The sequence below is a fragment of the Bradyrhizobium sp. UNPA324 genome (genome assembly GCF_006658635.1).
GTDB lineage: Bacteria > Pseudomonadota > Alphaproteobacteria > Rhizobiales > Xanthobacteraceae > Bradyrhizobium > Bradyrhizobium nanningense.
This window is the reverse complement of sequence record NZ_LFJD01000004.1, coordinates 868300-925970: the sequence shown is the minus strand read 5'-3', so window position 1 is coordinate 925970 and position 57671 is coordinate 868300. Positions and strand designations below refer to the sequence as shown.

Annotated in this window: 47 protein-coding genes and 1 tRNA gene (1 of these 48 running past the window's edge); 38 read left to right on the top strand and 10 right to left on the bottom strand. The window is 64.5% G+C overall.

Annotation, left to right across the window (positions count from 1 at the left end):
- Window positions 1-145 precede the first annotated feature (145 nt).
- The gene (gene glk / locus UNPA324_RS04395) at window positions 146-1132 is read right to left on the bottom strand and encodes a glucokinase (RefSeq protein ID WP_141938690.1); all 987 of its coding nucleotides are present in this window, start codon (window positions 1130-1132) and stop codon (window positions 146-148) included.
- Window positions 1133-1385: 253 nt separating this feature from the next.
- Here glk and pncA point away from each other — a divergent pair, with 253 nt between their 5' ends.
- The 15 genes from pncA (at window position 1386) to UNPA324_RS04320 (ending at window position 17609) form a co-directional block, all read left to right on the top strand.
- Entirely contained in the window at window positions 1386-2024 is a 639-nt protein-coding gene (gene pncA, locus UNPA324_RS04390; protein ID WP_128921751.1) for a bifunctional nicotinamidase/pyrazinamidase, read from the top strand.
- A 16-nt stretch (window positions 2025-2040) separates the two neighbouring features.
- Window positions 2041-3156, top strand: coding sequence for an alpha/beta fold hydrolase (locus tag UNPA324_RS04385; RefSeq protein WP_141933698.1), 1116 nt, complete (start codon window positions 2041-2043; stop codon window positions 3154-3156).
- Between the two features lie 140 nt (window positions 3157-3296).
- Window positions 3297-5330: an NAD(+) synthase gene (locus tag UNPA324_RS04380; protein WP_141933696.1), complete on the top strand. Its 2034-nt coding sequence runs from the start codon at window positions 3297-3299 to the stop codon at window positions 5328-5330.
- A 33-nt stretch (window positions 5331-5363) separates the two neighbouring features.
- Window positions 5364-5747: a GrlR family regulatory protein gene (locus tag UNPA324_RS04375; RefSeq protein WP_128921754.1), complete on the top strand. Its 384-nt coding sequence runs from the start codon at window positions 5364-5366 to the stop codon at window positions 5745-5747.
- 93 nt (window positions 5748-5840) lie between these two features.
- Window positions 5841-7118, top strand: a complete 1278-nt coding sequence (locus UNPA324_RS04370) for a DUF1236 domain-containing protein (RefSeq protein ID WP_141933694.1) — start codon at window positions 5841-5843, stop codon at window positions 7116-7118.
- Window positions 7119-7568: 450 nt separating this feature from the next.
- A complete protein-coding gene (locus UNPA324_RS04365) occupies window positions 7569-8384 on the top strand; it encodes a sugar phosphate isomerase/epimerase family protein (RefSeq protein WP_141933692.1) in 816 nt (271 codons plus the stop codon).
- A 29-nt stretch (window positions 8385-8413) separates the two neighbouring features.
- The gene (locus UNPA324_RS04360; RefSeq protein ID WP_141933690.1) at window positions 8414-10051 is read left to right on the top strand and encodes an ABC transporter substrate-binding protein; all 1638 of its coding nucleotides are present in this window, start codon (window positions 8414-8416) and stop codon (window positions 10049-10051) included.
- 2 nt (window positions 10052-10053) lie between these two features.
- The gene (locus UNPA324_RS04355; RefSeq protein ID WP_128921758.1) at window positions 10054-11037 is read left to right on the top strand and encodes an ABC transporter ATP-binding protein; all 984 of its coding nucleotides are present in this window, start codon (window positions 10054-10056) and stop codon (window positions 11035-11037) included.
- A complete protein-coding gene (locus UNPA324_RS04350; protein ID WP_141933688.1) occupies window positions 11034-12020 on the top strand; it encodes an ABC transporter ATP-binding protein in 987 nt (328 codons plus the stop codon). The genes UNPA324_RS04355 and UNPA324_RS04350 overlap by 4 nt, the downstream gene beginning before the upstream one ends.
- A complete protein-coding gene (locus UNPA324_RS04345) occupies window positions 12020-12949 on the top strand; it encodes an ABC transporter permease (protein WP_181769643.1) in 930 nt (309 codons plus the stop codon). The genes UNPA324_RS04350 and UNPA324_RS04345 overlap by 1 nt, the downstream gene beginning before the upstream one ends.
- The gene (locus UNPA324_RS04340; protein ID WP_141933684.1) at window positions 12946-13806 is read left to right on the top strand and encodes an ABC transporter permease; all 861 of its coding nucleotides are present in this window, start codon (window positions 12946-12948) and stop codon (window positions 13804-13806) included. The genes UNPA324_RS04345 and UNPA324_RS04340 overlap by 4 nt, the downstream gene beginning before the upstream one ends.
- Window positions 13807-14078: 272 nt before the next feature.
- Window positions 14079-15929 (top strand): dihydroxy-acid dehydratase, encoded by a 1851-nt coding sequence (gene ilvD, locus UNPA324_RS04335; RefSeq protein ID WP_128921762.1) that lies wholly within the window; start codon window positions 14079-14081, stop codon window positions 15927-15929.
- Between the two features lie 396 nt (window positions 15930-16325).
- The gene (locus UNPA324_RS04330; protein ID WP_128921763.1) at window positions 16326-16643 is read left to right on the top strand and encodes a hypothetical protein; all 318 of its coding nucleotides are present in this window, start codon (window positions 16326-16328) and stop codon (window positions 16641-16643) included.
- Between the two features lie 241 nt (window positions 16644-16884).
- Window positions 16885-17208, top strand: a complete 324-nt coding sequence (locus tag UNPA324_RS04325) for a hypothetical protein (protein WP_141933682.1) — start codon at window positions 16885-16887, stop codon at window positions 17206-17208.
- Window positions 17209-17519: 311 nt separating this feature from the next.
- Window positions 17520-17609, top strand: a tRNA-Ser gene (locus tag UNPA324_RS04320).
- Between the two features lie 3035 nt (window positions 17610-20644).
- On the opposite strand, the gene UNPA324_RS04310 is transcribed toward UNPA324_RS04320, so the two are convergent.
- Window positions 20645-21253, bottom strand: a complete 609-nt coding sequence (locus tag UNPA324_RS04310) for a sll1863 family stress response protein (protein WP_141933678.1) — start codon at window positions 21251-21253, stop codon at window positions 20645-20647.
- Between the two features lie 383 nt (window positions 21254-21636).
- Here UNPA324_RS04310 and UNPA324_RS04305 point away from each other — a divergent pair, with 383 nt between their 5' ends.
- From UNPA324_RS04305 to UNPA324_RS04275, 6 genes are all read left to right on the top strand, one after another.
- Window positions 21637-23622, top strand: coding sequence for a VTT domain-containing protein (locus UNPA324_RS04305; RefSeq protein ID WP_246667113.1), 1986 nt, complete (start codon window positions 21637-21639; stop codon window positions 23620-23622).
- Entirely contained in the window at window positions 23622-24287 is a 666-nt protein-coding gene (locus UNPA324_RS04300) for an endonuclease/exonuclease/phosphatase family protein (protein ID WP_141933674.1), read from the top strand. Before UNPA324_RS04305 ends, UNPA324_RS04300 begins: the two co-directional genes overlap by 1 nt.
- A 139-nt stretch (window positions 24288-24426) precedes the next feature.
- Complete coding sequence (locus tag UNPA324_RS04295; RefSeq protein WP_128921768.1) at window positions 24427-24618, top strand: hypothetical protein; 192 nt, start codon at window positions 24427-24429, stop codon at window positions 24616-24618.
- A 226-nt stretch (window positions 24619-24844) separates the two neighbouring features.
- Window positions 24845-25165, top strand: coding sequence for a DUF1476 domain-containing protein (locus tag UNPA324_RS04290; RefSeq protein ID WP_164936550.1), 321 nt, complete (start codon window positions 24845-24847; stop codon window positions 25163-25165).
- Between the two features lie 24 nt (window positions 25166-25189).
- Window positions 25190-25480: a hypothetical protein gene (locus UNPA324_RS04285; RefSeq protein WP_128921770.1), complete on the top strand. Its 291-nt coding sequence runs from the start codon at window positions 25190-25192 to the stop codon at window positions 25478-25480.
- Window positions 25481-26262: 782 nt separating this feature from the next.
- The gene (locus UNPA324_RS04275; RefSeq protein ID WP_128921771.1) at window positions 26263-27189 is read left to right on the top strand and encodes a septal ring lytic transglycosylase RlpA family protein; all 927 of its coding nucleotides are present in this window, start codon (window positions 26263-26265) and stop codon (window positions 27187-27189) included.
- Here the strand turns inward: UNPA324_RS04275 and UNPA324_RS04270 are convergent.
- The gene (locus UNPA324_RS04270) at window positions 27186-28139 is read right to left on the bottom strand and encodes an alpha/beta fold hydrolase (protein WP_141933672.1); all 954 of its coding nucleotides are present in this window, start codon (window positions 28137-28139) and stop codon (window positions 27186-27188) included. The genes UNPA324_RS04275 and UNPA324_RS04270 overlap by 4 nt on opposite strands.
- Window positions 28140-28292: 153 nt before the next feature.
- Between UNPA324_RS04270 and UNPA324_RS04265 the strand changes: the two genes are divergently transcribed.
- The 9 genes from UNPA324_RS04265 to UNPA324_RS04225 all read left to right on the top strand — a co-directional run bounded on the left by UNPA324_RS04265 (window position 28293) and on the right by UNPA324_RS04225 (window position 38109).
- On the top strand, window positions 28293-29555 hold the full coding sequence (locus UNPA324_RS04265) for a D-alanyl-D-alanine carboxypeptidase family protein (protein ID WP_181769288.1): 1263 nt from the start codon (window positions 28293-28295) through the stop codon (window positions 29553-29555).
- A gap of 2 nt (window positions 29556-29557) precedes the next feature.
- On the top strand, window positions 29558-30244 hold the full coding sequence (gene tmk, locus UNPA324_RS04260; protein WP_128921773.1) for a dTMP kinase: 687 nt from the start codon (window positions 29558-29560) through the stop codon (window positions 30242-30244).
- The gene (locus UNPA324_RS04255; RefSeq protein ID WP_128921774.1) at window positions 30241-31287 is read left to right on the top strand and encodes a DNA polymerase III subunit delta'; all 1047 of its coding nucleotides are present in this window, start codon (window positions 30241-30243) and stop codon (window positions 31285-31287) included. The genes tmk and UNPA324_RS04255 overlap by 4 nt, the downstream gene beginning before the upstream one ends.
- A gap of 109 nt (window positions 31288-31396) precedes the next feature.
- The gene (metG, locus tag UNPA324_RS04250) at window positions 31397-33415 is read left to right on the top strand and encodes a methionine--tRNA ligase (RefSeq protein ID WP_141933669.1); all 2019 of its coding nucleotides are present in this window, start codon (window positions 31397-31399) and stop codon (window positions 33413-33415) included.
- 12 nt (window positions 33416-33427) lie between these two features.
- Window positions 33428-34204 (top strand): TatD family hydrolase, encoded by a 777-nt coding sequence (locus UNPA324_RS04245; protein WP_141933667.1) that lies wholly within the window; start codon window positions 33428-33430, stop codon window positions 34202-34204.
- 13 nt (window positions 34205-34217) lie between these two features.
- On the top strand, window positions 34218-35015 hold the full coding sequence (locus UNPA324_RS04240) for an MBL fold metallo-hydrolase (protein ID WP_141933665.1): 798 nt from the start codon (window positions 34218-34220) through the stop codon (window positions 35013-35015).
- 180 nt (window positions 35016-35195) lie between these two features.
- Window positions 35196-35777 (top strand): TRAP transporter small permease, encoded by a 582-nt coding sequence (locus tag UNPA324_RS04235; RefSeq protein ID WP_141933663.1) that lies wholly within the window; start codon window positions 35196-35198, stop codon window positions 35775-35777.
- A 2-nt stretch (window positions 35778-35779) separates the two neighbouring features.
- Window positions 35780-37093, top strand: a complete 1314-nt coding sequence (locus tag UNPA324_RS04230; protein ID WP_141933662.1) for a TRAP transporter large permease — start codon at window positions 35780-35782, stop codon at window positions 37091-37093.
- A gap of 38 nt (window positions 37094-37131) precedes the next feature.
- The gene (locus tag UNPA324_RS04225; protein WP_128921780.1) at window positions 37132-38109 is read left to right on the top strand and encodes a TRAP transporter substrate-binding protein; all 978 of its coding nucleotides are present in this window, start codon (window positions 37132-37134) and stop codon (window positions 38107-38109) included.
- Window positions 38110-38178: 69 nt separating this feature from the next.
- On the opposite strand, the gene UNPA324_RS04220 is transcribed toward UNPA324_RS04225, so the two are convergent.
- The 4 genes from UNPA324_RS04220 to UNPA324_RS04205 form a co-directional block, all read right to left on the bottom strand.
- Window positions 38179-39534: an autotransporter outer membrane beta-barrel domain-containing protein gene (locus UNPA324_RS04220; RefSeq protein WP_141933659.1), complete on the bottom strand. Its 1356-nt coding sequence runs from the start codon at window positions 39532-39534 to the stop codon at window positions 38179-38181.
- A 248-nt stretch (window positions 39535-39782) separates the two neighbouring features.
- On the bottom strand, window positions 39783-41432 hold the full coding sequence (locus UNPA324_RS04215) for an acyl-CoA synthetase (RefSeq protein WP_181769287.1): 1650 nt from the start codon (window positions 41430-41432) through the stop codon (window positions 39783-39785).
- A 21-nt stretch (window positions 41433-41453) separates the two neighbouring features.
- A complete protein-coding gene (locus UNPA324_RS04210; RefSeq protein WP_141933656.1) occupies window positions 41454-43343 on the bottom strand; it encodes a TRAP transporter large permease in 1890 nt (629 codons plus the stop codon).
- Window positions 43344-43358: 15 nt separating this feature from the next.
- Window positions 43359-44378 (bottom strand): TRAP transporter substrate-binding protein, encoded by a 1020-nt coding sequence (locus UNPA324_RS04205; RefSeq protein WP_128921784.1) that lies wholly within the window; start codon window positions 44376-44378, stop codon window positions 43359-43361.
- 479 nt (window positions 44379-44857) lie between these two features.
- Here UNPA324_RS04205 and UNPA324_RS04200 point away from each other — a divergent pair, with 479 nt between their 5' ends.
- Entirely contained in the window at window positions 44858-46054 is a 1197-nt protein-coding gene (locus UNPA324_RS04200) for a M24 family metallopeptidase (protein WP_141933654.1), read from the top strand.
- A 38-nt stretch (window positions 46055-46092) separates the two neighbouring features.
- Here UNPA324_RS04200 and UNPA324_RS04195 read toward each other — a convergent pair whose 3' ends face one another.
- The gene (locus UNPA324_RS04195; RefSeq protein WP_141933652.1) at window positions 46093-46971 is read right to left on the bottom strand and encodes a ferritin-like domain-containing protein; all 879 of its coding nucleotides are present in this window, start codon (window positions 46969-46971) and stop codon (window positions 46093-46095) included.
- A 180-nt stretch (window positions 46972-47151) separates the two neighbouring features.
- Between UNPA324_RS04195 and UNPA324_RS04190 the strand changes: the two genes are divergently transcribed.
- From UNPA324_RS04190 to UNPA324_RS04160, 7 genes are read left to right on the top strand one after another with little or no spacing between them, the layout of a single operon-like run.
- Complete coding sequence (locus tag UNPA324_RS04190) at window positions 47152-49443, top strand: NosR/NirI family protein (protein ID WP_128921787.1); 2292 nt, start codon at window positions 47152-47154, stop codon at window positions 49441-49443.
- A gap of 21 nt (window positions 49444-49464) precedes the next feature.
- Entirely contained in the window at window positions 49465-51411 is a 1947-nt protein-coding gene (nosZ, locus tag UNPA324_RS04185; RefSeq protein ID WP_128921788.1) for a TAT-dependent nitrous-oxide reductase, read from the top strand.
- A gap of 53 nt (window positions 51412-51464) precedes the next feature.
- Window positions 51465-52805: a nitrous oxide reductase family maturation protein NosD gene (locus UNPA324_RS04180; RefSeq protein ID WP_141938686.1), complete on the top strand. Its 1341-nt coding sequence runs from the start codon at window positions 51465-51467 to the stop codon at window positions 52803-52805.
- The gene (locus UNPA324_RS04175) at window positions 52802-53722 is read left to right on the top strand and encodes an ABC transporter ATP-binding protein (protein ID WP_141933649.1); all 921 of its coding nucleotides are present in this window, start codon (window positions 52802-52804) and stop codon (window positions 53720-53722) included. The genes UNPA324_RS04180 and UNPA324_RS04175 overlap by 4 nt, the downstream gene beginning before the upstream one ends.
- The gene (locus tag UNPA324_RS04170) at window positions 53719-54546 is read left to right on the top strand and encodes an ABC transporter permease subunit (RefSeq protein ID WP_128921790.1); all 828 of its coding nucleotides are present in this window, start codon (window positions 53719-53721) and stop codon (window positions 54544-54546) included. Before UNPA324_RS04175 ends, UNPA324_RS04170 begins: the two co-directional genes overlap by 4 nt.
- Complete coding sequence (locus UNPA324_RS04165; RefSeq protein WP_141933647.1) at window positions 54543-55115, top strand: nitrous oxide reductase accessory protein NosL; 573 nt, start codon at window positions 54543-54545, stop codon at window positions 55113-55115. Before UNPA324_RS04170 ends, UNPA324_RS04165 begins: the two co-directional genes overlap by 4 nt.
- The gene (locus UNPA324_RS04160; RefSeq protein ID WP_141933644.1) at window positions 55112-56107 is read left to right on the top strand and encodes an FAD:protein FMN transferase; all 996 of its coding nucleotides are present in this window, start codon (window positions 55112-55114) and stop codon (window positions 56105-56107) included. Before UNPA324_RS04165 ends, UNPA324_RS04160 begins: the two co-directional genes overlap by 4 nt.
- A gap of 24 nt (window positions 56108-56131) precedes the next feature.
- Here UNPA324_RS04160 and UNPA324_RS04155 read toward each other — a convergent pair whose 3' ends face one another.
- Window positions 56132-56947, bottom strand: a complete 816-nt coding sequence (locus tag UNPA324_RS04155; protein WP_141933642.1) for a hypothetical protein — start codon at window positions 56945-56947, stop codon at window positions 56132-56134.
- Between the two features lie 88 nt (window positions 56948-57035).
- Window positions 57036-57671, bottom strand: the 3' end of a protein-coding gene (gene fsrB / locus UNPA324_RS04150) for a siderophore utilization protein FsrB (protein WP_141933640.1). The gene runs 654 nt beyond the window's last position; 636 of the gene's 1290 nt are visible here — the last part of the coding sequence; its start codon lies off the right edge, out of view; its stop codon occupies window positions 57036-57038.

Below are 57671 nucleotides of genomic sequence, written 5' to 3'. Positions count from 1 at the left end.
CCCCGCAACTACGCCACACACACACACAGGCAGGATTGTTTCTCATCGGGAACACGTACGCAAGCAAGATCCCGTCGGGAGCCGCGCATGCGCGGCAATCAGCTGTGCATGACTGGAACCTTGGGCCGCAAGGACAACCGGATCCTCAACCCGCTTGGGAATCGGCAAACGTCTTCAGGCCGACGAAGCTCGCATCGGGCTTGATGACGAGCCTGGTCGGGATGTTGCGCAAATAATCCTGGAAGCGTCCCTTGGCTTCGAAGCGCGCCCTGAAGGCGGAGTCCATCAGGAACTGGGGAAAGCGCGGCACGATTCCGCCGGCGACATAGACGCCGCCGCGGGCGCCGAACGTCACCGCCAGATTGCCGGCGACCGAGCCCAGGATGGCGCAAAACATATCGAGCGTTGCCCGGCTGATGGGACAACTGCCTTCCAGGGCAGCTTTGGTGATGGCGGCGGCATCGCGGTGCGGCACCTGGGCGCCGTCAATTTCCGCCAAGGCTTCGTAGAGGTTTTGCAGTCCGGAACCCGAGAGCGCCCCACGCTCGATGGAGACGTGACCGAGGCGTTTGCGCAAGCACGCGATCACGCGTTCCTCGCGCTCGTTCTCGGCCGGCAGGGTCGCGTGTCCGGCTTCGGTGACGACGGCGAGGCGGGCACCATGGCGGTTGACCAGACAGGAAACGCCAAAGCCGGTTCCGGGTCCGACCACCAGCAACGGCTCTCCGGGCAGGCCGTCTTGTCCGCCGAGCGAGATCAAATCGGCAGGCTGCAAGGCGGGCAGCGACCAGGCGACCACCTCGAAGTCGTTCAGCACGTGGACGCTGTCGAAGCCCAGTGCCGGTTGCAGCTCGTTGCCGTCGATGACCCAGGGGCTGTTGGTCATGACGCAGCGGTTGTTGGTGACGGGACCCGCCACGGCCAGCACGGCCCTGCGGGGCTGCTCGCCACCGGCCCGGCGCGCCAAGACGTCCGCAATGGCCTCGCGGACGGTCGGGAAGTCGGCGACCTTCACATAGTCGATCGATCCGGACTGATCGCCTTCGCCCAATTCGCTCCGGCTCAGCGCGAAGCGCGCATTGGTGCCGCCGATATCGGCGAGAAGAATCTGTCCTGTCTTGCCGATATTCATGATCTCGTGGCCGCCGCCGCCTTCCGGCCGCGGCAACCCTGTCCTCCACGCCTTCGACCCCATCCACCCGTCAGTGCGAGAATCCGCCCTCGGGTGCGCCTAGTCAACACGGACGAGGCCAAACCGTTGCATTCTGGCGGGAGTCTGATGACCAATTCGCGCAGGTGTCGCGCCGTTCCGGCGGTTGCGAAGCTGCGCGGGAAGTCCGACACTCAGGCAGCTTTGTCAGGCGCCGGCGCGCCGGGCACATCGAATGAGACTGGCGATGAAGATTTCTGACCACGACGTGCTGCTGGCGATCGACGTGCAGAACGACTTCTGCACCGGCGGAGCACTCGCCGTTCCCGGCGGTGAGAAGGTCGTCCCCGCCATCAACCGAATCGCCCAAAAATTCGCCAATGTGGTGCTGACCCAGGACTGGCATCCGCGCGACCACATTTCGTTCGCGCCGAACCATGCGGGCAAGCAGCCGTTCCAGACCATCGCGCTCGACTACGGCACCCAGGTGCTCTGGCCGACCCATTGCGTGCAAGGCACCTCCGGCGCCGACTTCCATCGCGATCTCGACATCACCCGCGCGAGCCTCGTGGTGCGCAAGGGCTTTCGCCGGGGCATCGATTCCTATTCGGCCTTGTTTGAGAACGACAAGAGGACGCCGACGGGCCTGCTCGGCTATTTGCGCGAGCGCGAGCTGAAGACCGTCTTCGTCGCCGGGCTTGCGCTGGACTTCTGCGTCCGCTTCTCGGCGGAGGATGCGCGCAAGGCCGGATTGGAGGTGGCCGTCATCGAGGACGCCTGCCGCGGCATCGATCTCGATGGCTCCGTGGCCGCGGCCCATCACAGTTTTCGCGAGCTCGGCATCTCCGTCGTCAGCCTCGAGGCGTTTCTGTAAGGACCTTGAGAACGTCATGGTGGACAAGATCGGCAAACAGCCTGGCGGACCGGATCATGCTCCTGATGAGCCGCTGCTATGGCCGTTTACGGCAGCCCGGCTCGCCATGGACGCTTGCTTCTGGTGGATCGAGCGCGGCCGGGCCGAGCAGGATGCGAGCGACCTGCCGTGGACGACGCCCAACCGCGTTGCGCTGGAGCTCGCGACGATGCGCCTGCGCGATTGCTCCCGAGAGCGATCCGGCCAGCCAGTGCTGATTTGTGCACCCTATGCGCTGCACCGGGCCTTGATCGCCGATTTCGCTCCCGGCCACAGTGTGGTCGGGTCCCTGCAAGATGGCGGCATCGACCGAATCTACCTGACCGATTGGCGGTCAGCCACACCTCACATGCGCTATCTCTCGATCGACAGCTATCTCGGCGATCTCAACGTCGCTATCGACGAGATCGGCGCGCCGGTCGATCTGGTCGGCCTGTGCCAGGGCGGCTGGCTGTCGCTGCTCTATGCGGCGCGCTTTCCGGCCAAGGTGCGGCGGTTGGTGCTGGTCGGTGCTCCCGTGGATCTGTCGATCGAGTCCCCGCTGTGCCGGCTCACCCGCAACGCGCCCGAGATGGTCTATGACCAGCTCGTCGCGCGCGGCGGTGGCAATGTCAGCGGCGGCGAGATGCTCCGCTTGTGGTCCAAGGCGCCAAACCGCGACGATATCGTGGCGGCGTTGCAGAGAGATCTGTCGGACGAGGAGGGCGCGGCACTGCTCGCGCGCTTCGAGCGCTGGAACGCGGAGACGCTCGATCTGCCGGGCGCATATTATCTGGAGGTCGTCAACCGGATCTTCCGGGAGAACCAGATCGCCGGCGGCAGCTTCAAAGCTCTTGGCCGCACGGTCGATCTGAAGGACGTCAAGGCACCGGTCTTCCTGCTCGCCGGGCTCGACGACGACGTCGTGCCGGCTGCGCAGGCGCTCGCCACAGCTGGCCTCGTCGGCACGCCGCCGGCCTTCATTGCGGCGGCCTCCGAGCCGAGCAATCACCTCGGCCTGTTCATGGGCGCGCGCACCCACGCCCATGCTTGGCCGCGGATCGCCGAATGGCTGCTCGACGATCTGTCGGGCGTGCTGGCCCGCAGCGCCTGAGCTCGTCAGGCGCGAACCGGCGGCCCTGCAAATCCGTTATGCATGACGGCTTATGGCCTGCACGGGACCCGGTCGATGGGCTACATAGGATCCGGAGCTGACGACTGCGGCAGCGAAGAGATTTAAGGGTACTGCGCTCGATGACTTTCCACTCGATCTACGCTCACGGATTTGCGCGCGTGGCGGCCTGTGTCACCAGCTCCCATGTCGCCGATCCCTCGGCCAACGCGAAGGCCGTGCTGGCGGCGGCCAATGCCTGCCACGAGCAATCGGTGGCGGTCGCCGTGTTTCCAGAGTTGTGCCTGTCCGGTTATGCGATCGAAGATCTGGTCAAGCAGGACCCGCTGCTCGATGCCGTCGAGCGCGGCCTCGCGGGCCTCGTCGAAGCCTCCGCGGGACTGATGACGGTCCTGATCGTCGGCGCGCCGCTGCGCTTTGGCCATCGCATCTACAATTGCGCCGTCGTCATTCATCGCGGCAACGTTCTCGGCGTGGTGCCGAAGACCTATCTGCCGACCTATCGCGAATTCTACGAGGGTCGGCATTTCGCCTCGGGCGCCGGCATGGTCGGGGAGACGATCGCGTTCGGCAGGCTGCATGCGCCGTTTGGCGTCGACCTCCTGTTTTCGGCCGAAGACGTTCCGGGCCTCACCATCGGCGTCGAGATCTGCGAGGACATGTGGATCCCGGTAACGCCGGCCTCGGAGCTCGCACTCGCCGGCGCGAGCGTGTTGATCAATCTCTCGGGCAGCCCGATCACGATCGGGCGGGCGCGCTCGCGCGCGCTGCTGTGCCAGTCGACGTCGGCACGCTGCCTTGCGGCTTACGTCTACGCGGCCGCCGGGGCAGGGGAATCGACCACGGATCTTTCCTGGGACGGCCAGACCTCGATCTACGAGAACGGCGTGCTGCTGGCCGAGGGCGAGCGGTTCCGGCAGGGCGGTCAGATCACCACGGCCGACGTCGATCTCGATCTGCTCAGGCAGGAACGTGCGCTGATGGGCACGTTCGACGATAACCGCCGCCAGCGCGAGGCGTTTTTCCGCAAGGTGACGTTCGCCCTGAAGCCGCCCGCCGCCGACATCGGTTTCCTGCGCAAGATCGAGCGCTTCCCGTTCGTGCCGAGCGACGAAAGCCTGCTCGAGCAGGATTGCTACGAGGCCTACAACATCCAGGTCGCGGGCCTCGTGCAGCGCATGCGTGCCACCGGCACCAAGCGCGTGGTGATCGGCGTCTCAGGCGGGCTCGATTCCACCCACGCGCTGATCGTCGCCGCCAAGGCGGTCGATCTGCTTAGTCTGCCGCGCGAGAACATCCTGGCCTACACCATGCCGGGCTTTGCCACCGGCAGCGAGAGCAAGACCCATGCGCTGGCGCTGATGCAGGCGTTGCACACGAGCTGGCAGGAGCTCGACATCCGCACCACCGCAACGCAGATTCTGAAGGACATCGGCCATCCCTTCGGCCAGGGCGAGAAGGTCTACGACGTCACCTTCGAGAACGTGCAGGCGGGCCTGCGTACGGATTATCTGTTCCGGCTCGCCAACCATCACGGTGGCATCGTGATCGGAACCGGCGATCTCTCCGAGCTGGCGCTCGGCTGGTGCACCTATGGCGTCGGCGACCAGATGGCGCATTACAACGTCAATGCCGGCGTACCGAAGACGCTGATCCAACACCTGATCCGCTGGGTGATCTCGTCGAAGCAGTTCAGCGACGACGTCAACCGCACGCTGGGTGCGATCCTAGTCGCCGAAATCTCGCCCGAGCTAGTGCCGGTGGAGGCCGGCCAGAAGCCGCAGAGCACGGAAGCGTCGGTCGGTCCGTACGAGCTGCAGGATTTCAACCTGTTCTACACGCTGCGGTTCGGCATGCGCCCGTCCAAGATCGCCTTCATGGCGCAGCACGCCTGGAAGGACGTTGCCAAGGGCGAATGGCCGCCGGCCTTCCCGAGCGACCGTCGCAAGGCCTATGATCTCAAGGAGATCCGCCGCTGGCTCGAAGTGTTCCTGCGCCGCTTCTTCGCCTTCAGCCAGTTCAAGCGCTCGGCGATGCCGAACGGCCCGAAGGTCTCGGCGGGCGGTTCGCTGTCGCCGCGCGGCGACTGGCGTGCGCCGTCGGACTCGAGCGCAGCGGCATGGCTCGAGGATCTCGAACGGAACGTTCCGAACTGATCGGTGGCGGCGGACCGGTGGGGAGATGATCGGATGTCAGCGGGGGATCGAGCAGAAACGGGGGGAGAGGCCAAGGTCGTCGACGGCCTCTACATCTTCGACATCGAGATGCGCGATGGCAAGCGCGGGCAGGCGAGGGGCGTCGTCGTGCTCTGCGACGGACGCATCATGGGCGGCGACAGCTATTTTTACTACACCGGCAGCTACACGTTTCGGAACGGCAAGTGGCGCGGCGACATGATCGTCAACCAGCACACCGAAGCCGTCGGCAGGACGCTCGCATTCGGCGGCAGGGAGGTCACCTGCGGTTTCTCGGGCGACTATTCCGCCGGCGGCGCCGAGGTCGAAGGCATGGCGCTGGTCGGCAAGACCAGCGTGACATTCACGGCCCGCCTCACGCTCAAGGACGCGATGTAACTCCCGGCGTGATCGGCCCTCGTTCCTCCTCAGGAACCTTCGCACCCACAGAACGTTCGCGTTTGTTGTTGCGAATTGTCGAGGAGAGGGACCATGCGTCAACACTTGATGTTATCGACCGCGGCTATCGGACTGATGCTTGCTTCCGGCTTTGCCTACGCCCAGGCGCCCGGTGAGCGCAGAGACGAGCCGAAACGGACCGAGGAGCCGGCGAAAGGCGCTGCGCCGCAGCGCGGCGGCGCCCAAGAACGGGTTCAAGAACGGGTTCAAGAGCGCGCACAGGGCGCCCAGGAGCGACTGCAAGGCGCGGGCCGCGAGGAGAAGGGCGGTGCCGCCAAGCACGAGGCGAACGAGGACAAGCGTCAACCGGCCACGGCTTCTGAGCGCAATCAGCCGAAGGCTAAAGATCAGGCACAGGAATCCCGCGAGCCTGCGCGGGATCGCAACCGTGAAGCCGAGAGCGCGAAACCGGGACACGACAGCGGCAAGAGCAGCGCCGAGACCAAGCAGCAGAAGCTGGACAAGTCGGCGCCGCAGAAATCAACAGCCGAGTCCGAGAAATCCAAGACCGGTCCCGCCGGTCAGCAGAACGAGCGGACTGGGGCTGCGGCCAACCAGAAAGAGCAGAATCAGGCCCAGCCGCCGCGCAATGCTGCCGAGCAGCAGCAGCCGGCGCAGCAGACCAACCGGCCAGCCACCGCAACGGACACGAGTCGGCCGGCTCCGACCAACAATGCGCAGACTGCGCCTAGCACCTCGGGCACGCAGACCAATCAAGCCAACCAGACCACCCAGACCAACACGCAGGTCAATCAGCAGGCCCAGGTGACGACCGAGAAGCAGGTGCGGATGTCCGAAACTGTGAGTCGGGCGCGCCTGGCACAGCCCGAGCACAACCTGAACATCTCGATCCGGGTCGGCGAGACGATTCCGCCGCGCGTGCGTCTCTACCGGCTTCCGCCCGAAATCGTGTCGATCGAGCCGGAATATCGCGACTACGAATATTTCGCCACGGATGACGATGTCGTCATCGTGGAGCCGCGCACGCATCGCATCGTCAGTCAGGTGCCGCGCGATCCGTCGCGCGCCCGGGCGCAAATGGGCGGCAGCGCCACATCGAGCGTGGCGGCGGCCGGCGCAAGTAACGTGAACTGTCAGATCATGCGGCGTGACGCTTCGGGCAATGTCGCCCAAGCAGAACCCTCAACCATCGGCTCGACTGCGCGCTCGGATTCGCTGAGCGTGACGGTCCAGATGCCCGGCGGCGGCTCCTCAGCCCCAATTGCACTTGGCGCACCGGCGGGCAACATCGTGGTCGCAACGCAAGGGCAGGGCGACTGCACCGTGACGCTCGAGCCGCAGACACGCTAATGGAAAGCCCCCGCTGAAACGACAACGCGCCGCCCGGATGCCCCAGCCGGACGGCGCGTTGCTGCGTTCAATCTAAGAAAGTTTCGAGGCCCGGAGTGCCTAGGAGTCCGGACCTCGTCACCTTGCCCCAGCCTTCAATCCCCGCCCCATGTGGTCCCCCAACCCCGTGGTGCGCGATCAGAGGGTGATGCCCGTGGAAGTGGCCGCCGATCGATGTCCCGCGATGTACGCGAAGGTTGGTTAGGATTCCATTCCGGATCACTACGGACACGAATACCGATTGCGTTGTGTTCGTTCGGCATCGGCGCCGCGATCGCTGTCGTCTGAATCCGGAGCGCGCGGTCGGCAGGATGTCCACATCTCCCGGCGCTACGGAACCTGCATTCACGGGCCTGTCATCGAACTGGTCTAGCGCTGCTCACGTCATCGCTGACGGCCAAGGAGCAAGCCATGTCGAAGCCGGTGTTGGGCGCCGCATTGTCCATCAAATCGATCCCTGCGCATCGCGACTGGCTTCTGGAGCGGCAGCGCGATCTCGAAATCCAGGATTTCTTCCGCGCCGATCTTCTCGATAGCGATTGGCGCAGCACCGCCGGCGAGATCAAGCAGATGCTGTCCGGCCACACCGGCCGGCTTGGCATCCATGGTCCCTTCTGGGGCTTCAAGATCGACAGCCACGATCCCATGATCCGCCAGGCGGTGACCAAGCGCCTGCTTCAGGGCCTGGAAGCCGCCGAGTTCCTCGGCGCGACGCAGATGGTGATCCACTCGCCATTCACGACCTGGAACCACAACAATCTCGATCTCTATCCGGACAACCGCGGCAATCTCGTCGAACGCGTCAAGGCGACGCTCGCCGAAGTCATCGCGCGAGCGGAAACCATCGGCTGCGAGATCGTCATCGAGAACATCGAGGACAAGGATCCGCGCGACCGCGTCCGTCTCGCAAGGGCGCTCGAAAGCAGCAAGGTCCGCGTCTCGCTCGATACGGGTCACGCCAACTACGCGCACATCTCCACCGGCGCACCGCCGGTCGACTACTATGTCGAGACCGCCGGCGACATGCTGACGCATGTGCATCTGCAGGACACCGACGGATTTGCCGACCGGCACTGGGCCCCGGGTGAAGGCAACATCCCCTGGGGCGCCGTGTTCCGCGCGCTGGGACGGCTCACGTCCAACCCGCGGCTGATCCTCGAACTCCGCAATCACGACGACGTCCGCGCCGGCGCAGCCCATCTCGCCGCGCTCGGTCTCGCCGAATAAAAGCATCATCCAGGGCAGGGGTTACCGCCATGAGTAATTTTACCCGTCGCACCATCCTGAAATCCGGCGGTGCGGCCGCAAGCACATTGCTGCTGCCGCGCTTTGCCATCGCGCAGGGCGACAATCGTCCGTCGGTGACGATCGCCGTGCAGAAGGTCACCAATGCGAACGTCCTCGACGTGCTGCGCGAGCAGTCCAATGTCGGCGAGCGCGTGTTCTTCTCCTCAATCTGGGAAGGGCTGATCTCGAAGAACTGGCGCGGCAATCTGGAGGCCGTGCCGGGCCTTGCCACCGAATGGCGCCGCATCGACGACCAGACCGTCGAGGTGAAGCTGCGCCAGGGCGTCAAATTCCACAATGGCGACGAGCTCACGGCCGAGGACGTCGTCTTCACCTTCAGCCGCGAGCGCATGTTCGGCGAGACCGAGGCCAAGAGCCGCTCCACGATCCAGGCCTTCGAGAAGATCCCGACGCCGCGGCCCGGCAAGGAGCTGCCGCCTGATGTGCCCGCCGTCGCCCGCCGCATCTGGCCCGACCTCGTGCGCGTCGATGCCGTCGATAGATACACCGTGCGCTTCTACAACGCGACGCCCGACGTCACCATCGAAGGCCGGCTGTCGCGCTACGGCTCCGACATCATGAACCGCCGCGCGTGGGAGGAGTCCGCAAGCTATCTCGACTGGGCGCGCAAGCCCGTCACGACAGGTCCCTACAAGGTCGTCGAGCTCAAGCCCGACGTGTCGTTGACCCTGGAAGCACACGACGAATATTGGGGCGGCCGTCCGCCGCTCAAGCGCATCCGCTTCCTCGAAGTGCCTGAAGTGGCGAGCCGCATCAACGGGCTGCTCTCGGGCGAGTACCAGTTCGCCTGCGACATCCCGCCGGACCAGATCGCCGGCATCGAAAAGAATTCGGCGTTCGAAGTGCAGGGCGGCACCATCCTCAACCACCGCCTGACCGTGTTCGACAAGAACCACGCCGTGCTCGCCAATCCGCTTGTCAGGCGCGCCTTCACCCATGCGATCGACCGCCAGGCCATCGTCGACAGCCTGTGGGCCGGCCGCACCCGCGTGCCGAAGGGCCTGCAATGGGAGTTCTACGGCGACATGTTCAACGCCGACTGGAGCGTGCCGGCCTACGATCCGAAGCTGGCGCAGGATCTGCTCAAGCAGGCCAATTACAAGGGCGATCCGATTCCCTATCGCTTGCTCAACAATTACTACACCAACCAGGTCGCGACCGCGCAGGTGCTGGTCGAGATGTGGAAATCGGTGGGCCTCAACGTGCAGATCGAGACCAAGGAGAACTGGTCGCAGATCATGGAGCGGGCGCCCACGCGTGCCGTGCGCGACTGGTCGAACTCGGCCGCCTTCAACGATCCTGTGTCGTCGCTGGTCGCCCAGCACGGGCCGAACGGCCAGCAGCAGCAGATCGGCGAATGGACCAATGTCGAGCTGAACAAGCTCTCGGAGTTCCTGGAGACCTCGACCGACCGGCCTGCGCGCAAGAAGGCGTTCCGCCGCATGCTGGAGATCGCCGAGCGCGAGGACCCCGCCTACACGGTGCTGCACCAGAACGCGACCTTCACGGCCAAGCCGAAATCGATCAAGTGGAAGGCATCGCCGGCCTTCGCGATGGATTTCCGCGCCGGCAATTTCGAGGCGTAGCCGTGACACCGCTGGTCAATATCGCAGGCCTCGGCGTCGCCTTCGGCGGCGTGCCGGTGCTGCGCGGGGTCGATCTCGCGCTCGGCAAGGGCGAGGCCCTCGGCCTCGTCGGCGAGTCCGGATCGGGCAAGTCCGTGACCTGGCTCGCCGCGCTCGGACTCTTGCCGCGGCATGCGCAGGTCTCCGGCTCGGTGCGGCTCGAGGGGCGCGAGATCCTCGGCGCGCCGGCCACCGAGCTCGACCATGTCAGGGGCGGGCGCATCGCCATGATCTTCCAGGATCCGGCGAGCGCGCTCAACCCGGTACTGACCATCCGCAGGCAGCTCTGCGAAGCGCTGGCGCTGCATCGTGATCTCCAAGGCAATGCCGTGAAGGCGGAAGCGCGGCGGCTGCTCGATCTGGTCGGCATTCCCGACGCGGGCCGTCGGCTGGAAGCCTATCCGCACGAATTTTCCGGCGGCCAGGTCCAGCGCATCATGATCGCGATGGCGCTCGCCGGAAATCCGGACCTCCTGATCGCGGACGAGCCGACCACGGCGCTCGATGCCACCATCCAGGCCCAGATTCTGGATCTGCTCTCGACGGTTCGCCGCGAGTTCGGCATGGCGATGGTCCTGATCAGCCACGATCTCGGCGTCGTCGCCGAGAACTGCGATCGCGTCGCAGTGATGTATGCCGGCCGCATCGTCGAGGAAGCCCCCAGCAACCAGCTCTTCGCCGATCCCGCGCACCCCTATGCGCAGGGCCTGATCGGCGCGCTGCCGCCGCTCGACGGGCCCCGCCGGCGCCTCACCGCCATTCCCGGAACGGTCCCTGATCCCGCAAAAATGCCTGGTGGATGCGCCTTCGCGCCGCGTTGCGCGCTGGCATCTGAGCCGTGTGGCCATGCCGCGCCGAGCCTGGCGCCGATCGCGAATGACCGCCGCGTGGCCTGCATCCGCGCCGAGGCCTTCCGCCGCGCGCTGCTTGGGATCGCCGCCGAATGAGCCCGCCGCTCGTCGAGGTGTCCACGATCTCCCGCAGCTATGCAATGCGTTCCGGCATGTTCGGCCGAGCTACGGCCGTGCACGCCGTCGACGGGGTGTCGCTCGCGATTGCCAAGGGGCAGACGCTGGGTCTCGTCGGCGAGTCCGGATCGGGCAAGTCGACCACTGGCCGGATTGTGCTCGGCCTCGAGCCGCCCGATCGCGGCGAGGTGCGGTTCGACGGCAAGCCGATGGCCGTGCCCGAGACGGCCGCCTGGCGCGCGCAGCGGGCGCGCATGCAGATGATCTTCCAGGATCCGCTCGGCGCGCTGGACCGGCGCTTGCCGGTCGGGGCGCAAATCCGCGAGCCCCTCGACATTCACGGCATCGGCACGCCCGCGGATCGCGAGGAGCGTGTGCGCGACTTGCTGCGCGCGGTCGAGCTCACGCCGGCGCATGGCGCGCGTTATGCCGGTGCGCTCTCCGGCGGCCAGCGGCAGCGTATCGTGCTGGCGCGGGCGCTGGCCACAAAGCCCGATTTCCTCGTCTGCGACGAGCCGGTCAGTGCGCTCGATGTCTCGATCCAGGCGCAGGTGGTGAACCTGCTCTGCGATCTCCAGGCGCAGTTGTCGCTGACGCTGCTGTTCATCAGCCACGATCTGCGCGTGGTCAGGCAGATCAGCACGACTGTCGCGGTGATGTATCTCGGCCGCATCGTCGAGATCGGCAGCGCCGACGATCTGTTCGCGCGACCGGAGCACCCCTATACGCAGGCGCTGGTCTCGGCATCGCCGGCACCTGGCCGCCGCAGCGCCGGCCGCATCGTGCTTTCAGGCGATCCGCCGAACCCGGCGGCGCGGCCCCAAGGCTGCGCCTTCCATCCGCGCTGCCCACGCGCAATCGCGCGCTGCGCGAGCGAGGTGCCGACGCTCTCGGCCGTCGGCGGCGAGCGCCAGGTGGCCTGCCACCTCGCGACGGGCGCGCAAACGCGGAATGCGGCGTGATGGGACGCTATCTCGCCATTCGCTTCGGACGCGCAGCGCTGACAATCGTGCTCGTCGTCACCTTCGCCTTCGTCGTGCTGCGGCTCTCCGGCGATCCCGCGCTGATGATTTTGGGACCTGAGGCGCCACCCGAGGTGCTTGCCGCCTTCCGCAAGGCCTGGGGTCTCGATGATCCCATCTGGTTTCAGTATCTCGATTATTTCCGCGCCATCGCCAAGGGCGAGCTCGGCCGCTCCATGCGCGACGGACGGCCCGCGATCGAGCTCGTGCTGGAGCGCATTCCGGCGACGCTGGCGCTGACGCTGCCGGCCTTCTTCTTCAAGGTCGCGCTCGGCGTTCCCGCCGGCATCTACGCCGCGCTGCACCGGGGCTCCGCCATCGACCGCGCCGTGATGATGACGGCGGTTGCGGGCTTTACCGTGCCGAGCTTCGTGCTCGCGCTGATCCTGGTTCTGGTCTTCGCCGTGCAGCTCGGCTGGCTGCCCTCGGGTGGACAGGACAGCTGGCGCCACGCCATTTTGCCGATCACGACGCTGAGCTTAGGGGGCGCCGCCGTGCTGGCGCGCTTCACCCGCAGCGCCATGCTGGAGGTGCTGGGCCAGCCCTATATCCGCACCGCCTCGGCCAAGGGCGTGCCGTGGCGCAAGGTGGTGACCTCACATGCGCTGCCGAACGCGGCGATCCCGACCGTGACCATTCTCGGCTTCATGGTGGGTACGCTGATCGCCGGTGCGGTGGTGGTCGAGAGCGTGTTTGCCTGGCCTGGGGTAGGGCGCCTGCTGGTCGTCGCCGTCGCCAACCGCGACCTTGCCGTCGTGCAATGCATCCTCTTGCTGGTCGCGATGACCATGGTCACGTCCAATTTGATCGTCGACTTCCTCTACGGCTTTCTCGATCCGCGCCTGCGGACCAAGGGAGCGCATGCATGACGGACGCCGCGCTGAAGGATACCGCCATCCGCCGCCGCATCAGCCTGCCGGCGATTCCGGTCTCGGTTGCGCTGGCGATGACCTGGATCGTCGCGATGCTGGTGATCGCCGCCTTCGCCGAGAAGATCGCGCCTTACGGTTTTACCCAGCTCGATCTGCGCAACCGGCTGGCGCCGCCCGGCAATGCCGCGCACTGGCTCGGCACCGACGAGCTCGGCCGGGATGTGCTGTCGCGTCTGCTCGTCTCGATCCGCATCTCGCTGCTGATCGCCTTCGGCGCGACCGCGATTTCGGCGATCGTCGGCACCAAGCTCGGCTTCCTCGCCGCGCATTTCCGCGGGGCCGTGGAGCAGCTCGTGCTGATGCTGACCGACTTCCAGGCCAGCATGCCCTTCCTGATCATGGCCCTTGCGGTGCTCGCCTTCTTCGGCAATTCGCTGCCGCTCTTGATCGGCTTGATGGGCCTGTTCGGCTGGGAGCGCTATGCCCGCATCGCGCGCGGCCTTGCCATCTCCGCCAACGCGCAAGGCTACGCCGCCGCGGTCCGCCAGTTAGGCGCGACGCCACCCCGGATCTATCTCCGGCACATCCTGCCCAACATCGCCTCGACCCTGATCGTCTCGACCACGCTGGTCTTCCCCGAGGTGATCCTGATGGAATCGGGCCTGTCCTTCCTCGGCCTCGGCGTGCAGCCGCCAATGACCAGCCTCGGCAACATGGTCGGTTACGGCCGGGAATATCTGACCCGGGCGCCCTGGATCATGCTGGCGCCAGCCACCACGATCGTGATCACCACGCTGGCCGTCTCCGTGATCGGCGACTGGTTGCGCGACCGGCTGGATCCGACGCTGCAATAGGAAGCGCGGATCCCGTGCCCGGACGCGCGAAGCGCGAGCCGGGACCCAGGAGGCCACAGCACTCGCTGCCAAATGGCCCCGGCTCTGCAGCGCACCGTCGAAGAGACGCTGCGCCGCGTCCGGGGCACGTGAGAGAGCCCGCGCCGGGAGCAGGGGAGCCCTGTCCGCCCCAAGTTCCCGTTGCGCGCGCCCGGCCCGTGCGCTATCCGGCCACAAAGGCCTGAGGCGGCTTCAATTTTCCCGCCCGGCCCAACCCGAGGACGGAAACCGCCATGCCAGCCTATCGCTCCCGCACCACCACCCACGGCCGCAACATGGCGGGTGCCCGCGGCCTCTGGCGCGCGACGGGCATGAAGGATGGCGATTTCGGCAAGCCGATCATCGCGGTCGTCAACTCCTTCACCCAGTTCGTGCCGGGCCACGTCCACCTCAAGGATCTTGGCCAGCTCGTCGCCCGTGAGATCGAGCAGGCCGGCGGCGTTGCCAAGGAGTTCAACACCATCGCGGTCGACGACGGTATCGCCATGGGCCATGACGGCATGCTCTACAGCCTGCCGTCGCGCGAATTGATCGCCGACAGCGTCGAGTACATGGCCAACGCGCACTGCGCCGACGGCCTCGTCTGCATCTCCAACTGCGACAAGATCACCCCCGGCATGCTGATGGCCGCGCTACGGCTCAACATCCCCGCCGTGTTCGTCTCGGGCGGCCCGATGGAAGCCGGCAAGGTCAAGCTGGCCGGCAAGACCAAGGCCGTCGACCTCATCGACGCCATGGTGGCCGCCGCGGACTCCAAGGTCAGCGACGACGACGTCAAGGTGATCGAGCGCTCGGCGTGCCCGACCTGCGGCTCCTGCTCGGGCATGTTCACCGCCAACTCGATGAACTGCCTGACCGAGGCGCTGGGCCTCGCGCTGCCCGGCAACGGCTCGGTGGTCGCGACCCATGCCGACCGCAAGCGTCTGTTCGTCGAGGCCGGCCACACCATCGTCGATCTCGTCCGCCGCTATTACGAGCAGGACGACACATCCGTGCTGCCGCGCAACGTCGCGAATTTCAAGGCGTTCGAGAACGCCATGACGCTGGACATCGCGATGGGCGGCTCGACCAACACCGTGCTGCATCTGCTCGCCGCCGCTCATGAGGGGCAGGTCGCCTTCACCATGAAGGACATCGACCGCCTTTCGCGCCGCGTGCCCGTGCTGTGCAAGGTGGCGCCCTCGGTCGCCGACGTACATGTCGAGGACGTCCATCGCGCCGGCGGCATCATGGGCATCCTCGGCGAGCTCGACCGCGCCGGCCTGATCGACACCTCGGTCTCGACCGTGCACGCGCCGACCATGAACGAGGCGCTGGAGCGCTGGGACATCAAGCGCACCAAGAGCGAGACGGTGCGCACCTTCTATCGCGCCTCGCCCGGCGGCATCCCGACCCAGGTCGCCTTCAGCCAGGAGCGCCGTTACGACGAGCTCGATGCTGATCGCGAGAAGGGCGTCGTGCGCGATCTCGAACATGCCTTCAGCAAGGACGGCGGCCTTGCCGTGCTCTACGGCAACCTTGCGCAGGACGGCTGCATCGTGAAGACCGCCGGCGTCGACGCCTCGATCCTGAAGTTCTCAGGCCCCGCGCGCGTGTTCGAAAGCCAGGACGCGGCAGTGGAAGGCATTCTGGGCGGCAAGGTCGTCGCCGGCGAGGTCGTGGTCATTATCTATGAAGGCCCGCGCGGCGGCCCCGGCATGCAGGAGATGCTGTATCCAACCAGCTACCTGAAATCGATGGGCCTCGGCAAAGCCTGCGCGCTCGTCACCGACGGACGCTTCTCCGGCGGCTCGTCGGGCCTGTCGATCGGCCATCTGTCGCCGGAAGCCGCCGAAGGCGGCAACATCGGCCTGGTCCGCACCGGCGACATCATCGCCATCGACATCCCGAGCCGCAGCATCACGCTGCAAGTCTCCGACGAGGAGCTTGCCAAGCGACGCGCCGAGGAAGAGGCGAAGGGCGATGCCGCCTGGCAGGCGACGGGTCGCAAACGCAACGTCTCCACTGCGCTGCAGGCTTACGCCGCGCTCACCACCAGCGCCGCGCGCGGCGCCGTGCGCGAGGTCAAGCGTCGCTTGAGATAGGCGCCTGATCGGCGGCGCCACGAGGCTGGATCGATTGCTGCGGAGCGAATGCCGATCTCCCACGCAAGCGCAGATGCGCTGTTGCAGGATAGACATGTGGAGCCGCGACGGACATCCGCAAAGAAACGGCCCCCGCCGTCCGGGGCGTGGGCTATTGGGGGTGGAGGCGGGAGCCGTTTGCGAAGTGGGCACCCGACGTGCGGGCTTGCCCGCCAGGCACCTTCAGACTAATGCATTTATCCACATAACGCTATTTAAATTTCATTAATTTTAATTTTATTTATTATTTGGTCGTGCCATCCTAAGAAAAAAATAGCTGAAATCCATTTTTCCAAATCCGGGCGAGGCGGTGGCCGTATTCGAGATCCGTCCGGATCGCCAGTAGCGGAGTTAGCCATGAGTCATTCTCCATCACTCGTGCCGCAAATCGCGACAGACCGCGAGGTCTATCTCGTGCTCGATGACTTCGGCCGGCGGCTCGGCCGCGCCTGGTGCGAGACGGCCGAGGAGGACGCCAATCGCGCGACCCTGCTCAGACATCTCGCGGAGGGGCAATATCTCCATCCGGTACGTATCGTGGCCTTCAATACCGCGGAGGGATGGTCGCGAGATGCCACCGCAGATGTCGCCGACGAGCTTCGCCGCCGTTTTGTCGAACTCGAGGAGACAGATCCCTCGCTGCTGGAATTTTTGGAAAGAGCCGCGAGGCACTGAAGCTCGGCCACCGCACGCGGCTGAACGGCACGTCGCGCGATGATGAGGGTGGTCAATGAGTTCTTACCGGTCGGCCGTGATCGGCCGTTCGCATTAAGGATGCCCCGACGAACTTCGGCAGCCTAGGATTTTGCGGCGTATATTGCTGCGACCTTCGCAAATCCATTTCGGGCAACTGGGGCATCACATAATGTCGCGTACTCTTGCTGTTGTTTTCTCTACCGCCGTCGCCGCGATGTCCATGACGGGCGCAGCCTCCGCCGGCTGCTACAATTGCTACGCGCCGCCGCCGTGCCAGACCTGCTATCAACAGCAATACGTCGCGCCGCAATATCGCACCGTCGATGAGACCGTGATGGTCTCGCCGGGCGCCGTCGTCGCGCATCGCACGCCGGCGCAATACCACACCGTGATGGTGCCGCAGACGGTGATGGTCGCGCCGCCGAGCGTGCAGTACCAGCACATCCCCCCGCAATACGCCACGCGCCAGCGCGTCGAGATGGTCTCGCCGGGCTATTCCTACTACGCCCCGGTGCAGATGAACTGCGCGTCGTGCGGGTACTGAGCCAACGGAAACAAACCGGCCTTGAGCGGCGCTCCACACGGGGCGCCGTTTTCTTTTGCGAGCAGCAAAGCGAGGCCCGGACATGGAGACCAATCCTGCCGGGCCTCGCAACCGGCGACGCCCTGGGAGATGTCGCCAGTGTCCGGGATTGCCGAGACGTCGGCGCGCGGCAGCGCCGAACCTGAGGCCCAAGCTAGAGGAGTAGGCTGACGCTCGCCTGACAGAGGGCGGGCGGATGGGCTTGAGGCGAGGGGGCAACTTCGCGTTGCCTTACGCGGTCGACTGCGTTAAGCGACAGCCATTCCGGACTTGGAAGGGTGGCCGAGTGGTTTAAGGCACCGGTCTTGAAAACCGGCGTGCCCGCAAGGGTACCGTGGGTTCGAATCCCACCCCTTCCGCCAAAAGATCAGTACAATCAATCACTTGACTCGGTTTCATTCGTTCGACGCACAATCGACGTACAATTAGAAATTGGCGCCGGGCTCGTCGTATCAGCCTCCTGAATCAAAAGGCCGCACTGTGTCGCGAGATGGCTGAAGATGCCGATGCAGCAAGCGGCGCAGCTCTGCTTGAGATGGCCGAGAGCTACCAGCAGGCGATCGAAAGGGAAGGGCGGCACTTATCGACACCTGCGACCCGCAATAGCTCGCGCTCGTTCCAAGCCACTAAGAATCGATAATTTGACTCTCGCCAGCGAACGGCGCCGATGGCGACATGCCTCGCCAAGAGCGCCACACACCCACGCATGCAGACGGCCGGCCGCTGAAGACCTTCGTCTGCCAGGGCTGCGGCAGCCGGGGCGCCGACGTGAGGTCTGACTTCGAGAGGGGGAATCCCAAACTTGCGATCACAGGCATGAAAAAGGCCGGCCCGGGAGTCCGGAAATTGAAATTGACCGGAGAACGTCCGGCTCAGATCACGCCCACAATGATTAAAACTCCGATCTCAACCAGTAGGAGCGTACCCGTTGCTGCGGAGATGAAAAACAAATCACCTAGTGACAGGAACTGCATGACTCGCCTCCCAAATTTGCCAAAGAAGCGGCTCCTACATCCGTTGGACGGCATAAGCAGGGGGCAGGGATGATGGAGCCGCTTCCAGGAGGTCCTTGACGCGTGCGTCCGGCGCCAAGCATTCGCATCCTAATCCAAATTTAAATCTCGTCCACCATTTAATTCATTTAATTTATTTTTAATGTTTAATCGGCCGACTTATGGAGCTTGGCCAAGGGGAGCATTGAACGAAGGCCCGCCAGCGTGAACCGGCGGGCCCGCGGAAAGCCCTAGCTCCCGACCATACGTGGGCCTGAAGGCAGTCGGCAACAGCCTGGCTTGCGGCCGACCACGCGCGCTCCACCGTCTCTTTTCGATTGGCGGGTTTGACGTACCGACACCTTCAGCTCTTCGGATTAGCCCCCTTCAGCCTGTCCCACGCAGCCTGGATCGCTCGATCGAACGCCTTGCGGGATTCGGCGCGGTCGGCGCTGAGGACCGTCCAGGATTCGCTGCCGGCGCTCTATTCGGTCGCGTCGCCGAATCTGGGCTTAAACAATCAGCGCTGGAGCAGATGGCTCCGGTTAATCCAGGGCGGCCGTTTTCTGTGTCATAACTTCGTCAGTGACGTGATGACACATCGTTACGACAAATGCCGCTCTGCTGCATTGCCATTCACTACCGAGGGCAGCAGTTGAGACTGGTTCGTAAGCGGTCAATCCTAACAGAGCGGCCGCACCGATCAGCAAATTTGCGATAACGAGCTTACGCGCTTTGCGAGTCCACGTTGGGTTGATCATAGAGGTAGTTCCCCGTCTGGGGACATGCGCTGGGAGAGAGGAGGCTGGCCCTCGTTTGTTTCAGGCCAACTTCGCGGCGCGGGAAAATGGTTTCACGCGGATGGGGCCATAACGAGCGAGCCACAGCCCCTGATTGGCCCATACTGAGGATTGCAACGTTGCGGTGACCAGAAGGCCTGCCACGCTCCTACGGCATCATTTTCGGGAGTTTTCCGAGATCGGCTTATGATCTGAGGATCGATTCGGCAGCATCTCGGTTAGACGAGCATGTGCATCCAGGCGACGACGCGAGCGGTATTGGTCGGCCTTGCTGGCCTACTTGTCTCTGCTTGCGTGAGCTCTGATCACGCCAACTCCAGCTCGACGGTTCGATCCGGCGCACGATGGGCGCGAGACCTTAGTGAACCGCCCCCAAGCCGACCGTCCGCTGATGCAGCAGCAATTCCTGCGACCAAAGCGGATCTTAATGCTGCGCGCGAGAGTGCGTTGCGATAGAACTCTGGAGGCCCCAGGGCTAGTCAGCGCGAATGACGGGCCGGCCGCGGATCTTATCAATTGGGGGGCTTGTCTCTCGGGTTGAGCAGCCCCAATCGTCGTTCAAGCTCTTCCTTTTTTGCCACGAGTCTCGCGGCGAGAATGTCATTGACGACCGTGTGGAGTCGCCACAGCTCTTCGAGAGACATGCTCTCAAACGGCATCCGTTCCATGAATCCCCCCGACTCACGAATTGCCCATAGCTTGCAGCTGGAGGGGCAAATGGCAACTCGGGGTGGGTTGCGCGGAAAGTTACCTACACTGACGGCGCCGCCTTAGTTTATTGGAAGCTGTACGCCCTGACCTTGACCGCGAACGGCGCAACTGGGCTTGCGCCAATCGGTTTCGCAGGACGTCCAATTCGGTAATTCGACATTCGAGAAATGCGACGCGTTGGTGCAGTGCAACAGCGAAATCGAAAGTTTGATCGTAAATACTCATCACGACCTCAACACAAGCAGACTGAAAAACATCTCAACAATCTTAGCATTACGACAGTAGCCGAGCACGATTACAAGGCGAATTTTTATGCAGCGCGAGGGTAGCTCCCCCGCTCCAATTGTGGATCAGAGCGCCGGAGTGCGAGGTCCGCCACCATGAACGCGCGGGCCGCGTTGGGCACACTCGATTGGCTGGCATCCCCGCTTCAGAAACAAACTGCGCCAGTGCCGGCCCGGCAAGGCCGATGGCCCGCCTGTCGCGGAAGAGGCGCCATCCGCGGCAAAGGGACCGCTTCGGGCGTTCTAACGCTCAGCGATCCTCCCACATGATTTGGTTAAGATTGTCCATTCCCCGGCAGGGGAAAATTTGCGTGCTTACGCCTTGATGTCGCTCGCCGTCAGCGTGATGGAGGCGTGGAGCGATGGGACAAAAGGCCCGAATTTTTGAACGTGTACGCGCGTTGCCAGATATCCTGAAAATGCTTCAGGAGCTCGAGGAGCTAAGAGAGAAGGTCCGGCTCGCCGAAGCCGCGCGGGTCCTGCATTAGGTAAGAGGTCAATGACGCCTTTGCCCGTAGTCGCGACGCGCGTGAACTGAGCCTGCTCTCAGGCGACGGCACACGCGCTCCTACATCCACATTTTGGCGGGTACGCCGGCGAAGCAGAAACCTCAGCTCTTCGGATTGGCGCCCTTCAGCGTGTCCCACGCAGCCTGGTTCGCTTGATCGAATGCCTTGCGGGATTCGGCGAGGGCGGCGCTGAGGACCGACCAGGATTCGCTGCCGGCCTGCTTCAGCTTCTGCAGCCGCGCTTCTGCTTCGGACGCATCGGATTTCATCTGCTTGAGCGCGGCATCGACATCGACGGTGCGGGCTGCGGCCACTTTGCCCGCGGCCTCGCGGAATTTGTCCGCCGCTTCTCGCCAGGCCTTGGCCTGTGCCGCCGCGACGTCCTTGAAGGTGGCCTGCTGCTGCTCGAACTGTTTGCCGGCGCCTTCGAAGTAGATCTTCATCTGGGCTTCGAATCCAGCCCATTGCTTTTCCAGGTCGGCCTTGGCGTTGGTCCAGGCGGCTTCACCTGCTTTCGCCTGGGTCTTAAGCATCGCCTGAAATTCGTCACGGCGCTTCGTCAGATCGGACAGGAGCTGATCCGTCTTCACCTTGGACTCGGCCTTGGCCTGGCCGGCTTTGACCTCGAACGAGGCCAATGCGGCATCCATCTCGTCGATCCGCTCCTTGGCCCAATTGAGGTAGAAATGCATGCTGCTCTGCTGTGACATGGCCGTCTCCATCTGCTTGTCGACGTGAGGTTCTCAGAGCTTGGGCCAGCTCGTATTGACCTGTCTCAATGATGGTTGCGGTCTCACGAAACTGAGATTGCGGTGTCGCACCGTGCAGCGCCGCGCCCCGTGCCGGAGCGGCGCCAGAAGCTGATCGGTCTGATCGAGGGCCTTATCTCCGGCCGTCGCCCACGAACCGCATCCCTGAAGTGTGGAACCCCTTGAGTGTTCAGCGCGTTTGACCGCGAAGGCGAATTTGCGAGGTCCACCTGCTTCAGAGTTCATCGACCCTGATCCCCGGCGACACCGTCTGGCGACGGTGCAAGGCGCGGCGCGTGGCGATTCTAAACGATGCTGCCGCATATTTTGCGGCTCTGCGCGCGGTGCTGCTCGAGGCGCAGGATCTCGTCTACATCGTCGGTTGGGATATCCATAGCGAGACCAGGCTGGTCGGAGCCACGGGGCGGGCGGATGACGGCTTGCCCGAACAGCTTGGCCCATTCCTGCGCGCACTCGTCCACCGCCGGCCGGCTTTGCGGATCAACATTCTCGTCTGGGACTTCGTCTCGTTCTACGCCTCCGAACGGGAATGGAATTCCGCGGCAAAATTCACCGCCGACACCGACGGCCGCGTCCGGTTTGAACTGGATTCCACGCTTCCGTTCGGTTCGGCCCAGCACCAGAAGATCGTCTGCATCGACGGTTCACTGGCGTTCGTCGGCGGGCTCGATCTGACGATCAGGCGCTGGGACACGAGCGAGCATTGCGCCGATCAGCCGTTGCGCTGCGATCCCGAGGGCAAGCCATATCCGCCGTTTCATGACGTCCAATGCCTGGTCGACGGGGATGCTGCCGCCTCGCTGTGCGAGCTTGCAGAGGAGCGCTGGCGCGCGGCAGGCCAACAGACGCATGGTCGGCGCGCGCTGAGACATACGCGCTGGCCCTCGCACGTGGTGGTCGAGGCCGAGCATATCCCCGTGGGCATCGCCAGGACCGACGTCGTCTGCCCCATGGGTTCGACCATCAAGGAGGTCGAACGCTCCATGATTGCGGCGATCCGTTCCGCAACGAGCTTCGTTTACATCGAGAACCAGTTTACCAGCGCCACCAAGATCGCGCGTGAACTGGCGGATCAGATGCAGCGCGTGCCTTCGCTTCGGGTTCTGGTAGTCGCGCCAAAACTGCATTCCTCGTGGCTCGAATCCCAGGCCATGCAAAACGGCCGCGGGGCCTTTATCGACTGCTTCAGCGAGCCGGGAGTGGCCGATCGTATCCGCTTCGTCTACCCGGTCTCGCGCAATGGGGACACGGAAGCGGCCGTGATGGTACACAGCAAGCTCATGATCGTGGACGACCGGATCTTGCGGATCGGATCGGCCAATTTGAACAACCGGTCGATGGGCGCCGATAGCGAATGTGACCTGATCTTTGAAGCAGCTTCCGATGAGCATCGGGAGTTCGTCGCTTCAGTCCGCCATCGCCTGATCGCCCATTTCTGCGGCCTCGACGAACGGAGCGTCACGCAAGGCGAGGATCGTCTTTTTGCGCTCCTGGACGAGGTATCGAGAGCTGATCGCGCGAAGGCGCTGCGGGAGGTCGAGTCCTCGGTTTTGACCAGCACTCTGGCCACGATGGTTCAGCCGGTGGCGGACCCTGAGCGGCCGCTTCACCTCGAGCGGGCGGCATCTCGTATGTGGAACACCAAGACCATCATCGGGATCGTGTCGATCGCCGTGGCGCTTTTTGGCCTGGCGATGGCCTGGTCGTACACATCCCTAAGCGATTTTGCCGACACGGGGCGCATCTCGAATTTGCTATCCGCCTATTCCCAGTCCGTCTGGGGGCCGCCATTCGCGATCGCGGCTTTTGTCGTCGGCGGACTGGTGGTGTTTCCGGTGCTCGTGCTCATTGCAGCAACGGCCGCCGCGCTTGGGCCATGGCTGGGTTTCGTCACGGCGACCGCCGGCGTCCTGCTCAGCGCCTTCGTCCTATTCGTGATCGGACGGGCACTCGGACGACAGCGGCTCCAGCAATTGCTTGGACGGCGTGCCGCGCGGATCCAGGGCCGCGTCGTCGGCAAGGGTATTCTGGCTGTCGTCGTCATCCGAATGATCCCCATCGCACCGTTCTCGGTGGTGAATGTCGTGGCGGGTGCGAGCACGCTGCCGCTGCGGGACTTCCTCGTCGGTACGGTGCTGGGCATGACGCCTGGCATCCTTGCCATGGCGGTTCTGGGGGCTCAGATCGCGGATGTCGCCCGCGATGCATCCTGGAGCAGCATCTTGCCGCTCGTGCTGGCGTTCCTCGGCTGGCTCGGCATCTGCGCGGGCGCGCAATTCGTCGCGACCTGGCTTGCCGGGAGGCGCTGATGCGCTTCATGACGTGGAATGTGCATGGCACGTTCAACCTCAATCCGAAGTTCGATCTGGAGGGTGTTTGCTCGATCGTCCGCAAATGGGCTCCTGATGTCGTCGCGCTTCAGGAGGTGGATTCGCGCTCGAGGCCGGACGATCCGTTTGCGAAGCTGGCGAGTGTCGTCGGCGATCACCGCGTTCACGCCAAGTCGATCGTCACTGAGGATGGCGACTACGGTCAGATGCTGCTGAGCCGCTTTCCGTTCTCGGGGGTGCCCGAGATCGTCGACGTGTCGTATCGCGAGCGCGAGCCGCGCAGAGCCATTGCGACCAGCCTGCTGACGCCGGTCGGCGACGTGCGCGTGGTCGCCACCCATCTGGGCCTGAGCATCCACGAGCGCTATGCGCAGGCTCAGGCCCTGGTGAGCCTGGTCAAGCCAGCGAGGACCATCGTCCTCGGCGATTTCAACGATTGGTTTTGGGTCAAATCAGTACGGCGCGTGCTCGCGCAGGTCTGTCCAAACCGTACCCGGCTGCGAACTTTCCCGTCGCGTCTACCCCTGATGCGGCTTGACCGGATCTATGCGACATCCGACAGCCGGATCGGGAAAGTGTGGACCGATGAAGAGGCGAGAGCCTTCTCGGATCATCTGCCGGTCATTGCCGAGATCGAGATCTAGGGGCTTTTAAGGCCAATAGAAAAGCTTTGTTCTACAACAGCATAGCTACTGTGCATGGGGTTGTTTTTCGATATTTTGTTTGAGGCCGCGTACGGGGGGAGGCGAGGGAACTTTTTCCTCACACCCGTGTTATCTCGCCATGACTGAAGACCTTTCCTTCCGACGCAAACCCCTAACCCCCGAGCAGCGCCAGGCGCGCGATGCGACACGCCGGATCGAGGCCGAAAAGGCCATGCGCGACCATGAAGCGGCGCAGAAGGCGTTTTACGCCAACAAGGAGCGGCTCAGAGCCGAACGCCTCGCGCGTGAAGCCTCCGCGAGCAAGGGCTGAGCGAACACCTTCGCCTAACCCGGACATCTCTTGAACCGATCCAGACGCGCCCACCGGCCTTCGTGCCGGTGGGCGCTTTCGTTGTGCCGTGCGACGTGCCAGATGGCTTGACGGCATTCGCCGTCCGGGAGGAAGCTTCGGGCAAACCTGAACCAGCGTGAACCGCGGAGACGTTCGCCTCCAGCCAGTCCCGACCCTCATCAGCGAAAGCGCAATGGAGCTGACCATGACCACGTTCGACAAGCGCGAGCAGGGCTTTGAGGCCAAATTCGTCCACGACGAGGAACTCATGTTCAGGGCCACGGCCCGGTCCAACAAGCTGCTCGGTCTCTGGGCCGCAAGCCGGCTCGGCCTGAACGGCGATGCCGCCGACAACTACGCAACGACGCTGGTGACGGACCATCTGGAAGACAGGACGATGGACGAGGTGCTGGACAAGGTGTCGGGCGATCTTGCCGGCGCAGGCGTCGCGCGTGAGCAGGTCGCGCAGCAGCTCCAGCAGTGCCTGCATCAGGCGCTCGCGCAGCTCGAAGCAGACAGGCAATAGACGGCGCTGATCGGGAGGCGGGGAGTGAGGCGAAGCGGCTTCGGCAGATGGGTCGGCGGGATGACGCTCGCCGGCGCGATCATGATTGGCGCCGGCGCCGCGGAGGTGTCGGCGACACCGCTGACGCCGTTTCGCTACGAGGCGCAGGCGCAGCGTCATTGTCCGCACGACAGAGTGGTCTGGCTCGATTTCAGGAAGGGCGTCTACTATCGCAAAGGTCAGAAGCGGTACGGCCAGGGCTTCAACGGCAGCTTCGTCTGCCAGAACGAGGCCCGCAGCGGCCTCTATCGCCGCTCCCTGCTGGGCCTCCGTTGAGCGGCGCGCGACCCATCCTGAAATTCAAGGCGAGGCTCCGAACGCAGACACTCAATCAAGTGAAGGAGACCGGTAGCGTTGCGCGCTGCGTCGCGGCGGTGCCGCGGTTGGAAAATGCCAAGAAGCGGGGAGCTCAGGCGAAGACCAGTGCCACGAGGCTCGAGCAGAGCAGGACCAAGCCACCGGCGGTCAACGCCAGGAAGCCATCGGATACCAGGTCATGGTTGCGCATGGGACACCTGCCGCTCTCGTCTTCGATGCCCGGTCGGATCGATCAACATTGTCCGAACGCGCCGTCTTGAAAGAAGTGATGCTTGCCGTCCCGCGCGAGTGCCTTCAGGCCCTCGTGCGGTAGCCTTCAAACGCATGGGCCAGGAAGATCCCCGCGCTTACCAGACCCATCAGTGCCGAAACCGTCTCGATCATCGTTAAATTCCAAATCCCGCCCTTGCATCCGAGAGAACGCGTGCGGCCTTGCACAGTCAAAAGAATTCAAGTGAAGCCAGCGACAATGGGGGTGGAGTGAGGATTTGGCGCAACAGAATGTCCATCCGTGGCACAGCGCAGGTGCCATCGCTCCGTAGAACAACGGAAAAATGCGAACGTCCCGTTTACCATCCCGGCGGGATCGCTGCAGGCTCCCCATTTCCGCCGTGTTCGGGTTGCGTTATCGTTACTGCTTCCGAGAGGTGGTGGGCCGCCTCGGAATCAAAGGACCGGACAGGCTGCCCCGTTGTCAAAGCGGGTTGGGCAGACCTCCGACGGAATGGTATTTGGGGCGCATGGGGATCCGACGGTCAGATTCGGTTTTGCGGGCCGCGCGTGGTGTTGCGGCGGTCGCAACCTGCGTTGCGCTTGCCAATTGCGCCTCCTCCAACAAATTCGCCAGCCGCGTCGATCCGAAATACGGCGTGTCGTCGAGCCCCCGGGTTGTGGCTTTCGGGGACCCCGTGCCGAAGGGCGGCGGCACCTACCGCGTCGGCAAGCCCTATGTCGTGGCGGGCAGGACCTACGTGCCGGAGGAGGACGTCAACTATCGCGCCGAGGGCATGGCGTCCTGGTATGGCGACGATTTCCACGGCCGCCTGACCGCCAATGGCGAAGTGTTCGACATGGCCTCGCTCACCGCGGCGCATCCAACCCTGCCGATGCCGTGCTACGCCCGGGTAACCAACATCTCGAACGGCAAGTCGCTGATCGTCCGCGTCAATGACCGCGGGCCTTATCACGGCAACCGCCTCATCGACGTCTCGAACAAGGCCGCCGAACTCCTTGAATTCAAAGGAAATGGTGTCGCCAGGGTCCGCGTCGAATATGTCGGCCGGGCGCCGCTCGAAGGCTCCGACGACCGCCAGCTCATGGCAACCCTGCGCACCGGCGTTCCGGCACCGTCGCCCTCGATGGTCCGGGTCGCCTCGGCAAGGCCCTTCGTGCCGGAATTGCCGGGATCGAGCCGCGGTGCCATTCGCGGCGACGTGCCGATGCCGGAGGGGCGGCCCTATAATCTCGGCAACACTTCGGCCGACATGGCCTCGCTCAATGCGACCTCGGAAATGTCGGCGTCGAGCCGCAGCCGGGGCCGGGCGCTCCAGAACGCCCGCGCGGTGTCCTATGACGAGGACGGCCGCTATGCAGCCGAGAGCACATCTTCCTCGGCCAGTGGCGCCGCCGAGGCCCGCAGCATCCTGAGCGGCCGCGGGCTCTACTAGGCCGCGCTGGCCTTCAGGAATTGTACCAGCGCCGCGTTCACCTCGTCGGGCCGCTCCTGCTGCACCCAATGGCCGGCCCCCTCGAGGATCAGCTTTTGCTTCAGATTGGGCAGCACGCGATCGAGCTCGTTGACGCGCTTGGCGCCGATCAGGCCGGTTATGACGGCGTCCTTGGAGCCTGCGATGAACAGCGAGGGCTGATGGATCTGCGCGTCCTGCCAGGGCGCGGTCAGCTCCCAATTGCGGTCGATGTTGCGGTACCAGTTCAGCCCGCCGCGAAAGCCGGACTTGCGGAAGCTTTCGGTGAAATAGGCCAGATCAGCCTCGCTGAGCCAGCCGGGCAACGGTTCCTCGGCGGCCGCGTGACTGAGAAAGCCCTTGCCCTCCTGCACGAACATGGCGGCTGTGGGATCTGCAAGGCCACGTCCCCCGAGCACGATGCGCATGGTGCGCGCGACGTCGCGCTCCAGCTCGGCCTCGGCGACGCCGGGGGCCTGGAAATACTGCCAGTAGAAATTGGTGACGCCGCCCTGGCGCAGCAGGTCGAGCGGCTTGCCGCGGCCGCGGAACGGTGGCGGCACGCTCAGCCCCGCGACCGCCGTGAAGATGTCAGGCCGGAACAGTGCCGCGTGCCAGGCGACCGGCGCGCCCCAATCGTGGCCGACCACCATCGCCTTGGTCTCGCCGAGCGCCTGCACCAGGCCGACCACGTCGCCGACCGTGTCGAAGATCGAATAGGCATTCAGGTCAGGCGGCGCCGCGCTCTGGCCGTAGCCGCGCATGTCGGGGGCGACGACGTGAAACCCGGCCGCGGCGAGCGCGGGGATCTGGTGGCGCCAGGAATAGGACAGCTCCGGCCAGCCATGGCACAGCACCACCAGCGGACCCTGGCCGGCTTCGCGGATGAAGAGATCGATGCCGTTGGCCTTGATCACGCGGGTGGAAGACATCGCTTTTCCGCCTTGTTTCAGGGGTTTGGTCGAAAAACATAAGGCGCCACGATAGGGGCGCGGCGAGAATCGTGCAATCTCAGGGACAGACATCGAACCGCGTGTTGTTCGCATCTGTTCCAACTGTTAGAACGCCTCTCTCAGGGCTTCGCCATGGCATTTCGTCTTCCTTTGCTTCGTCGCAACTGGCTCACCGCCGGAACGCTGGCACGCGGGCTGGTCGCTGCGGTTCTGGTTGTGGGCATTGGTTGGAGCGGGGCGCTTCTGGCCGCCAACCAGAGCATCCAGGGCGCCAAGAAGACGGACGATGCCGGCTTCGACGGCGATGCCCCGACCGCGATCCTGATGGAAGCCTCCAGCGGCAGCGTGCTGTTCGAGAAGAGCGCCGACGAGTTGCGCGCGCCCTCCAGCATGATGAAGCTGATGACGGCGGAGGTCGTCTTCAACGCCATCAAGAAGGGCGACATCAAGCTGACCGACGAGTACCGGATCAGCGAGAACGCCTGGCGCCGCGGCGGCGCGCCCTCGGGCGGCTCGACCATGTTCGCCGCGATCAACAGCAAGGTCTCGGTCGACGATCTCCTGCACGGCGCGATCATCCAGAGCGGCAACGACGCCTGCATCGCGCTTGCCGAGGCCATGGCGGGCAACGAGAAGATCTTCGCCGCCGACTTCATGACCAAGCGCGCCCGCGAGCTTGGCATGACCAAGTCGACCTTCGGCAATTCCAATGGGCTGCCCGATCCCGCCAACAAGATGACGGTGCGTGAGCTCGGCATTCTCGCCCGGCACATCATCCTGGACTTCCCGGAGTTCTACAAACTGTTCGGCGAGAAGGAGTACACCTGGAACAAGATCCGTCAGCCCAATCGCAACCCGCTGCTCAATTCGATGGAGGGCGCCGACGGCCTCAAGACCGGCTACACCAAGGAAGGCGGCTACGGCATGGTCGGCTCGGCGGTGCAGAACGGCACCCGGCTGATCGTCGTCGTCAACGGGTTGGAAGACCCCGAGGATCGCGCCACGGAAGCCAAGAAGATGCTGGAATGGGGGTTCCGCAATTTCGAGACCCGCACGCTGATCGCGGCCGACCAGCCTGTCGGTTACGCCAAGGTGTTCGGCGGCGAGAGCCGCTCGGTCAGGCTCGTCGCCAAGACTCCGGTGAAGGTGATGGTGCACAAGAACGGTAGCGACAAGCTGATTGCGCGCGTAGTCTATAACGGCCCGGTGCGGGCGCCGGTCGAGGCCGGCCAGAAGGTCGGCGTGGTCAGGGTCTGGCGCAGCGGCAACATCGCGGTGGAGACGCCGGTCTATGCGGCCGAAGCGATCGGCACCGGCTCGACTGTGCGACGCGCGATCGACGGCGCCAGCGAGCTCGTGATCGGCATGTTCCGCGCAGGCGCCGAGAAGCTCTGATCATGAGTGAGAGCGCGCTACAGCGGCCGTCCGGACGCGGACGCTTCATCACCTTTGAAGGCGGCGAGGGCACGGGCAAGTCGACCCAGATCAAGAAGCTCGCCGACCGCCTCAAGGCGGCCAAGCTCCGCATCCGCGTCACCCGAGAGCCGGGCGGCTCGCCGGGCGCCGAGATCATGCGCCATCTGGTGCTGTCGGGCATGGGCAAGCTGCTCGGTCCCGAGGCGGAGACGCTGCTGTTTGCCGCCGCGCGCGATGATCATGTCCGCACCGTGATCCTGCCAGCGCTCAACCAGGGCACCTGGGTGCTGTGCGACCGGTTCGCGGATTCGACGCGGGCCTATCAGGGCAGCCTCGGCCGCGTGCCTGAAGGCCTGATCAACGCGATGCAGCGGGTCACGATCGGCGACCTCAAACCGGACCTCACCATCATCCTCGACCTGCCGGTCGAGATCGGCCTGCAGCGCGCCGCCTCGCGCCGCGGCAACGGCACGCCCGACCGGTTCGAGAGCGAGCAGCTCAGCTTTCACCAGAGCCTGCGCGAGGCCTATCGCAAGATCGCTGCGGACGATCCGGCGCGCTGCGTGCTGATCGACGCCAATTCCGACCCTGATACGGTCGCGGCCCGAGTCTGGGCGGCGCTGCGCGATCGTCTCCTGCCGACACCAGCCTCGGTGGTTTCCGCATGAGCCGGCGTCAGACCGAGCGCGAAAGCGCCATTCCGCATCCGCGCGAGACATCGAGGCTGTTCGGCCATCGCGAGGCCGAGGCGGCGTTGCTGACGGCCTATCGGAGCGGGCGGATTCCGCATGCCTGGCTGATCGGCGGGCCGCAAGGGATCGGCAAGGCGACGCTGGCCTACCGCATGGCGCGCTTCGTGCTCGCTCATGGCCAGCCGCTGGCGCCCGCCGTGCAGAGCGCCCAAGACCTTGCGATCGATCCGGATGACGCCGTGGCGCGACAGGTGGCGGCCTGCTCGCATGGCGGCCTCTTGACGCTGGAGCGTACCGCCAACGACCGCGGCGTGATGCGTACCGTGATCACGGTGGATGAGACGCGCGAGACGATCGGCTTCTTCGGCTCGACCGCGGCGGTCGAAGGCTGGCGTGTCTGCATCGTCGACACCGTCGACGAGCTCAATCCGAACGCGGCCAACGCGCTGCTGAAGATCCTCGAGGAGCCGCCGCAGCAATCGCTATTCCTCCTGGTGAGCCATGCGCCCGCACGCGTGCTCGCCACGATCCAGTCGCGCTGCCGCAAGCTGCGCCTGCGGCCGCTGGCCACGGATGATGTGATCGGGGCTGCGGCTGCGGCCGCCGAGCTCGATCCGGACGATCCTGCGCTACGCGAGGCGGCGGAGGCCTCCGAGGGCAGCGTTGCACGGGCCCTGACACTGCTCGGCGGTGATGCGCTGAAGCTCCAGCAGCGCACGGCCGCGCTGCTTGCGCGCCTGCCACAGGTCGATCCGCGCGAGTTGCACACGCTCGGCGATTCGCTCGGCGCCAGCGACCGCGTCGCGCTCGCCGCCTTCATCGACGGAATCGATCGCTGGATCGCGGAACGGCTGCATGCGGACGAGGCCAATGCCAACCAGAACCTGCCGCGCCTTGCGCGCTTAAGCGAGGTATGGGAAAAGATCGTTCGCGCCGCGCGCGACACCGAAACCTACAATCTGGAGCGCAAGCCCTTGGTTTTCTCGGTGTTCGGCTGGCTGGCGGACGCAACGCGCTAGAGCATGATCCGGAAAGGTGCGCAGCGGTTTTCCGAAAGGGTCATGCGCAGACAACGACCTGACGCAGGTTCGTTTCCAAAATTTTGAGAAGCCGGTAAAGGAATTCGTCGTGGCAACGCGAGCTAAGAAAACCGCTAAAGGCAAGGGCCGCAAGAAGGCTGCGAAGAAGGCCGCAAAGACGGCTGTGAAGGCGCGTGCGCGCAAAGCTGCCAAGAACGTCAAGAAGGCCGCGAAGTCGAAGAAGACTGCCGCCAAGAAGGGCGTGAAGAAGAGCGCCGCGAAGACGACAAAGAAGGTCGGCAAGAAGGCCGCGAAGAAGCAGGTCGTCGCCAAGAAGGCGGTGAAGAAAGCGACCAAGAAGCCAGCCAAAAAACCAACCAAGAAGCCAACCACGATTCCGGCGAAGAAGGTGGCCGAGAAGGTCAGGGTAACACCGCCAGCTGCGATCGCGGCGCCGGCTCCCGTCGTTGCGCCGCCGAAAGCTGCGAAGCCGAAGGCACCGCGCGCGCCGAAGGCCCCCGCAGCTCCGCAAGCTCCGGCGCCCGTAGCTGCACCAAAGGCTGCAGCGCCCGTTGCCGCCCCCGCGCGCGACAACGTCTTCTACATCACGACCGCGATCGCCTATCCCAACGGCAGCCCGCATATCGGCCACGCCTATGAGGCGATTGCGACCGACGCGCTGGCGCGCTTTGCGCGGCTCGACGGCAAGGACGTGTTCTTCCTGACCGGGACCGACGAGCACGGCCAGAAAATGGTCCAGACCGCGGCCGGTGAGAACATGTCCGTCTCCGCGCTCGCCAGCCGCAATGCCGGCCGCTTCAAGGAGATGGACGAGCGTCTGAACGTGTCGTTCGACCGCTTCATCCGCACCACCGAGGAGCAGCATCATCGCTCCAGCCAGGAGATCTGGCGGCGCATGGAGGCGAACGGCGACATCTATGCCGACACCTATGCCGGCTGGTATTCGGTGCGCGACGAGGCCTATTACGCCGAGGACGAGACGCGCCTGAACGATGACGGCGTGCGGTTAGGACCGCAGGGCACGCCGGTCGAATGGGTCGAGGAGAAGAGCTACTTCTTCCGCCTGTCGGCCTATCAGGACAAGCTGCTCAAGCTGTACACGGACCACCCCGATTTCATCGGCCCGGATTCGCGCCGCAACGAAGTAATGAGTTTCGTCAAGGGCGGTCTCCGCGATCTCTCGATCTCACGCACGACGTTCGACTGGGGGGTGAAGGTGCCCGGCGACGAAGAGCACGTAATGTATGTCTGGGTCGACGCGCTGACCAACTACATCACCGGCGTCGGCTTCCCCGATGAGAGCGACAAGAACTGGCGTTACTGGCCGGCCGACGTGCACATCATCGGCAAGGACATCATCCGTTTCCACGCGGTCTACTGGCCGGCGTTCCTGCTGTCGGCCGGAATCCCGCTGCCGAAGCGGGTCTATGCCCACGGCTTCCTGTTCAACAGGGGCGAGAAGATGTCGAAGTCGGTCGGCAACGTCGTCGATCCCTTCAACCTCGCCGACCAGTATGGCGTCGACCAGATGCGCTATTTCTTCCTGCGCGAGGTGCCGTTCGGACAGGACGGCAATTACAACCACGAAGCCATCGTCGCGCGCATCAACGCGGACCTCGCCAACGATCTCGGTAACCTGGCGCAACGCTCGCTGTCGATGATCGCCAAGCAGCTTGGCGGCGTGCTGCCCGAGCCCAGCGAGTTCAGCGACAACGACAAGGCGATCCTGTCGATGGCCGACGGCATGGTAGCCGCGTCACGCGAGGCCATGGCGACGCAGCAGATCCATCAATGGCTCAACGCCGTCTGGGCCGTGGTCGCGGAGGCCAACCGCTATTTCGCGGGCGAGGCGCCGTGGGCGCTCGCCAAGACCGATCCGGCCAGGCAGAAGACGGTGCTCTACGTCACCTCCGAGGTCGTGCGCCAGATCGCGATCCTGGCTCAGCCCGCGATGCCGGCGGCTTCTAGCAAGCTGCTCGACAGCCTCGGCATCCCCGAGGACGAGCGCAGCTTCGGCATGCTCGGCGGGGCTAAACGCATCGCGCCCGGCTCGACGCTGCCGGCTCCGACGCCGGCGTTCCCGCGCTACATTGAGCCGGCGGCTTAGAGGCATTCGCCGATGCTGATCGACAGCCATTGCCATCTGGATTTTCCGGACTTTGCGGAAGATCTCGACGGAATCGTATCGCGGGCACGCGCGGCCGGGATCGGGCGCATGGTCACGATCTCGACTCGGGTTCGAAAGCTGAATCAGCTTCTCGCCATCGCCGAACGCTATGACGACGTCTATTGCTCGGTCGGCACCCATCCGCACCATGCGGATGAGGAGGACGGTATCGCATCGGGCGAACTGATTGCGTTGACGCAGCATCCCAAAGTCGTTGCGCTCGGCGAGGCCGGGCTCGACTATTTCTACGACAACGGCTCGCCAGAGGCGCAGGCGAGGGGCTTTCGCGCCCACATCGCCGCCGCTCGCGCCACCGGCCTGCCGCTCGTGATCCACACCCGCGAAGCCGACGAAGACTGCGCCCGCATCCTGGAAGACGAGGCGGCACGCGGATCGTTTCGCGCCGTGCTGCATTGCTATACAGGCGGGCGCGAACTGGCGCTGAAGGCGGTATCGCTCGGGCTCTATATTGGTTTCACGGGAATCCTGACCTTCAAGAAGTCGGAGACCTTGCGCGCGCTTGCCGCCGAACTGCCGTCGGACCGCATCCTGGTCGAAACCGACTCGCCCTATCTTGCGCCGGGCAAGTTCCGCGGCAAACGCAACGAGCCCGCTTATGTGGTCGAGGTCGCAAAGGTGCTGGCCGAGACGCGCGGTGTGTCGTTTGACGAGATCTCGCGTCAAACCAGCGAAAACTTCTTCCGCCTGTTCTCGAAAGTGAAAGCTTGAAATTGGGAGCCGCATGACGCTGACGCTGACGATCCTGGGCTGCGGCTCCTCCGCCGGCGTGCCGCGCCCGGCGCTCGGCTGGGGCGCCTGCGATCCCAACAATCCCAAGAACCGCCGTCGCCGCTGCTCGCTGCTGGTCGAACGGACCTCCGAGCACGGCACCACGCGCATCGTGATCGACACCTCGCCGGACTTGCGCGAGCAATTGCTCTCGACCAATGTCGATCACATCGACGCGGTGTTCCTGACGCATGAGCACGCCGATCAGACCCACGGCATGGACGATTTGCGTCCGGTCGTGATGCACATGCGCCGCCGCATCCCGGCCTATTTCAACCAGTCGACCGCCAAGGACATCCTGTCGCGGTTCTCCTATTGCTTCATCTCGCCGGAGGGCAGCGACTATCCGCCGATCCTGACGCGGCATTCAATCGAGGCGGGCGAAAGCCAGACCATCCTGGGGAAGGGGGGCGCGGTGACGATGACGGCCTTTCTGGTGCAGCATGGCAACATTCCCGCACTCGGCTATCGCATCGGGGATGCAGCCTACACACCCGACCTCAACGACATCCCGCGCGAGAGCTGGGGCGCGCTGGAAAATCTGGACCTCTGGATCGTCGACGGCCTGCGCTACACCAGCCATGTCAGCCATTTCAGCATCAACGACGCGCTGTCCTGGATCGAACGGTTCAAGCCGAAGCGTGCGGTCATCACCAACATGACCGCCGACGTCGATTACGAGGTGATCCGGCAATCGCTGCCCGCGGGCGTCGTGCCCGCCTTTGACGGGCTGCGCCTGGAGACGCATTGAACCTGCGGTGGAAATTCCGCCGCGGGCAGGCATAGTCCTTGCTTGCATCGGCTGCATCATGTTGATCTAACGTCTGAAAGACAGGGCGTTGGCCAAGGGCGATATTGAGCCAGGATCTGCGACGAGCGATTTGTGAACGTCGGGGTCGGCTGAATCGCCTCGTGCGATGATGGGGATGGTGTGGCAGGGGACGACGTAACGGCTGGGGGATTGCTGCGCCGCGCGCTCGATCTCCTTTATCTCGGGGCAGGCTACGCCGCCGGCATCTTCCTGGTTGCGATCTTTGCAATCATGATGGTCATGTCGGTCGGGCGCCAATTTGCGATCAACATTCCCGCCGGCGATGATTTCGCGTCCTGGTGCATGGCCGCGATGGCTTTCCTAGGCCTTGCCCATACCTTCAAGCGGGGAGAGATGATCCGCGTCGGCCTGCTGCTGGAACGGCTGCACGGGCGGACCAAGCAGATCGCTGAGATCGTGGCGCTGGGTATCGCCACCGCCTTCATCCTCTATTTTACCCGATATGCCGTGCAGATGACCTATGATTCCTGGCGCTTCAACGATGTGGCGCAGGGCGTGGTCGCGCTTCCGCTCTGGATTCCCCAGCTCAGTTTCGCCGGCGGTCTTGCGATCTTGTCGATCGCGCTCATCGACGAGATGGTCAACGTCGTCGTCGGCAACCGGCCGAGCTACGAGCTGGGCTCGCCGGACGAAACGCCGGACGAATTCATCGAGCGCATCTCGCAGGGCGGCGGAGGTTGACCATGGCCAATCTCGGCATGATCGAGCTCTCCTTCATCCTGCTCGGCGTCATGATCCTGCTGCTTGGCAGCGGGATCTGGATCGCGGTCTCGCTCGGTCTCGTCGGCTTCGTGGCGATGGCGCTGACGACCAGCCTGCCGCTCGGCGCAGTGCTTGCGACCACCACGTGGAGTGCAAGCGCGTCCTGGACGCTGGCCGCATTGCCGCTGTTCATCTGGATGGGCGAAATCCTCTTCCGCACCAAATTGTCGGAAGAAATGTTCCGGGGATTGTCGCCCTGGGTCCAGTGGCTTCCCGGGCGCCTGACCCATGTCAACGTGATCGGCTGCGGTATCTTCGCGGCGGTGTCGGGTTCTTCGGCCGCGACCTGTGCGACGATCGGCAAGATCGCGCTGCCCGAACTCGACAAGCGCGGCTACGACAAAGGCCTGAGCCTCGGATCGCTCGCAGGATCGGGCACCCTCGGCCTGCTGATCCCACCCTCGATCCCGATGGTGGTCTACGCGGTCACGGCGAATGTCTCCGTGCTGCAGGTGTTCCTCGGGGGATTCCTGCCTGGCGTGCTCGTGATGGTGCTCTATTCCGGCTACATCATCATCTGGTCGCTGCTAAATCCCAGCAAGGTTCCTCCGCGCGATCCGCCGATGCCGTTTCGCCAAAAGCTGCGGGAGTCCGCCAAGCTCGTGCCGTGCCTGCTGCTGATCTTCGCGGTCTTCCTCTCGCTCGTGCTCGGCTTTGCGACCGCAACCGAATGCGCGGCCTGGGGTGTCACCGGCGCATTGCTGCTGGCCTGGTGGAGCGGCACGCTCACGCGCAAGAATTTTCTCGAGAGCATCATGAGCGCCACGCGCCTGACCTGCATGATCATGCTGATCCTGGCAGGCGCGGCCTACACCACGGCCGCAATGGCCTATACGGGCATTCCGGCCGCACTCGCCACTTGGGTTCAGGGGCAACAGCTCACACCGGGGATGCTCGCGCTTTATCTCAGCGTCATGTACATCATCCTGGGATGCCTGATCGACGGAATCTCGATGATCGTCCTGACCGCCGTCATCGTGCTGCCGATGGTCAAGCAGGCCGGGCTCGATCTGGTCTGGTTCGGCGTCTATCTCATCATCCATGTCGAGATGGCGCAGATCACCCCGCCGGTCGGCTTCAATCTGTTCGTGCTCCAGAACATGAGCGGACGCGACACGTTCACCGTCGCGCGGGCGGCCTTCCCGTTCTTCGTTCTGCTGCTCGCCTCCGTGTTCATCATCACGGAATATCCTGAGATCGTGATGTTCCTGCCCAAGCTCGCTTTCCCAGACTGACAAGCCACGCTTTCAATTTGACCGGGAGGAGAAGTTAAATGAAGTCTCGTTGCATCGGTGCGGGCCTGATTGCCTGCGCAATTCTCGCGGCAACGCCCGCTTTGGCCCAGACCAAATGGAATCTGCCGGCGGCCTATCCCGCCGACAATCCGCACTCCGAAAACCTGATCGCTTTCGCCAAGGACGTCGAAGCCGCAACGTCGGGCAAGCTGCAGATCACGGTCCATCCCGGCGCTTCGCTGTTCAAGGCACCCGACATCAAGCGCGCGGTGGTGACCGGGCAGGCGCAGATGGGCGAAGTGCTGCTCTCGATCCACGAGAACGAGGATCCGCTGTTCGGCGTCGACGTCGTGCCGTTCCTGGCAACCAGCTTCCCCGACGCGATGAAGCTGTATCAGGCCTCCAAGCCCGCGATCGCCAAGAAGCTCGATGCGCAGGGTCTCAAGCTGCTGTTCGTCGTGCCGTGGGCGCCGCAAGGCGTCTACGTCAACAAGCCACTCGCCACGATCGAGGACATGAAGGGCCTGAAATGGCGCGCCTATAACGTCGGGACCGCGCGCATCGGCGAACTGGTCGGCGCGCAGTCGGTCACGATCCAGGCTGCTGAACTGCCGCAGGCGCTGGCGACCGGCGTCGTGAACTCCTTCATGTCGTCGGGCGGCACGGGCTACGACGCGAAGGCCTGGGAGTCGCTGAAGTATTTCTATGACGTGCAGGCCTGGATTCCCAAGGACTACACCTTCGTCAACAAGGCCGCGTTCGACGCACTCGACAAGCCGACCCAGGAGGCCATCCTCAAGGCGGCGGCAACGGCGGAAACCCGCGGCTGGAAGGCCTGGCAGGACAAGAGCACCTGGTACCTCGACCAGCTCAAGGCAAAAGGCATGAATGTCGAGCCGCCGAGCCCGGCGCTGAAGGCCGGATTCCAGAAGATCGGCGAACAGCTCACGGCCGACTGGCTCAAGAAGGCCGGCGCCGATGGTCAGGCGATCGTCGACGCCTACAAGAAGATGTGAGCACGGGCCGCCTTCCGTCCAGCGTCTTCCGGCGTTGGCGGAAGCTAGGCGCTCGATCGCGGGGCAGGGTCACCATGCATAGCGCAGCGTGGCCCTGCCGGTATAAGAGCGTACGAGGTCCGACACTTCGCTGTCGAAGTTCGCTGTGGCGGACCAGCCGTTGAGGTCGCGTAGCTCGACTGCAACGCCCGCCAGCGCCGCGTTCGGCGCCAATGACACGCTGCCAGCGACAAATCCCCGGCCCGGCAAGGACTGGAACGCCGCTGGAATCGATTGTCCTGCGTTGAAATCATGGGCCCAGGCGAGCCGTCCGCGCAGGCTCATCACGCTGCCGAACAGCGTGGCGGACGTGCTCGCACGCAGCCCGAGCTCGGTGCGGCTGTCGGTGAAGCTGTTGCTACCGGCCGCCATCGGGAATCTGTCGGCCACGGAGGCCGGCTGCGGCGTATTGGAGGGCAGGCGGAAGTTGGTGATCTGCGCGGCAGCATAGGGTGTGATGCCAAGCCAGCGCGTGGCCAAACGATAACCGCCTTCGAGGCGGCCGGAATAGGCATTGGCATTGACCGCTGCGCTGAGCTGGTCCGTGCCGACCGGGGTGACCTGATAGTCGCCGGTGATGGCCTGCCAGCCGTAAGCGAGCGCGGTCGTGACATAGGCCGGCCCAGCCGCGTGCCTGAGAAAGCCGCCGGCCTGGAACAGGTCGGAGCGACCGCTCGAGAAGTTACTCGCAAAGCCGGTGCCGCCGCCGGCGAGGGCAAACCCCATGCGGGTCTGCGGCGAGAGAGAATAATCGGCCCCGGCCACCGTGCCAAAACTCCGGGTGGCCGATCCGTTGCCGCCGGTCGACACCTGCGAACCGCCAAAACCGGCAGCCCATGTGCGCCAGTGCGGGGCGGCGGGCGAAGGCTTGCCGTAGATCGCGCCATAGGCTTCGCGTCCGATACCGCCATGGGTCCGATCGTTGCCGATATCGGCGTAGGCCGTGAGCTCCGCGTCGACCTCGGCGGGCCCGACGCCGCGCCCATCAATGGCGGGATCGAGCAGGGTCTGTGTGAACTGCGTCATCGCCAGAAACGTGGCCTGTGCCGTCTCGGCCTGCGGCACGCGATCGGCGCTGCCGCCGAAGGCCTGCCGCATGCCGAAGCGTGCCGCGCCGGCAAGTCCGGGCGGTTCGGCATTCCAGCCATAGGCGGGCTGCACGCCGCCACCGCCGCCGTTGCCGAACGACGCCCCCGGCAAACCTGCCGGTTGCGGGCCGCCAAATCCTGTGCCGGAGACATTGTTGTACCCTGGAGCATTCGGACTGCCGGGCCCAAATCCTTGCGTGCCCGCAAATGCGCCGAACTCGCGCATGGCTTGCGCCGCGGCCGCGTTCGGCAGCAGCAGGCAGGCCGCCGATAGCAGCAGCGCCAGACGCACACGCACGTCCGTGCTCACGACACCAACCGCATGAAGCGCCCCAACCGCGCCGGTCGCCAGCCGCGCAGCCCGCACGGCAAATCATCTGGAATCAGCGAATCCGGTGAAGTGGAATCGTAAATGCGTCTCTAACGCTTTCCAATCTTTTCCTGGCGTGTCTCGATGTCGCCGGATGCGCGCAAACGATGTCGGACGAGGCGCGCTTGCCGCGAAGACGTAGTCAATGTTTCCAAATGTGTCTGAGCCGGATCGCCTCAGGCCGAGATCGCCTTCGCCGATCCGACCTCGTTGCGCAGCAGGAATTTCTGGATCTTGCCGGTCGAGGTCTTCGGGATCGGTCCGAACACCACCGCCTTCGGCGTCTTGAAGCCCGACATGTGGCTGCGGCAGAACGCGATGATGTCGGCTTCGCTGGCGCTTGCGCCGTCCTTCAGCTCGACGAAGGCGCAAGGCACTTCGCCCCATTTCGGATCGGGCTTTGCGACCACGGCGGCGAACAGCACGGCCGGGTGCTTGTAGAGGATGTCCTCGACCTCGACGGAAGAGATGTTTTCGCCGCCGGAGATGATGATGTCCTTGCAACGATCCTTGATGATGACGTAGCCATGCTCGTCGAGCACGCCGAGATCGCCGGTGTGAAACCAGCCGCCTTCGAAGGCTTCCTTGGTCGCCTTCTCATTCTTGAGATAGCCCTTCATCACGATGTTGCCGCGGAACATGACCTCGCCGATGGTCTCGCCGTCGCGCGGCACCTCCTGCATGGTCTGCGGATTGATGACGGTGACGTTTTCCTCGAGGGGGTAGGGCACGCCCTGCCGGCGCTTCATGCGCGCGCGTTCAGCAGGCGGCAGCTCGTCCCAGCCGGGCTGCTCGGCGCAGACCGAGGCGGGGCCGTAGACCTCGGTCAGGCCGTAGACATGCGTCAGCTTGATGCCGATGCTTTCGGCGCCTTCCAGCACCGTGACCGGCGGCGCAGCGCCGGCGATCAGGCCGACGACGCGGCGGGCCGCTTTGCCTTTGGGCGCATCGGGCGCGTTGATCAGCGTGTTGTAGACGATCGGCGCGCCGCACATGTGGGTGACGCCGTGGCTCTTGATCAGCTCGAAGATTTTGGTCGGCTCGACCTTGCGCAGGCAGACATTGATGCCGGCGGCGGCCGCGATGGTCCACGGGAAGCACCAGCCGTTGCAGTGGAACATCGGCAGCGTCCAGAGATAGACCGGATGTTGGCCGAGATTGCCGGCGAGAATGTTGCTGACAGCGTTCAGATACGCGCCGCGATGATGGGTGACGACGCCCTTGGGATTGCCTGTCGTGCCCGAGGTGTAGCTTAGCGCGATCGCGTCCCATTCGTCGCTCGGCGTGATCGCCGCGAAGTTAGGATCGCCTTGCGCGACCGCCGCCTCATACTCGATCTCGCCGATGCGGCTGCCGCCCTTGAACGATGCGTCGTCGACGTCGACCACGAGCGGCCTGGGGCCCGTCATCTGCGCAAGCGCGTCGGTGATCACACCCGAGAACTCGGGATCGACCAGGATGATCTTCGCGCCGCCGTGGTCGAGCTGGAACGCGATCGATGGCGCATCGAGGCGGATGTTCAGCGCGTTGAGCACGGCGCCGGTCATGGGCACGGCGAAATGCGCATCGTTCATCGCCGGGATGTTCGGCAGCATCGCAGCGACGGTGTCGCCGACGCCGATCCCCTTGCGCGCGAGCCAGGACGCAAAACGCCTGCAACGCTCATAGGTCTCAGCCCAGGTGAAGCTGCGGCCCTCATAGACCGTGCTGACGTGATCGGGATAGACCGCGGCGCTGCGCGCGAGGAAGCTCAAGGGGCTCAGCGGCACGTAGTTGGCGGGTGTCTTGTCGAGGCCGATATTGTACTGGTTCTGCCGCTCACTCATCGACACTCTCCTCAAAACGCCTCAAAGGAATCCGATCGAAATCCAGGGGAAGATCGCGACGACGATCAATCCCACCAGCAGCGCCAGCAGATAACCCCAGATCGGCCGGATGCCCTCGGCCGGATCGACGCGTCCGATGGCGCAGGCGGCATAATAGCCGACCCCGAACGGCGGTGCGAATAGTCCGATCCCCATGGCGAGGATGATCACCATAGCGTAGTGCACCTCGTGCACGCCGACGGCCCGGGCGATCGGAAACAGCAGCGGTCCGAACAGCACGATCGCCGGGATGCCTTCCAGCACGCTGCCGAGGATGGTGAAGGCCAGGATCGAGACGGCGATGAAGGTCGCAGCTCCCCCCGGCAATCCGGTCATGGCCGCGGCCAGCGAGCGCGAGAAGCCTGATTGGGTAAGGCCCCAGGCCATGCCGGTCGCCGTGCCGATGATCAGCAGGATGGCGCCCGACAGCGCCGCGGTCTCGACCAGCATCGGAAGCAGCCGTCGCCAGTCGAACCGGCGATAGACCAGGAGGCCGACCAGGGCGCCATAGACGATGCCGATGGTGGAGACCTCGGTTGCGGTCGCGATGCCCTCGACCACAGCGTAGCGGATCACGAACGGCAGCGCGAGCGCGGGCAGGGCGACGATGAACGTTTTGCCGATCTCGCTGCCCGTGGCGCGGCGGACATGGCTCATGTCCTCGTGGCGGTAGCGCCACCACACCAGCAAGCAGAGCGTGATCGCGAGCACGACGCCGGGCAAGAGTCCGCCGGTGAACAGCGCAGCGATCGACACGCCCGTCACCGAGCCGATCGTGATCAGCACGAGGCTCGGCGGAATGGTCTCGGTTTGGGCGCCGGTCGCCGCCAGAAGCGCGACGAGGTCGCCGGGCTTGGCGCCGCGCTGCTTCATCTCCGGAAACAGCACAGGGGCAACCGCCGCCATGTCGGCGGCCTTGGCGCCTGATATGCCGGAGACCAGATACATAGCGCCGACCAGAACGTAGTGCAGGCCGCCGCGGACATGGCCGAGCAGGCTGGCCAGGAACGCCACCATGGCCCGCGCCATGCCGGTCATCTCGATCAGCAGCCCCAGGAACACGAACAGCGGCACCGAGAGCAGGATGAGGTGGCTCATGCCCTCGTCCATCCGCCCGACCAGCACCATCACGGGCGTACGCGTGGTCAGCGCGAGATAGCCGAAGATCGCAAGGCCAAAGCCGAACGCAATGGGAACGCCGGCGAAGACGCAGAAGCCGGCGACGCCGACGAAGAAGATCACCAGGTTGAGATTGCCGAGCGGCCGCAAGTAAGACTCCGCCAGCCAGAACAGGCCGATCACAACGGCAACGGAGATGACGGCGGCAGCCACCATCCGCCAATCGGCCGCGCGCAGCAGCCGCAGCAAGGCAAACGCCGCCATCAGGCCGATGCCGGCCGGCAGCGCGGCGGCGCGCCACAAATTGGAGATCTGGAGCGCCGGCGTCGTGATGTAACTTTCCTCATAGGCGTAGTCGCAGGCGGGCCAGACGATCAGGACCAGAAAGGCCAGGGCCGCACAGGTCGCGACCAGATCGAGATAGGCCCGCATGGCCGGCCGCGCGCTGGCGACGATTGCGGTCATGCGCATGTGCTCGGAGCGGCGGAATGCGACCGCCGCGCCCAGCATGGCGAGCCACAGGAACAGGATCGAGGCGAGCTCGTCCGACCAGATCAGCGGCCGGTGCAAGCCGTAGCGCGCGACCACGCCGGCAAACAGGATCACGACCTCGGCGACGACCAGGATCGCCGCCGGGATTTCGACGACCAGACCGAGCACGCGCTCGAGCGAAGCCAGCAGCGAAGGTCGGCGAGGGGACTGCAACGCCGCCTCGCCCACCACTCCGGTCACCTCGACCTCGACATGAGCCATGATGGCCCCAACGCGTTACGACAGCTTGCCGACGGCCTTTTCCAGGAGGTCCCAGGCCTGATCGCCATACTTGCCCTTCCACTCGGCATAGAAGCCGGCGGTGCGCAGCTTGTCGCGGAACGGCGCCACGGCCGGCTGATTGAAGGTCAGACCCTTGCCTGCGAGCTCTTGCTGCAAATTGGCATTGAGCTTGGCGGTGTCCTCACGCTCCTTGACCGCAGCGGCGTTAATGTTCTTGGCGACGATTGTGCGCACATCCTGCGGCAGCTTTTCCCAGGCTCTGCGGTTGGCCAGGAACCAGAAGCCGTCCCACATGTGGTTGGTCAGCGAGCAGTATTTCTGCACCTCGTAGAGCTTGGCGGTCGAGATGATCGCCAGCGGATTCTCCTGGCCTTCGACGATCTTGGTCTGCAGCGCGGAATACACCTCGCTGAAATTAATCGAGGCGGGCGCCGCGTCGAACGCCTTGAACATCGAGGTCCATAGCGGCGACACCGGCACGCGGATCTTGAAACCCTTGAGGTCATCAGGGCCGGTGATCGGCTTGGTCGACGACGTGGTCTGGCGGAAGCCGTTATCCCAGATCTTGTCCATGACCTCGAGGCCGGCCTTCTTGATCTCGCCGCGGACGAAGCCGCCGAGGTCGCCATCCATGGCCTTCCAGACCGTGTCGTAGTCCGGGAATGCGAAGCCGATGCCGTTGATGGACGCGGCCGGCACCAGGGTCGACAGGATCAGGCCCGACAGCGTGAAGAACTCGACGCCGCCGGAGCGGATCTGGCTCAGCATGTCGGTGTCGGACCCGAGCTGGTTGTTCGGGAAGATCTGGAGGTCGAACTTGCCGTTGGTCTCGCTCTTGATCGCAGCTGCCATCTCCTTGGCGCGCACATTCAGCGGATGGGTGTCGGGCAGGTTATTGGCGTACTTGTAGATGAACTCGGCGCTCTCTGCGCGGGCCACATGGGGCGCACTGAGGCCGCCCAGGACCGCGGTCGCGGCGGAGGCCTTGAGAAGCGTGCGTCGGGAAAAGCTCATGGGTCTGCTTCCTCGGAAGGTTTGTTGTTGTTCTGAGACGCAAACCTATACGGACGGAAGGCCTGAAGGTCATCTGCGATCTCGCGAGGCCTCGCTTATTGCAGCCGGACAAGGTCCCGGCAATATCGGCTTTCGGAGACATCGAGCCGATTCAAAATCTGAAAAACAACCCCATGCGCAGTAGCCGTAAGGAGCCAGGCCGACGGTCGAGGCGCAAACCGACAACCGGGCCTAAGCGAAGGTGCTGTGACAGAAATTCTCCCTAAATAATTGATCTGATTGTAGATAAATATATTCCATAATATACCTTATGCGAATTACGGATTAGGCGTGAGGTGGATCGGCCGGCCGGCCGCTTGAGCCATTAGGAACCCTCCTTCCAGCCCACATCTGGAGCTAACCGACCATCCGGCGGTTAACTCGGAGTCGCGGACAGGAGTCCAGGTAAGATCAAATCAGCGGTGACCCGGAGGTCCGTCATGCAGGAAACTGTTGCTCGTGCCGCCTCGCGCGCCATTCCGTTCGATACCGCCAAGCTCGACCGTCTCATGGAGGCGGCTGGCCTCGACGTCCTGATCGCGACTTCCAAGCACAACGTCCAATACTTGCTGGGGGCCGAACGGGCGATCTTCTTCGACTACATGGATGCCTTGGGTGTCAGCCGCTATCTGCCGGTGCTGGTCTATGCCAAGGGCGCTCCGGAGAAGTCGATCTATGTCGGGCACCGGCTGGAAACCCACCAGCGCACCGTCGCGCCGCCTTGGGTGCCGTTGGTCCGGACCGAATCGAATGGCTCAATGGACGCCGTCCAGCGCGCCGCAGAGCTGATCCGTCAGGCAGGCGTGCCCTCGAAGCGGGTCGGGGTCGAGATGCCGTTCATGCCGATGGATGCAGGAAAGGTGCTGGCCGACGCCCTGCCCGGCGCCGAGCTCAAGGACGCGGTGGTGGTGCTGGAGCGGCTGCGAGCAGTCAAATCGGCGGAGGAATTGGCGAAGTTGAAGACGGCGTCCGAGCTCGTCATTGCATCCATGTTGGCAGTGATCCGTGGTCACGGTCGGGGTACGACCAAACAGCAATTGTCGGATGCGTTGCGCCTTGCGGAAGCCAACCGCGGCCTGACCTTCGAGTATTGCCTGCTTGCCTGCGGCAGCAGCCATAATCGGGCGCCGTCATCGCAGCGCTGGGAGCAAGGTGAGGTGTTGTCGCTGGATTCCGGTGGCAATTATCGCGGCTATATCGGCGACGTCGCGCGCATGGCGGTCCTGGGCGAGCCGGATGCCGAGTTGAAGGACTATCTGGCCGAGATCGAGGCGGTCCAGCGAGCCGCCTTTGCTGCGGTCAGGCCGGGCGCGATGGGCGGCGACATCTATGTTGCGGCCGAGCGCCAGCTTGCGCAGATCACCCAACGCGACTGCACGGATTTCCTCGCCCACGGCATGGGCCTCGTCAGCCACGAGGCCCCTCGCCTGACCGCAACGGGTCCGGTTCCCTACGACGACGGCGACGCCCGCCGCCCTCTCGAAACCGGCATGGTGATCTCAATCGAGACCACGATGAAGCATCCAAAGCGCGGCTTCATCAAGCTCGAGGATACGGTTGCCGTGACGGATAGCGGCTACCAGATTTTCGGCGAAGGTGGACGCGGGTGGAATTTGGGCCGGAACGCCGCCGCCTAAACGGCGCAGCTGAACCCGCTGTGAGCGGCGGGCTGCCTCTAATCCATCGCGAGTGATCGCAGCCAGGCCAGTCTTGAGATCGCCCGCTCGGCGAGCTGCTGCAGGCGTTCGAGATCGGCGGCGTCGGTCGACCGCTCGGCGCCATCGAGGTAGCCGTCGACGAGCGCTTCGGCGATCTCGAGTGGGCCTTTGCGTTCCATGGATGCCGGAAAGCTCCCGACGCCAGCGGCAGCATCGGCTATCTCGATCGCCTGTTGGCGAATGTCCCGGATCCGGACCGCCGCCGGCCCGCTCAGGCGTTGTTCCATGTCGCCGAGTTGCGCAATCAGGCGACGCTCCAGGCTCTGCGCATCGATTTGCGGCGGCCGGGGCGAAGTCGGTGCCTCGGCGCGGCTCCGGTCGTGCTCATGATGATAAGCGCGCCGCCTCTCCTTCCGCAGCGTGGCGACGTGGCCGAGCTCCTCCTTGGCCATCGCCTCGGACGCCTTCTTGACCTCGGGATCATGCGAGTAGGCTGCCAGATAGGACCAGAAGGCGAAGGCGCGCTCCTCGTTGCGGACCGCCATGGCGAGCGCGCGGTACGGCGTCATCAATCGTGACGTCTTCACCTCGGCCGCAGCTTCCGGAGCGAGTGCTTCCGGTGCCTCCCAGCGCACCATGGCGGAATCCGGGACCTTGCCGCGGCGCGATTGCGACCATTGCGTCACACTGTCCACGTGCTCGCGCTCGGCGGCGGCGAGCCGCGTGAACACCTCCGCCAGATCATCCTTGCCCTGCCCGCGCATCTCTTCAGCAAGAGAATCGTATTTTTTGGCCGCTTCCTGCTCCATTGCATGAGCTAGCGCAAAGAGCTCGTCGAGTGACTCCAGTACACCGACGGGCTCAGCAATGAGCAATGAAGTGCGCAAGAGCGGCATGGCGAGGGTTCCCGGTGCAAACGTATGATCTGGTTCCGCGAGGGAACAAATATTTTGGTCCAGCTTGACAGATGTCGACGTGTGCGACGAGTGTGGCACGTCAGCGGCGACAAATCATCGAAGAAGAATCACAAGACACACGCGATCCGGTTGGATCGCGCAGATGGCATTTGAATCGACATGTCGAAGCGACCCGATAACGATATCGCCTTCGCGAGGCGTGCAACGTTAGCGCTCGCCGGCTTGCTGCTAATCTGTCTGACATATATTTCGCCCGCGTGCGCCGCCGGTGACTTGCCGACATACCTGCCGAAGATCACCCCCGCGGACTTTTTCCCGGGAGCGGATCGCTTCGGCCCCCCGCAAGGCGATCCGCCGATCGCGCCAGTGTACCGCGGCGACCAGCTGCAGGGGTTCGTCTTCCTCAACTCCGATTTCGCGAATTCTGTCGGCTACTCGGGCAAACCGATCCACCTGTTGGCTGGGATCGACCCGAAGGGTGTCATCACCGGCATCAAGCTGGTCGATCACAAGGAGCCGATCGTGCTGGTAGGCATTCCGGAAGCCCGTATCGTGGCTGCCGTGAACTCGCTGATCGGCAAGGACATGAAGCCGGTCGCAAGCGGTGCCGAGCGGCCGCCGCAGGTCGACATCGTGAGCGGCGCAACCGTCACCGTGCTGGTGATGGGCGACAGTATCGTTCGCGCGGCGTCCAAGATCATCCGAGGCGGTCGCGTTGGTGGCGGCGACGGCGCGGCGGTTTCCGCAGCCCTGCCCCCCGTCATCAAGACGCTCGATCTCGAACACAGCGAAGTCCGAGACTGGGAGGGTCTCGTCGGCGACGGGTCGATACGCCGGCTTCATCTCAGCATCGGCGACATCAACGATGCCTTTGCGAAATCCGGGAGCGCGGCGGCGAGCCAGTATCCCGAGCCAGGTGAGGCCGGCGACACCTTCATCGACCTCTACGTCGCGCTCGTGAGCGCGCCCACGATCGGCCGCAGCCTGCTCGGCGAGGACGGCTATCGACGGCTGAAGGACGGTTTGAAGCCGGGGCAGCAGGCGATCGTCGTCGCCGGCAACGGAGCCTACTCCTTCAAGGGCTCGGCCTATGTCCGCGGCGGCATCTTCGATCGCGTCGAGATCCTGCAGGAAGGCAACAGCACTCGCTTCCGCGACCGCAACCACACTCGCCTTGGCGCACTGGACGCGGTCGGCGCGCCCGAGTTCAAAGAAATCGGCCTGTTCGTCACCCCTCCCGAGTTCACTCTCGATCCGACACAGCCGTGGCAGCTTCAGCTGCTGGTGCAGCGCAGCCTCGGCGGCCGCGACAAGGCATTCCTGACCTTCGACCTCGGCTACGCCCTACCCGACAGCTACATACGCCGCGAGCAGCGCACGGTGACAGTGCCGGAGAACGCGGCGCCACCGGCTTCGCAGGCAACGACTGCGGCCGCACCGCCCGCGGAGGCAGATGAGCCGCTTTGGATGCGGATCTGGCGGTCGAGCACTGTCTCGATCGGCATCACCGCATTCATGCTGGCCGCCCTCACCGGCATCTTCTTCTTCCAGAACCTGCTCGTGCGCCGCCCGGTATTGTACACTTGGGTGCGGCGGGGCTATCTCGTCCTCGTCCTGGTTTGGCTTGGCTGGTACGCCAACGCGCAGCTCTCCGTCGTCAACGTCGTCACCTTCACCAATGCGCTGGTGACGGGCTTCCGCTGGGAGTTCTTCCTCGCCGCACCGCTGATCTTCATTCTATGGGCCGCGACGGCCGGCGGGCTTCTGTTCTGGGGCCGCGGCCCGTTCTGCGGCTGGCTGTGTCCTTTTGGCGCGCTCCAGGAGCTGACCAACACGGCCGCCAAATGGCTGAAGGTCCCGCAGATAACCGTGCCGTGGGGATTGCACGAACGGCTATGGCCGATCAAGTACATCATCTTCCTCGGCCTGTTCGGCCTGTCGCTTTACTCCGTCGATATGGCCGAGCGATTTGCCGAGGTCGAACCGTTCAAGACGGCCATCATCCTGAAGTTTTCGCGGAGTTGGCCCTTCGTGGCCTACGCTGTCGCCCTGCTCGTCATCGGCCTGTTCATCGAACGGTTCTTCTGCCGCTACTTGTGCCCGCTCGGTGCCGCACTCGCGATCCCCGGCCGCATCCGCACCTTCGAATGGTTGCGGCGCTGGCAGGAATGCGGCTCGCCCTGTCAGCGATGCGCCAAGGAATGCCCGGTGCAGTCGATCCATCCCGAGGGGCACATCAACGTCAATGAGTGCATCTACTGCATGCACTGCCAGGAACTCTATTACGACGATCACCGCTGCCCGCACATGATCCAGGTGCGGCTCAAGCGCGAGAAGTTCGCGGCGATGTCCTCGCCCACGATGCGCTCAGGCAAGGGTCCCGCGACCGTCATCACCGCCGGCGGCAAACCTGTTGGCGCTTCACCCACCATCTCTCCACCCCCTAACTGAACCGAAGCCGAGGAGGCAATCATGAGCGAGAACGATAAGGCAAAGGGCGTCAGCCGACGAACGGTGCTGGGAACGACGGCGGCCGCGGCGGGCGTGGGCCTGGCCGGCGGCGCGGCGATGAAGGACGGCGGCTTCGTCTCGACGGCGGACGCGCAGACCAAGAATGCTGCACCGAAGGCGCCGGCCGCACGGCCGGCCGTGCAGAAGACCGAGGTCGCGCCCGGCGAGCTCGACGAATATTACGTGTTCTTCTCGAGCGGCCAGACTGGTGAGATGCGGATCGTCGGCCTGCCGTCAATGCGTGAATTGATGCGTGTTCCGGTATTCAACCGTTGCAGCGCAACCGGCTGGGGCCTGACCAACGAAAGCATCAAGGTCCTGACCGAGGGGCTGCAGCCTGCGACGCGCGAGTTCCTCAAGAACCGCGGCGGTACGTTCGTGAACGGCGATCTCCACCACCCGCATATCTCTTTTACCGATGGCACCTATGACGGGCGCTACGCCTTCATGAACGACAAGGCCAACACCCGCGTGGCGCGGGTGCGGCTCGACGTCATGAAGTGCGACAAGATCATCGAGCTGCCGAACCAGCATACCGTCCACGGTTTGCGGGTGCAGAAATATCCGCGCACCGGTTATGTGTTCGCCAACGGCGAGGATGGGGTTCCCCTGCCCAACGACGGCAAGGTCCTCGACGATCCCAAGCAATACCGTTCGATGCTCAGCGCGATCGACGGCGACACGATGAAGGTGGCCTGGCAGGTGATCGTCAGCGGCAATCTCGATAACGTCGACGCTGACTACCAGGGCAAATACGCTTTCTCGACCTGCTACAACGGTGAGGAAGGCGTCACTCTGGCGGAGATGACCGCCAGCGAACAGGACTGGGTCGTCATCTTCAACATCAAGCGGATCGAAGAGGCCGTGAAGAAGGGCGACTTCAAGGAAATGAACGGTGTGCCCGTGATCGACGGCCGCAAGGGATCGGCCTACACCCGCTACGTTCCGGTCTCGAACAACCCGCACGGCATGAACACGGCTCCCGACGGCATCCACATCGTGGCGGCCGGAAAGCTCTCGCCCACCGTGACCGTGATGGACGTCCGCAAATTCGACGATCTGTTCGACGACAAGATCAAGCCGCGCGACGTCGTCGTCGCGGAGCCCGAGCTCGGGCTTGGCCCGCTGCACACCGCCTATGACGGCAAGGGCAACGCCTACACGACCCTGTTCCTCGACAGCCAGATCTGCAAATGGAACATCGACCTCGCCAAGCGGGCCTTCAAGGGTGAGAAGGTCAACCCCATCATCCAAAAGCTCGACGTGCATTATCAGCCGGGTCACAACCATTCCTCGATGGGACAGACCAAGGAGGCGGATGGAAAATGGCTCATCTCGCTGAACAAGTTCTCGAAGGACCGCTTCCTGAACGTCGGGCCGCTCAAGCCCGAAAACGATCAGCTGATCGACATTTCGGGCGATCAGATGAAGCTGGTGCATGACGGCCCGAGCTTCGCCGAGCCGCATGACGCGACCATCGTCCACCGCTCCAAGATCAACCCGATCTCGATCTGGGACCGCGCGGATCCGATGTTCGCCGATGCGGTCAAGCAGGCCAAGGCCGACGGCATCAATCTGGAGGCGGATTCAAAGGTCATTCGCGACGGCAACAAGGTGCGCGTCTACATGACGTCGACCGCGCCGGCGTTCGGCCTCGAACAGTTCCAGGTCAAGCAAGGCGACGAGGTCACCGTCTTCATCACGAATATCGACGCCGTCGAGGATTTGACGCACGGCTTCTGTATCGTGAACTACGGCATCCAGATGGAAGTCGCGCCGATGGCCACCGCGTCCGTGACCTTCAAGGCCGACAAAGCGGGCGTCTACTGGTACTATTGTTCCTGGTTCTGCCACGCCATGCACATGGAAATGAAGGGCCGGATGTTCGTCGAGCCCAAATCGGTTTGAAGTCGGTTTGAAGTCGGTCTGATCGGAGCGACCTCGTGGGTCCATTGTTACGCATGTTTCCGGCGGCGCTGGTCGCCGCCGGGTTGCCCGGCTTCGCCAGTGCGGAGACGTTGACGGCTGCGCCTGGCCAGTCGCTGCAAGCAGTGCTGGATGGCGCGCGTGCCGGCGACGTTATCGAGCTCGCCCCCGGGGACTATCACGGTTCGATCCGGATCGACCGTCCCCTGCAGCTGGTCGGGAGTCGCGTCGCAGTGCTCGACGGCGACGACTCCGGCAACGTCATCACCGTCAGCGCGCCCGACGTCACCATCCGCGGTTTGACCATCCGGGCATCCGGCCACGATCTGCAGGCGATGAATTCCGGGATCTTCCTGCAGAAGACGGCCGAGCGCGCGACGATCGAGGACAACCGGCTGGTGGGAAACCTGTTCGGCGTCTATGTGCATGGCGCCAGGGGCTCACGGGTCGTCCACAACGAGATCGAGGGACTGCGCGGGGGACGTCTCAGCGAAGCGGGCAACGGCGTTTCGCTGTGGAATGCGCCCGACGTCACCATCGCCAACAACATGTTCCGCTACGGCCGCGACGGCATCTTCTCGATCTCGAGCAGCAAGGACCGCTTCGTCGACAATCGCTTCGAGCAGGTTCGCTTCGCGGTCCACTACATGTACACCAACGACAGCGAAGTCAGCGGCAACGTCTCGATCGGCAACCATGTCGGTTACGCCATCATGTATTCAAACCGTCTCGTGATCCGCCACAACTCGTCCGATCACGATCGAGATTATGGCTTTCTCTTCAACTACGCGAACTATGCCCAGATCGAGGAAAACCGCGTTATGGGCGGCCCGCTGACCCCGACGACACAGAACACTGAAGACAGCCCCGACGACGAGAAAGGCATGCTTCCGCAGCCGAAACGGGAGAGTGCTCTCAGGAGCGGCCCGGAGAAATGCGTGTTCATCTACAACACCAACCACAACAAATTCCGCAACAACTGGTTCGAACGCTGCGCCATCGGCGTGCACTTCACGGCCGGCTCCGAAGGCAATGAAATCACGGGCAATGCCTTCGTCAGCAATGCCAACCAGGTGAAATATGTCGGCACCCGGCACCTCGACTGGTCGATCGGCGGGCGCGGCAATTACTGGAGCGATAATCCGGCATTCGACCTGAACGGCGACGGAATTGCCGACACGGCGTACCGGCCGAACGACCTCATCGACCGCGTGCTGTGGACGGCGCCCGCCGCGAAGGTCCTGATCAACAGCCCTGCCGTCCAGGTGATCCGCTGGGCGCAGGCGCAGTTTCCGGCGCTGCTGCCGGGCGGCGTGGTCGACAGCCATCCCCTGGTGTCGCCGCCGCGGAGCCCTGCGCCGAAGGAGACGCGATGACCAGCACGGTATGCGTCAGTGATGTCACCAAGACCTATGGCCGCGTCGAGGCCGTGCGCGATGCCTCGTTCACGCTTGGCCAGGGCGAGCTCGTGGCCTTGATCGGCCACAACGGCGCCGGCAAGACCACGCTGATGAAGCTCATGCTGGGGCTGATCCGGCCCAGCAAGGGCGCCATCGAGGTTCTCGGCGACAATCCCGCCGCCGGCGAATTCGCGGGCCGACGCCAGCTCGGCTACCTGCCGGAAAACGTCTCCTTCGACCCTGCCCTCACCGGCCGCGAGACGCAGGCCTTCTACGCCAGGCTGAAGCGAGAGCCGGTTGCCAAGGCGCTGGAGCTGCTCGATGCCGTCGGGCTGGGCGCCGCGAGCCGCCGCCGGGTCAGCACCTATTCGAAGGGCATGCGTCAGCGGCTGGGGCTCGCGCAGGCGCTGCTTGGCCAGCCCCGCGTGCTGCTGCTGGACGAACCGACCACCGGCCTCGATCCGGAGCTCCGGCAGACCTTCTACGACATCATCGCGCGGCTCGCCGCCGGCGGCGCGACCGTGCTGCTGTCGTCGCATGCGCTGACCGAACTTGAGGAGCGCGCCGGCCGGGTCATCATCATGAACCGCGGTATCAAGGTTGCGGACGGATCGATCGACGAGCTGCGTCATCTCGCCCGGCTGCCCACCAGGATCCGTCTCAAGGTGGCTGGCCTTGCTCCGAGCGAGATGCCCGGCTGGGCTCCGCAAGACACCACCTGCCGCCGCTTGAACGGCCACATCGTCGAGATCGACGCCGCACCGGAGCGGAAGATCGAGCTGCTGCATCGCGCCACGGCCGCCGGCAATGCCGTCGAGGACGTCGACGTGGTTCCGCCGACCCTCGACGAGCTCTACGCTCACTTTCTTCGGCAATCGGAGCAGGCGCCATGAACGTCCTGATCATCGCTGCCAAGGAAATCCACCAGGCCATTCGCAATCGCTGGGTGCTTGCCGCAACGCTCCTGCTAGCCGGGCTCGCTTTGTCCCTGACCTTTCTCGGCAGCGCGCCGACCGGGAACGTGGGCGTTCGCACGCTGGACGTCGTTGTCGTCAGCCTGTCGAGCCTGACGATCTTTCTCGTTCCGCTCATCGCACTTCTGATCTCGCACGATGCCATCGTCGGCGAGATGGAACGGGGAACGATGGTGTTGCTGCTGAGCTATCCGGTCGCGCGATGGCAGGTGCTGCTCGGCAAGTTCCTCGGCCACCTCGCCGTCCTCGCCTTCGCGACCTGCCTCGGCTACGGCGCGGCGGTCGGCGCGCTCGCGGCGACGGGCAGCCAGATCGATAGCGATAGCCTGCTGGCGTTCGCGGCGATGGTGGGCTCCTCGGTGCTGCTCGGCGCCGCTTTCGTGGCGATTGGATATCTGGTCAGCGCGCTCGTGCGCGACCGCGGGACGGCAGCTGGCATTTGCATCGGATTGTGGCTGCTGCTGGTGCTGATCTACGACATGGCGCTGCTGGGCGTGCTCGCGCTCGATCAGGGCCGCAGCATCTCGGCCGCCGTGCTCAACGCCATGCTGCTGTCGAATCCGACCGACGCCTACCGGCTGATCAACCTGACCGGCTTTGCCAATGTCAGCACCTTCGCCGGTATGGCCGGCCTTGCCCAAACCACGTCCCTGACGATACCGGTCCTGCTGGCCGCCCTGCTCGGCTGGACGCTGCTGCCGCTGGGGCTGGCCGCGCTCGCCTTCTCGCGGAGGGAGCTATGAGGCGCCGAACGATCCTGCTCGCCTTGCTCGTGCCGCTGGCGCTAGCCGGCTGCAACGACAAGCAGGTCGCGAAGATCCCGCCGCCGCATCGGATGACCGCCGAAGACATCGGTCATTACTGCGGCATGAACGTGCTCGAGCATCCGGGACCGAAGGGCCACATCTTTGCCGCGAGCCTGATGGAGCCGGTGTGGTTCTCGTCGGTACGCGACACCATCGCCTTCACCATGCTGCCGGACGAACCCAAAGACATTTTGGCGATCTACGTGTCCGACATGGGCAAGGCGCCCGACTGGGACAAGCCCGGCGCCGACAATTGGATCGAGGCCCGCAAGGCGCTGTTCGTGATCGAGAGCCGGGTCAGGAGCGGCATGGGCGGAGACGAGGCCGTTCCGTTCTCGGACCGGGCGGCGGCGGAGAAGTTCGCCGGTGAGAACGGCGGCAGGATCGTCGGCTTCGACGAGGTGCCGCGGGACTATGTCCTGGCGTCGGCGAATGCCGGCGACGCTGTTGCGGCTGACGAGACGGCGGAAGGCCCGCCGGGCGAACGACCGAGGAGGACGCCATGACGCGAACCCTGACGCGCCGACGCTTCATCCGTATCAGCGCGGCGGCCGCTAGCCTCGGCGCGCTGTCCGCGGGACATCCCGTTCGTGCGGAGGTCGCGCCGGTGACCTGGCGTGGCACGATGCTGGGCGCGGTCGCGACGATGGAAATCCACGGCGAGGATCGCAGCCGGGCGGAACGGCTGATCGCGCTGGCCTGCGCCGAGGCGCGGCGGCTCGAGCGGCTGTTCAGTCTTTACCTCGACGAGTCCGCGCTGGTCGCGCTGAACCGGACGGGTGTCCTGATCGATCCCGCCGCCGAAATGGTCGATCTGCTCTCGACCTCGCAACACTATTCCACGCTGACGGGCGGCCTGTTCGACGTCACGGTGCAGCCGCTGTGGGAGCTCTATGCCAACCACTTCGCGCGCGATGACGCCGATCCGGCCGGTCCTGTGGCAACCGAGATCGGGGCTGCGGTTGCGCGCGTCGGCAGCCACCGGCTGTCGGTCAGCCGCGACCGCATCGTGATGCCCAAGGGCATGGTCATCACCCTGAACGGGATCGCGCAAGGCTACGTCACGGACAAGGTGGTCGACCTGCTGCGGGCGCACGGCGTCTCTCACAGCCTGGTCGATATGGGCGAAGCCCGGGCGATCGGCGCGCGTCCGGACGGACGCCCCTGGGACGTCGGCATCGCCGATCCCGACATTGTGGGCCAGACGAAAACCGTGCTGCCGATCATCGACCGCGCCGTGTCCACCTCGGGCGGCTACGGCTGCCAGTTCGACGCCAAGGCCCGCTTCAACCACCTGTTCGATCCCAAATCGGGCGGCTGCGCGCTCCGCTATCGCAGCGTGACGACCGTGTCCCGCAGCGCGACCGCCGCGGACGCCTTGTCGACGGCGTTCAGCCTGATGCCGGAAGATGAGATTCGATCGTTGTTGCCGCGTGTCGACGTCGATCGCGTGCACCTGATCGATGAGGCCGGCAAGCCGGTCGAATTGTCGGCGTAGTCGGGATAAGGCGCTCGGGACGCACTATCGCGACAGCAGCAGCTCCAGCTGGCTCTGCGCCTTCTTCACGGCCGCTGCGTACCAGCTCTGGCTCGGCGCTTCCTTGGCGAAGCACTTCGTGTAGGCCTCCATCGCCTGGTCTTCCCTGGCCATGGCGTCCTGCGGCGTTTTCCGGACCATCATCTGCTTCCAGACTTTCTCGCAGGCCGGAATCTCTGCCGTCTTCACGGCGTCGGTGTCGGCGAGGAAGAAGACCTTGTCGCCCTTTATCGCGACGACGTCGATCTCATGCGGCGGCGCTTTCAGATCGCCGTTGCCGCGCACCCCCAGCACCGCGGCCGCGGCCCTCGCAGATGCCGGCTTGATGATCGGCAGCTCCGCATATTTGGCGAAGGCCGAGTCCTGGATCGCTTGATAGTAGAAGCGGTCGGACTTGAAGGCCGCGGCGATCTCTTGCGGCATGCCGTCCTCGCGGTGCTCGCCGAGCCAGTGCTTGAGCAGCCCCGTTGTGGTCACCACGGCCTGCCTCCTGTCGCCTTCGGAGGCGAACCCGAGACCGTCGAGATGGCCGAAGCCTGAATCACCCTTGAACAGCGTGTCGGCGTTCGACTTGCCGTCCACGGGAAGCCCCTTGATCGTGACCGGTCCGACCAGGCCGCTCAGCACGCCTGCCAGCTCGTTCAGTGCCGCGTCATGCTGCTTGTAGATCTCGTCGCTCTCCTTGGCCGTCGAGAATTTTGCGATGTAGCGATCGCGCAGGTCGAGATAGTGCTGCTCCGGCGTCGCCGCATGAATGGGCGTCGCCAGGACGAGCAGGCCGAGCAAGGCAAGCGATTTCATTCGATGTCCGGGGAATGGGGCGCGATCTCCCATCTTTGTGCCGCGGAGAGGCGGGAAGGTTCATCCGCGACGACCGCGTTCCAGCGCCCTACTCCGCCGGCGTGAGCTGCCGGCTCAGGCGCACGGCCGCGGTCTCGCGGACGCGGACCCGGGCACGGCGCTTGCGCCACCAGATCACGATGCCGGTGACCGAGAGCGCGGCGACCACGAGCCCCATGATCGAGATCAGGATGCGGCCGAACAGTCCGACGATGCGGCCCGAATGCAGCGGGAACTGTGCCTGGACGAAGATATCGGCGGCGGTGCCGACCCAGGGCAGCCGTTCACCGATCGGGCGTCCGTCCTCGCTGTCGTAATAGAGCTGCGCCGGGCCGACGCCGCCGGCGCCGTGATCGTCGCCAGGGTGGAAGAAGGCGGCGGCATAGACGCCATGAGCCGGGCCGTAATTGATCGAGCCAACCGGGATCGTCCAGCCTCGCGCCTTGCCGTCGGCCGAAGCGCGCGCGGCGATCTCGGCGAAGCTGATCTTGGGCTCGATGGGATCGTCGAGATCGCGATACGGCCGCTGCTCATAGGGCGTCGGCGTATAATTCGACACCATCTTCATCAGCGGCGAGAACACCTCGAAATAGAGGTTCAGCGAAAACGCCGTGAAGGCGATCACGAAGAGCACGCCCCAGGTCCACAGGCTGAAGGCGCGATGAATGTCGAAATTGATCCGGTA

What these genes read in the sequence shown, in the direction of transcription:
- UNPA324_RS04300 (WP_141933674.1), top strand. Translation starts at nt 23,622, where the DNA reads ATGCGCTTCATGACGTGGAATGTGCATGGCACGTTCAACCTCAATCCG.
- UNPA324_RS04380 (WP_141933696.1), top strand. Translation starts at nt 3,297, where the DNA reads ATGACTTTCCACTCGATCTACGCTCACGGATTTGCGCGCGTGGCGGCC.
- UNPA324_RS04265 (WP_181769288.1), top strand. Translation starts at nt 28,293, where the DNA reads ATGGCATTTCGTCTTCCTTTGCTTCGTCGCAACTGGCTCACCGCCGGA.
- UNPA324_RS04230 (WP_141933662.1), top strand. Translation starts at nt 35,780, where the DNA reads ATGGCCAATCTCGGCATGATCGAGCTCTCCTTCATCCTGCTCGGCGTC.
- UNPA324_RS04290 (WP_164936550.1), top strand. Translation starts at nt 24,845, where the DNA reads ATGACCACGTTCGACAAGCGCGAGCAGGGCTTTGAGGCCAAATTCGTC.
- UNPA324_RS04360 (WP_141933690.1), top strand. Translation starts at nt 8,414, where the DNA reads ATGAGTAATTTTACCCGTCGCACCATCCTGAAATCCGGCGGTGCGGCC.
- UNPA324_RS04205 (WP_128921784.1), bottom strand. Translation starts at nt 44,378, where the DNA reads ATGAGCTTTTCCCGACGCACGCTTCTCAAGGCCTCCGCCGCGACCGCG.
- ilvD (WP_128921762.1), top strand. Translation starts at nt 14,079, where the DNA reads ATGCCAGCCTATCGCTCCCGCACCACCACCCACGGCCGCAACATGGCG.
- UNPA324_RS04345 (WP_181769643.1), top strand. Translation starts at nt 12,020, where the DNA reads ATGGGACGCTATCTCGCCATTCGCTTCGGACGCGCAGCGCTGACAATC.
- UNPA324_RS04385 (WP_141933698.1), top strand. Translation starts at nt 2,041, where the DNA reads ATGGTGGACAAGATCGGCAAACAGCCTGGCGGACCGGATCATGCTCCT.
- UNPA324_RS04210 (WP_141933656.1), bottom strand. Translation starts at nt 43,343, where the DNA reads ATGGCTCATGTCGAGGTCGAGGTGACCGGAGTGGTGGGCGAGGCGGCG.
- UNPA324_RS04190 (WP_128921787.1), top strand. Translation starts at nt 47,152, where the DNA reads ATGTCGAAGCGACCCGATAACGATATCGCCTTCGCGAGGCGTGCAACG.
- UNPA324_RS04255 (WP_128921774.1), top strand. Translation starts at nt 30,241, where the DNA reads ATGAGCCGGCGTCAGACCGAGCGCGAAAGCGCCATTCCGCATCCGCGC.
- tmk (WP_128921773.1), top strand. Translation starts at nt 29,558, where the DNA reads ATGAGTGAGAGCGCGCTACAGCGGCCGTCCGGACGCGGACGCTTCATC.
- UNPA324_RS04165 (WP_141933647.1), top strand. Translation starts at nt 54,543, where the DNA reads ATGAGGCGCCGAACGATCCTGCTCGCCTTGCTCGTGCCGCTGGCGCTA.
- UNPA324_RS04270 (WP_141933672.1), bottom strand. Translation starts at nt 28,139, where the DNA reads ATGTCTTCCACCCGCGTGATCAAGGCCAACGGCATCGATCTCTTCATC.
- UNPA324_RS04175 (WP_141933649.1), top strand. Translation starts at nt 52,802, where the DNA reads ATGACCAGCACGGTATGCGTCAGTGATGTCACCAAGACCTATGGCCGC.
- nosZ (WP_128921788.1), top strand. Translation starts at nt 49,465, where the DNA reads ATGAGCGAGAACGATAAGGCAAAGGGCGTCAGCCGACGAACGGTGCTG.
- UNPA324_RS04330 (WP_128921763.1), top strand. Translation starts at nt 16,326, where the DNA reads ATGAGTCATTCTCCATCACTCGTGCCGCAAATCGCGACAGACCGCGAG.
- UNPA324_RS04180 (WP_141938686.1), top strand. Translation starts at nt 51,465, where the DNA reads ATGTTTCCGGCGGCGCTGGTCGCCGCCGGGTTGCCCGGCTTCGCCAGT.
- UNPA324_RS04350 (WP_141933688.1), top strand. Translation starts at nt 11,034, where the DNA reads ATGAGCCCGCCGCTCGTCGAGGTGTCCACGATCTCCCGCAGCTATGCA.
- UNPA324_RS04225 (WP_128921780.1), top strand. Translation starts at nt 37,132, where the DNA reads ATGAAGTCTCGTTGCATCGGTGCGGGCCTGATTGCCTGCGCAATTCTC.
- UNPA324_RS04215 (WP_181769287.1), bottom strand. Translation starts at nt 41,432, where the DNA reads ATGAGTGAGCGGCAGAACCAGTACAATATCGGCCTCGACAAGACACCC.
- UNPA324_RS04340 (WP_141933684.1), top strand. Translation starts at nt 12,946, where the DNA reads ATGACGGACGCCGCGCTGAAGGATACCGCCATCCGCCGCCGCATCAGC.
- UNPA324_RS04245 (WP_141933667.1), top strand. Translation starts at nt 33,428, where the DNA reads ATGCTGATCGACAGCCATTGCCATCTGGATTTTCCGGACTTTGCGGAA.
- UNPA324_RS04200 (WP_141933654.1), top strand. Translation starts at nt 44,858, where the DNA reads ATGCAGGAAACTGTTGCTCGTGCCGCCTCGCGCGCCATTCCGTTCGAT.
- UNPA324_RS04365 (WP_141933692.1), top strand. Translation starts at nt 7,569, where the DNA reads ATGTCGAAGCCGGTGTTGGGCGCCGCATTGTCCATCAAATCGATCCCT.
- UNPA324_RS04170 (WP_128921790.1), top strand. Translation starts at nt 53,719, where the DNA reads ATGAACGTCCTGATCATCGCTGCCAAGGAAATCCACCAGGCCATTCGC.
- UNPA324_RS04160 (WP_141933644.1), top strand. Translation starts at nt 55,112, where the DNA reads ATGACGCGAACCCTGACGCGCCGACGCTTCATCCGTATCAGCGCGGCG.
- UNPA324_RS04370 (WP_141933694.1), top strand. Translation starts at nt 5,841, where the DNA reads ATGCGTCAACACTTGATGTTATCGACCGCGGCTATCGGACTGATGCTT.
- UNPA324_RS04155 (WP_141933642.1), bottom strand. Translation starts at nt 56,947, where the DNA reads ATGAAATCGCTTGCCTTGCTCGGCCTGCTCGTCCTGGCGACGCCCATT.
- pncA (WP_128921751.1), top strand. Translation starts at nt 1,386, where the DNA reads ATGAGACTGGCGATGAAGATTTCTGACCACGACGTGCTGCTGGCGATC.
- UNPA324_RS04195 (WP_141933652.1), bottom strand. Translation starts at nt 46,971, where the DNA reads ATGCCGCTCTTGCGCACTTCATTGCTCATTGCTGAGCCCGTCGGTGTA.
- UNPA324_RS04310 (WP_141933678.1), bottom strand. Translation starts at nt 21,253, where the DNA reads ATGTCACAGCAGAGCAGCATGCATTTCTACCTCAATTGGGCCAAGGAG.
- UNPA324_RS04295 (WP_128921768.1), top strand. Translation starts at nt 24,427, where the DNA reads ATGACTGAAGACCTTTCCTTCCGACGCAAACCCCTAACCCCCGAGCAG.
- UNPA324_RS04325 (WP_141933682.1), top strand. Translation starts at nt 16,885, where the DNA reads ATGACGGGCGCAGCCTCCGCCGGCTGCTACAATTGCTACGCGCCGCCG.
- UNPA324_RS04240 (WP_141933665.1), top strand. Translation starts at nt 34,218, where the DNA reads ATGACGCTGACGCTGACGATCCTGGGCTGCGGCTCCTCCGCCGGCGTG.
- UNPA324_RS04275 (WP_128921771.1), top strand. Translation starts at nt 26,263, where the DNA reads ATGGGGATCCGACGGTCAGATTCGGTTTTGCGGGCCGCGCGTGGTGTT.
- glk (WP_141938690.1), bottom strand. Translation starts at nt 1,132, where the DNA reads ATGAATATCGGCAAGACAGGACAGATTCTTCTCGCCGATATCGGCGGC.
- UNPA324_RS04375 (WP_128921754.1), top strand. Translation starts at nt 5,364, where the DNA reads ATGTCAGCGGGGGATCGAGCAGAAACGGGGGGAGAGGCCAAGGTCGTC.